Genomic DNA, 55,241 nt, shown 5'->3' on the forward strand with positions numbered 1-55,241 from the left:
TCCCCCAGGCGTCCGCGTCGAGCGCGGCGAGGCGGTCGGCGCGGGTGCGGGGCGGGGGCGCGGCCAGGTCGCCGGGGACGGTGAGGGCGGCGGCGCGCCGGGGCTATCCCGGGGGGTGGCGCGTCCGGGTCGCCGTGCGGCGCCCCGGGGCCCGGCGGGGTCAGGGCGGGAGCGCCGAGGAGAGCCTCGGACCGGGCGTCCCAGGCACCGGGGCTCGTGGGGGCGGCGGGGCCGCGCATCGGGGTGCCTCCTTCAGGCATCGGGGGCTCCTGAGCCCGCGGTCACGGTGTTCGCCGCCCAGCTGCCGGGGACGTGGGCCTCGGCCGGGTGGCCGAAGGGCACGTCGGTTCCGGCGCGGTGGCGCACGGGCGCGTGGGAGAGGAGTTCGAGGTAGATGCCGCGGAAGGCGGCGAGGTTCTGGTCGACGGTGAAGAGTTCGAGGGCGCGGGCGCGGGCCGCCGCGCCCAGGCGGTGGCGGCGCGGCGGGTCACGGAGCAGGGCCAGGCAGGCGTCGGCGAGGGCGCGCGGATTGCGCGGGGGGACGACGAGTCCGGTGCCGCCGATGACCTCGACGACGGCGCCGACGTCGGTGGAGACGGTGGCGCGGGCGCAGAACATGGCCTCGACGAGGCCGGTGGGGAAGCCCTCGACGACGCTGGAGAGGACGACGACCGCGCCGGAGGCGTAGACGTCCTCCAGGGTGGGCGCCTCGGGCCCGCCGAGCTCCTCGAAGGAGACGGGGTTCTCGCCGACGGCGTGAGCGCCGGGGGCCTCGTCGGGGAAGAGCTGGGCGGCGAGTTGTCGGCAGTGCAGGAGGTACGCGTCGGCGTCCGGCTCCCGGAGGGGTGCGGCGACGATCCGGAGCCGGGCGTCGGGCCGGCGGGAACGGATCTCGGCGAAGGCGTGGAGCAGGGCGACGAGGTCCTTGGCGGGTTCGACGCGGCCGACCCAGACCAGCGTGGTGGGGTCGCCGCTCTCCTCGTCCTCGCCGACCTCGGCGAAGCGCTCGGCGGGCATGCCCGGGTGGACGGTGCGGATGCGGGCCCGGTCGGCGCCGCACTTCTCCTGCCAGCGGCGGGTGTGGGCGTTGCCGGGGGTCAGGAGCGCGGCCTGGCGGTAGATCTCGGTGGTGAGGCGGCCGTGGAGTGCGGCGAGGAGGGTGCGCAGGGGGGCCGAGCGGTCGGCGCCGTCGGGTGCGAGGTAGTGGGCGCGGAGCTGGACGCCGTACTCGGTGACGAGCAGCGGGGTGCCGAAGAAGCGTTTGGCCACGAGGCCGGGGAGGGCCACGCCGCCTCCCGCCGCGGCGTGGCAGAGGTCGGCGGCGCCGAGGGCGTCCTCGCCGTACCAGTCGAGGGAGAGGGGCCGGAGGGTGCGCTCCAGTTGCTCGGCGAAGGCGAGGTGGTCGGGGAGGCCCGCCGCGGCGGCGCCCCGGCGTGCGCCCCGGGCGCGCCCGGCGGATTCGAGGAGGCGGACGGCGTCGTCGGAGCGGAGGGCGCCGGGGAGGCCGCCGCGGTCGTGGGCGAGGTCGGCGAGGGCGTGCAGCCCGGTGGCGAAGAGGTCCTGGCCCTCGTCGGCCTCGGTGCAGAGGCTTGCGGCGAGGACCGCGAAGGCCTCGGCGAAGCGGCGGCGGTCCCGACGGCCGTAGGAGCGGCGGAAGTGGCGGTCGGCGCCGAAGGCGGCCCGTTCGAGGAGGTTCGCGGTGGCGGGCGAGCCGGGCGGCGCGGCGCGTACGACCCGGGTGTTCGGCGGGAGGGGCGCCTGCGGGGCGGTGCCGAGGGAGTAGAGGTCGAACTGGTGGTGTCCGAGGCCGCGGACGAGGCGCTCGCACCAGCGTCCGGCGTCACCGGCGGCGTACGGCGCGCCACCCTCCGTGAGCAGTCCGATCCGCACGAGCACACCCCCGATCTCCCTCGTCGGCGCCCCCCGCTGGCCGGGTGGGGCGCGGCTGACCCGCAGCGGGAAGAACGTAAGCGGAGAAACCGGTGGCACGACGGACGGTTGTCCGTCGCACCACCGGAAGGGGTGAATGCGCGTGACTTTCGCGGACCGGTCGCGTTCTGTCGCGGTACGCACCCGCAACGTCACGGAGGGTCAGGCGACGGCCAGTTCCCGGCGGGCCCGCCCGCCGCGCCGGGCGGCAGCGGAATCGCGTCGCGAGAGCCCGAGGGGCGCATCAACTCCCGGGATAGACCCAGGGGTTGGGGCGGCACTTGATTCCGTCGATCTCCAGGGACTTCGTCTGCTGCTGCATCACGGGGGCGAGGGCGCCCGGCGTGCGGCAGGACACGTGACCGTGGCCGAGCCGGTGGCCCACCTCGTGGTTGATGAGCATCTGGCGGTAGGCGTACATGGCCTTCGGGCCGAACGTCTCCGCACCCTGGGCCCAGCGGAAGGCGTTGATCATCACGCGCTGCGTGGAGGCCGAGTCGCAGGAGACGTTGTCGACGGTCGTGTCGAGCCCGGACTTCGCGCACCAGGCGGCCGTGGTGCCGGGGCTGGCGAGGCTGATCACGAACTCGGGCTCCCCGGTGGAGATCCGCTCGAAGGTCATCGCACCCCGGCCGGCCCAACTCCGGGCGTCGTTCAGGGTCTTGTGGACGGCGTCGGCGAAGAGGCCGGGGTCGAGCCCGATCCCCTTCTCGACGTCGACGCGGTAGCGGACCAGGCGCCCCTTGCCGGGGGCCTTCTGCACGCCCGGCACGGCCTCGAACTCCCCGGAGCCCTTCAGCTCGGGGTCGATCGGGTACTGCCGGGTCATCAGCTGCTCGTACGTGGGCGCCGGCGGTCTCGTGAGGGGCGCCGAGGTCGGCGGCGCGGCCCGCTCGTCGGAGCGGGAGGCGGAGGTGTGGTCGGGGGCCCGGTCCGCGGGCGCCTCGACGGCCCGCGCGGTGACGGGCGTCCGGGCCCGGTCGGCGACCTGGCCGGCGACGACGACCGCGAGGACGGTGACCACCGCGGCTGCCGCGATTCCGGTCAGGGCGCGGTTGCGGCCCTTCCCGGCGCGCGGCGCCTCCGCCTCGACGGGCGGCTCCTCGCGCCGGGGACCGGGGATGAAGGGCGCCTCGGGTTCGGGCTCGGGGGCGGTACGCGGGCCGGTGCGGGGGCCGGTGCGCAGCCGGGGCGGCGGCGCACCGCCCTCGTCGTGCTGCGGATGCCCGCCCCGTACGGGGGCGCCGTGAGCGGGGGTCCCATGAGTGGGAGCCCCATGAGCCGGGGTCCCGAACGACGGGGTCCCGTGAGCGGGAGTCCCGTGCGCGGGCGTGCCCTGAGCCGGGGACCCGTACGCCGGGGTCCCGTAGCGGGGCGTGCCGTCCGCCGGGGTTCCGTACGCGGGTGTGCCGTGCGGCGGGGTGCCGAGGGGCGGGCCGCCGCCCGGGGTCTTCCTCCGTCGGCCCGTCCCGGTGCCCGTCTCCACGACGGGCGTCCGCCCGGTGTCCGAGGGCGAGGGCACGGGGCCCTTGCGGCTGTGTCGTCCCACGCCCCGGATCAGCTCCCGCCGTCTTCGGCGATCAGTTCCCGGGCGGCCTGTGCGACCGTCTCCGGGTACTCCATCATCGCCACGTGCCCCGCGTCCGGCAGGGTGAGGAGGCGCGAGCCGCGGAAGGCGACGGCCGCCTTCCGGGCCATCCGGTACGAGACGAGCCGGTCGCGCGCGCCGTACACGAGCAGCGTCGGGGCGAGCACCCGCTCCGCCTGCCGCCACAGTCCGTGCTGGCCGCCGAGCGTGTAGGCGTCGACGATGCCGCGCGAGGAGCGGGCCATGGCGTCCCAGAAGTGGGGAAGCTCCAGGCGGCGCTCCATCTCCTCGACGGCGTGCCGCAGGCCCTCGTCCGTGACCTGGCCGGGGTCCCCGTAACAGAGGGCGAGAACGCCGCGCACGCGCTGTTCGGCCGTCCAGTCCTTGGTGAGCTTCGAGAAGAGCGGGGCGATCCCCGGCAGGGCGAGCAGCGCGGTCGGCCAGGCGGTGCGCTGGGCGCGCAGCTCGGGCAGGGCCGGCGAGATCAGGGTGAGCGTGCGGACCAGGTCGGGCCGGACGGCGGCGACCCGGGTGGCGACGGCGCCGCCCAGCGAGTTGCCGAAGAGGTGGACGGGGCCGCGTCCTCCGGCGTCGAGGAGGCGGATCACGGCGCGGGCGTGGCCGGTGACCGAGTAGTTGGCGTCCTCGGGCGGCGGGGAGGCGCCGAAGCCGGGCAGGTCGACGGCCTCGCCGTCGACCACGTCCGCGAGCAGCGGCATCAGGGCCGACCAGTTCTGCGAGGAACCGCCGAGGCCGTGGACGTACAGGGCGGGGGGCAGCCCGGGTCGGGTGCCGGGCCGGGCGCGGACCGTGAGGGTGAGCCCGGGGAGCGTGACGGAGCGGAGCTCTTCGCCGTCGGCGACCCGTACGGCGCGGGTCCGCTGCGCCTGCGGTGCCGCGTCGGCGGTCCGGGTTTCCGGCAGCTCGGTCGAGGACATGGCCGCAATATTACGAGACGATCACGCGGCGGCGCGTGTGGGTGCGGTCACAGGTGCGTGTGCGGCGGGGCGCGTGTGCTCCTAGGCTCGAAGAGGAGGCCGTGGCAGCGGCCCCCCAAGCCCCGCGCCGGAAGGAGTCGCATGACGGTCGATCCGACCGAGCCGGACTCGTTCACCCAGGAAGAGGAAGCCGTGCTCGATCAGGAGATCCCCGAGGCGGACGCCGCGGAACAGCACACCGAGGTCCAGCCGCTGGAGGACGAGCCGCTCACCCACGTCGAGCAGGACGCGGCGAACGAGGCGGACGCCACGGAGCAGGCCCGGGTGGTCGCCCTCGACGAGGACGACTACCGCTGACCCGGGGTCGGCCTTGTTCGGTTTAATCTTGAATCGACTGTCGACCAGGGCGTCCGGTCCGTGAAATTCTGCGTTCGCACCGCGCACAGCCGGGTTACCCAAAAGTACGATGGCGGCGCGTCGCTACAGCGCGCATGGATCGAATTTTTGGAGGCCGCGTGAGCGCCATCGAGCAGACAGAGGCAGCACGCCCTCGGGGCACGCGCCTGCCGCGACGTGCCCGACGGAACCAGCTCCTCGGCGCGGCCCAGGAGGTCTTCGTCGCCCAGGGGTACCACTCCGCCGCGATGGACGACATCGCCGAGCGCGCGGGCGTCAGCAAGCCGGTCCTCTACCAGCACTTCCCCGGGAAGCTGGAGCTGTACCTGGCCCTGCTCGACCAGCACTGCGAGGCCCTCCTCCAGGCGGTGCGCACCGCTCTGGCCTCCACCACGGACAACAAGCTGCGCGTCGCGGCCACCATGGACGCCTACTTCGCGTACGTGGAGGACGAGGGCGGCGCCTTCCGGCTCGTCTTCGAGTCCGACCTGACCAACGAGCCGGCCGTCCGGGAGCGCGTGGACCGGGTCAGCCTCCAGTGCGCCGAGGCCATCTCGGACGTCATCGCCGAGGACACCGGCCTGTCCAAGGACGAGTCGATGCTGCTCGCCGTGGGCCTCGGCGGCGTCTCGCAGGTCGTCGCCCGCTACTGGCTGTCGAGCGAGTCGCCGATCCCCCGCGACAAGGCCGTCGGCCTGCTGACCTCGCTCGCCTGGCGCGGCATCGCCGGCTTCCCGCTGCACCCGGCGGACGGCCAGCTGAGCGCCGAGGGCCACTGAGCGACGCGGGCCGGCCGGCGGTCCTGGGCGGGCTGTTCGCTCCTGGCGTGCGGCGGCTGAGCCGTTCCCGTCCCCTCACCGGGCTAATGTGTGCAGCGTAGGGCGCGACTGATCGCGCAACGCTGACCGTTCGGAGGGACATAGCCGTGGAGGTCAAGATCGGCGTGCAGCACGCACCCCGGGAGATCGTTCTGGAGAGCGGGCAGTCCGCCGAGGAGGTCGAGCGCGCGGTGGCCGACGCGCTGGCCGGCAAGGCGCAGCTGCTCAGCCTTTCGGACGAGAAGGGCCGCAAGGTCCTGATCCCGGCCGAGAAGATCGCGTACGTGGAACTCGGCGAGCCCGCCGTGCGCCGGGTGGGCTTCGGCGCGCTCTGAGGACCCGATCCGTACGGAAAGGCCCGGTGGACTCCGTGTCCACCGGGCCTTCCGTCTCATCCCGCGCGTCCCGCGACGGCGTGTCCGGGCTGTCCGCCGCCGTCCCCTCTGTCCCCCGTGTCCTCCGTATGCCGCGTTCGACCACGTCAGGGGGTACGGGAGGATTGCCCTCCGGAAGCGACGGGTAGGACTGCCGGTGACCGCACCACCCGCCCCGCACCACACGCGAGGTGATCCACCGTGTTCCTGGAAGCCCTCGGTTCCGCGTTGCTCGGCCTCGCCCTGGCCTGGGCGGCCTCGCACCGCCTGCCCGACCGCCTCCCCGTCCGGGGGACCGTCCTCGTCGCGGGCGCGCTCGGCGGGGTCTTCGGCGCCCTGGTGACCCACGGGGCCCTGGGGCCCGGTCACTTCGTCGCCACCGTCGTCGGTGGCGTCGCCGTCGCCGCGGTGCTGCTCTCGCTGCTGGTCCGCCCCGCCTCGCGCCGCCGACTGCGCCGATCAGCCGCGGCGTGACCCGCGCCCCCACCCCTCCCGTACGACCGGCAACCCGGCCCGCCCCGAGAGACCCGGAAGAAACGACTCAGGCGGCGAGGCCCAGGGCGGCCATCCGCTTGGTGTGCGCCTCGGTGATGCGGGAGAACATCCGGCCGACCTCCGCGAGGTCGAAGCCGTCCGCCACCCCGCCGACCAGCATCGTCGACAGCGCGTCGCGCTCGGCGACCACGCGCTGGGCCTGCGAGAGCGCCTCGCCCATCAGCCGGCGCGCCCAGAGCGCGAGCCGGCCGCCGACGCGCGGGTCGGCGTCGATCGCCGCGCGGACCTTCTCCACGGCGAAGTTGCCGTGGCCGGTGTCGTCGAGCACGGACAGCACCAGCGCGCGGGTGTCGGAGTCCAGCCGGACCGCGACCTCCCGGTAGAAGTCGCTGGCGATCGAGTCGCCGACGTAGGCCTTGACCAGGCCCTCCAGCCAGTCCGACGGAGCGGTCTGGCGGTGGAAGTCGTCGAGCGCCCTGGCGAAGGGCTCCATCGCGGTGGTGGGCTCGGCGTCGACGGCGGCGAGCCGGTCGCGGAGCTGCTCGAAGTGGTGGAACTCGGCGGAGGCCATCTTCGCCAGCTCCGCCTTGTCCGCGAGGGTCGGCGCCAGCTTGGCGTCCTCGGCGAGCCGCTCGAAGGCCGCCAGCTCTCCGTAGGCGAGGGCGCCGAGGAGGTCGATCACGGCGGCGCGGTACTGCGGCTCGGCGGATGCCGTGGCCCAGTCCTTGGCGGCGATCCCGGTGGGTGTGGCGTTGTCAGGCGTCTCCATGCAGCGCACAATAGCCCGCCCGGGGGCTGCCCGAAGGTCCTGGTCAGTCACTGTGACCGTGCCCTCATCCCGTTTTCTCCCAACACACATGCGCGAATCCGGGGTACAGTGATAAAGCGCCTGCTGAGTATGCGGACATGCTTTCGCACGTTCGGACGTACACGGTGGGCCGACTCATGAATGAGGATGCCCGGTCGGTGGCCCGATCGGCTCCGGCCCGACAGCCCTTCCGGCGGACCCGCGGAAGGGTCACCCTCAGCGGTACGACGCTCGAGCGACGGCAGTGGTCCCGTGCCACCCGGCGGAGATCTTCCGGATCCCCTCCGAAGTGTCCCGGCACGGTACGACCCCCTTCGTTCGCCTCACGCCGCGTCTCACAGAAGAGGCAGCACCCTGACTACGACTTTCCGAGAGCTCGGAATCCTTCCCGAGACGGCCGAGGCCCTTGAGGCCGTCGGCATCGTCAACCCCTTCCCCATCCAGGAGATGACCCTTCCGGTCGCCCTCACCGGCACCGACGTCATCGGCCAGGCCAAGACCGGCACGGGCAAGACCCTCGGTTTCGGCCTCCCCATCCTGGAGCGCGTCACCGTCCCCCTGGACGTCGAGGCCGGGCGCGCCAAGCCCGAGCAGCTGACCGACGCCCCGCAGGCCCTGATCGTCGTTCCCACCCGCGAGCTGTGCCAGCAGGTCACCAACGACCTGCTGACCGCCGGCAAGGTCCGCAACGTCCGCGTGCTCGCCATCTACGGCGGCCGGGCGTACGAGCCGCAGGTCGAGGCGCTCCAGAAGGGCGTCGACGTCGTCGTCGGCACCCCGGGCCGCCTGCTCGACCTGGCGGGTCAGCGCAAGCTGGACCTGTCGCACATCAAGACCCTGGTCCTCGACGAGGCCGACGAGATGCTCGACCTGGGCTTCCTGCCCGACGTCGAGAAGATCATCAACATGCTTCCGGCGAAGCGCCAGACCATGCTGTTCTCGGCGACCATGCCGGGCGCGGTCATCGGCCTGGCCCGTCGCTACATGACGCAGCCGACGCACATCCGCGCGACCTCGCCCGACGGCGAGGGCGCGACCGTCGCCAACATCAAGCAGCACGTTTACCGCGCGCACTCGATGGACAAGCCGGAGATGGTCTCCCGGATCCTCCAGGCCAACGGCCGCGGACTCGCGATGATCTTCTGCCGTACGAAGCGCACGGCGGCCGACATCGCCGAGCAGCTGGAGCGGCGCGGCTTCGCCTCGGGCGCCGTCCACGGCGACCTCGGCCAGGGCGCCCGCGAGCAGGCGCTGCGCGCCTTCCGCAACGGCAAGGTCGACGTGCTCGTCGCCACCGACGTCGCCGCGCGCGGCATCGACGTCGAGGGCGTCACCCACGTCATCAACTACCAGACGCCCGAGGACGAGAAGACGTACCTGCACCGCATCGGCCGCACCGGCCGCGCGGGCGCCAGCGGTACGGCGATCACGCTGGTCGACTGGGACGACATCCCGCGCTGGCAGCTGATCAACAAGGCGCTGGAGCTGGACTTCAACGACCCGGTCGAGACGTACTCGACCTCCCCGCACCTCTACGCCGAGCTGGACATCCCCGAGGGCACCAAGGGCATCCTGCCCCGCGCCGAGCGGACCCGTGCCGGTCTGGCCGCGGAGGAGCTGGAGGACCTGGGCGAGCCCGGCGGTCGCCGTGGCCGCGGTGGCCGGGACGGTCGTGACGGTCGTGACGGCCGCGAGGCGAAGACCGAGGAGCGCCCGGCCCGTACGCGGACCCCGCGTCAGCGTCGCCGTACGCGCGGCGGCGGCACCGTCGAGGGCGTCGAGACGCCCGCGGCAGCGGTGACCGCCGCTCCCGCCGCCGAGGAGGCCGCGACCGCCGGTCCGCGCACCCCGCGCCGCCGTCGCCGTACCCGTACGGGCGGCGCCGGCATCCCGGCCGTGAACGCGCCCGCGACCGCGCAGGCCGTCGAGGCACCGGTCGTCGAGGCCCCGGCGCCCGTCGCCGCCGTGACCGAGGCCCCGAAGGCCGCGGAGCCGAAGGCTGTGAAGACCGCGGAGCCCAAGGCCGCGCCCCGCGCCCGGACGGCCCGCAAGGCCCCGGCCGAGCCGGTCGCCGCCGCGCCCGTCGCCGAGACCCCGGCCCCGCGCCGTCGCCGCGCCCGTGTGGTGCGCCCGGCCGAGGACACCGTCTCCTTCCAGACGGTCGAGACGGCCGCCGCCGCGCTGCGCGCCGAGGCCGTTGCGGCGCCCGCCCCCGTCGCCGAAGCCGCTCCGGTGGCCGAGGAGCCGAAGAAGGCGCCGCGTCGCCGGTCGGCCAAGAAGGCCGTCGCCGAGCCGGTCGCCGAGCAGCCGGTGGCCGAGGCGGCCGTCGTCACCGAGGCCCCCGTCGCCGAGGTGCCCGCACCCCGTCGCCGTACGACCAGGAAGGCCGTCGCCGAGCCGGTCGCCGAGGTCACCGAGGCCCCCGCGGCCGAGGAAGCCCCCAAGGCCCCGCGCCGCCGCACGACGAAGAAGGCCGTCGCCGAGCCGGTCGCCGAGGCCACCGAGGTCCCCGTCGCCGAGGAAGCCCCGAAGGCCCCCCGTCGGCGTACGACGAAGAAGGCCGTCGCCGAGCCGGTCGCCGAGGTCACCGAGGCCCCCGTCGCCGAGGAAGCCCCGAAGGCCCCGCGCCGCCGGGCGACCAAGAAGGCCGTCGCCGCCGAGGCGCCCGACGCTTCCGAGCCGAAGACGGCGACCCGTCGTCGTACGACGAAGAAGGCGGCCGCCGCCGAGGTGACCGAGGCCCCCGCGGCCGAGGAGGCCCCGAAGGCCCCGCGCCGCCGGACCACGAAGAAGGCGGCCGCGGCCCAGCCCGAGAGCTGACCTTCCAGGCGCTCGACGTGCGGCCCGGCCCCGGGATTCCCGGGGCCGGGCCGCACGGTCGTTTCCCGGCCGCCGTCCCCGGGCCCCGCTCCCCCGCCACCGCTACAGTCCAGATATGAGCAAGCCCCGTTCCCTCGCGCTGCCGCCCCGCACCCGTGCCCGCCGGCTCGTCACCGCGCGCGGCGACTTCGCCGTGCTCGACACGGCTCCGGCGGCCGAGCGGCGCGGGACGGTCCTGCTGCTGCCGGGGTACACCGGCAGCAAGGAGGACTTCCTCGGGCTCCTCGGGCCGCTGAGCGAGGCCGGCTACCGCGCGGTCGCCGTGGACGGCCGCGGCCAGCACGAGACGCCCGGGCCCCGGGGCCGGGCCGCCTACCGGCGCAAGGCCCTCGCACTCGACGCGGTGGCCCAGGCCGCCGCGCTCGGCGACGGGCCGGTCCATCTGCTCGGCCACTCCTTCGGCGGCCTGGTCGCCCGCGCCGCGGCGGTCCTCGCGCCCGGCGCGTTCCGGTCGCTGACGCTGCTCTCCTCGGGCCCCGGCCGGGTCGCGCCCCCGCAGCGGACGCGGGTACGGGCGCTGCGCGCCGCCCTCGCGCTGCTGCCGAAGGAGCGGGTGTGGCGGGCGGTGCGCCGGCTGGACAGCCGGGGCGAGGAGCCGGGCGCGCCCGAGGGCCCGGAGATCGCGGGCTTCCTGCGGCAGCGCTGGATGCGGACGCGGATCGCCCAGCTCACGGGGGCGGGGCGGCTGCTCCTGAGCGCGCCGGACGGCACCGCCGAACTGCGGACGCTGGCCCCCCGGCTGCCGCTGCACCTCGCGTACGGCTCCGACGAGACGGTCTGGCCGACGGCGGAGCTGGCGGCCGCGGCGGAGGCCACGGGCGCGCACCACACGGTGCTGGTGGGCGCCGGCCACTCCCCCAACGTGTCGCACCCGGAGGAGCTGGCCGCGCGGCTCGCCGCCTTCTGGGCGCGGGTCGACGCGCCCGCTCCCGTCGGCACCGCGCTCTGAGCCGCTGCCCCCGGTAGAACGACGGTCCGGGAGAACGGTCCGTCCGGGAGAACGTCAGTACTGCGCCCTGAGGTGCTGCCAGAAGCCGTCCCGCAGAGAGCGCCGCAGGGCGGCGTGGCCGCGCAGGGAGCGGCTGAGGAGCCGCTCCGCCTCCACGAGGAGGTCCTGGTCGACGGGGCCCGGCAGGTAGGGGGCGCCGGGCAGGAGCTCGGCGAGCTGGTCGCGGCCGCGTTCGCCGAGCCAGGTGGCGGCGATCTGCGCACCCACGAACCGGACCTCCTCGCGTGAGGGCGGCGGCTCGCTCTCGTTCTCGTACGTGGTGACGGGGCGGCGCGTGACGTACGGCCGGCAGAAGTCGAGGTCGAAGGTGCGCTGGCTGTCGACCTCCCAGAGCAGCGCCTCGGCCTGGTTGCGGCCCTCGGCGGCCTCGATGCCCCAGAGGTGGACGCGGGCGCCGTAGCCCTGGGCGGCCTCGACGGCCGAGACGAGGTCCTCGTCGCCGCCGACGAGGGCGGCGTCGCTGATGGCGCGGTGGCGGGCGAGGGACTCCAGGTCGGTCCTGATGAGGGAGTCGACGCCCTTCTGCTGGTTGTTGGCGTTGAGGTTCCCGAGGCGGACCTTCACGTCGGGCAGTTCGGCGATGGCCTGCTGCTCCGGGGTGTGGATGCGGCGGCGGGCACCGTCGTACCAGTAGACGCGGAGCAGCCGGCTGTCGGCGAAGATCGTCCGGGCCTTGTCGATGAAGGCGTCGATGAGCCCCTCGGCGTCGAGGTCGAAGGAGCGGCGGTCCTCGGTTCCCGTCACCAGCAACCCGGCCGCAGCATGGACGTAACCTGCGTCGACGAAGATGGCGTGGGTGGAAGGGGTCTTGGCGACCTCGGCCAGCATCCGCTGGAGGAGCTCGTTGGTGCGCTCCAGGCGGGCGTCGAGCTCGCGGAGGCGGGCGGTGGTCGGGTCGGGCACCTGGGTGGTCTCTGCGTCGTTCATACGCGGCTCATTGTCCGCCGCGCCGGGTGCTGTCGCCACACCCGTCGGGGTGCGGTCCTCACACCCGCCGTGCCCGGTCGGTAACCGGCCCCTTACCCGCCAGTATTTAGACAGCCGAAAATTTTCTTTAGCGTACGGAATGTTTGCAGACGCCATACCGTTGTACCCGTACGTACCGCAGTTCTCCACCAGGAGGAACACCTCAGACGAAGGGAGAAGCCCATGCGCTTCGAAATCCTGCGACTCGACGACATCGACGGCACGCCCGTCGACCGGACCGTCGTGGACGCCGCCTCCGTCAACCGGATCGTGCAGCAGGCCGCCTCGATCGGCCAGCGCATCTGGATCCGCCCCGCAGAGACCTCGGCCTCGTAACGGTCACGGTCCACCAGACACACCGCGCCCCCGCGTGGACTCCGCTCTCGCGGAATCCGCACGGGGGCGCAGTGGCGTGGTGGCCCGGGCCGGATCAAACTGCCCGGGTCCGATCGGGCTGCCCGGGCCCGCTCAGGCTCCCTGGATGACCTGGGTGACGCCGTTGATGATCTGCTGGACGGCGATGGCCGACAGCATCATGCCCGCGAGCCGCGTCACGAGCACGACGCCGCCGTCCTTGATGACGCGGATGATCACGAGCGAGTAGCGCATGGTCAGCCAGAGCACGACGTGCATGGCGACGATCGCGGCCCAGACGGAGACCTGCGCGGCGGCGCCGTCGGCGTTCTGCACGGCCAGGATCACGGACACGATGGCGCCGGGCCCGGCGAGCAGCGGCATGCCGAGCGGCACGAGCGCGACGTTGACGTCCTTCGTCTGCTTGGGCTCGTCGGTCTTGCCGGTGAGCAGGTCGAGCGCGATCAGCAGGAGGAGCAGGCCGCCCGCGATCATCAGGGCGGGCACGGAGACGTGCAGGTAGTCGAGGATCTGCTGCCCGAGGATGCCGAAGACGGTGATGACGCCGAAGGCGACGGCGACGGCCTGCCAGGCCATCCGGCGCTGCACCTTGGTCGCGCGGCCGGAGGTGAGGGCGAGGAAGATCGGGGTGATCCCGGGGGGATCCATGATGACGAAGAGGGTCAGGAACAGCGAGCCGAAGACGGCGACGTCGAACACGGTGGGGTGCCTTGCGGGGTGTAGGTCGAGCAGGGGGTGGGGGCCTGCGAGCCGCCGCCGGAACGCGGGATTCCGGCAGCGGGGCAGCGGAAGCGCACCACCGCGGTACGGCACGGGGCCGTACGGAGCGGTGCGCGGACGTACGCGGGGTGGGCGCCCCTCGGGCCCGGCCGACGGCGGCGGTGCGCCGGCCGCGGCGGCGGGGACGGGGTCGGCCGCCGGAGCGAACCGTCCGGCCGCGCCCCTCGGGAACACCAGGGAGGTCCGTCAGGACGGGCGGGTCCGGGCCGTCACGTCCCGGGCCGTCAGGACCGCGGAGCGGAAAGGGGGCCGGGAGCCGGGGTCAGGAGGTTCCCCCGGCGCCCGGCACCGGGAAGGCGCCGGCGGCGCGGCGGGTGATCTCGCCGTAGATCTCGGGGTCCGTCGTGTACTCGCCGAGGCGACAGGTCTTGCGGCTGCCGTGGTAGTCGCTGGAGCCGGTGACGAGCAGCCCCAGCTCCTTCGCGAGCCCGCGCAGCCGCGCCCGCGTCGCCTCGTCGTGGTCCATGTGGTCGACCTCGATGCCGTCGAGGCCCGCCTCCGCCAGGAGGGCTATCGCGGACTCCGGCACGACCTCGCCGCGCTTGACGGCGAGCGGGTGCGCGAAGACGGTGACGCCACCGGCGGCCTTGACCAGCCGGATCGCCTCGACCGGGTCGAGCTCGTGCTTCCCGACGTACGCCCGGCCGCCGTCGGCGAGCCACTCGGGCGTGAAGGCCCCGGACACGTCCGGCACGACCCCCAGTTCGACGAGCGCCTCGGCCACGTGCGGGCGGCCCACGGAGCCGTCCCCGGCGATCCGGGCGACCTGCTCCCAGGTCACCGGGACGCCGAGCAGCCGGAGCTTGTCGACCATGGCGCGGGCGCGTGGCACGCGGTCGTCGCGGACGAGTTCGCGCTCGGCGAGGAGCGCGGGCTCCTCCGGGTCGAAGAGGTAGGCGAGCATGTGCAGGCCGACGCCGTCGAGGCGGCAGGACAGCTCGGCGCCGGTGACGAGGGTCAGCCCCTCCGGCAGGGCGGCGATGGCCTCCGCGTACCCGCGGGTCGTGTCGTGGTCCGTCAGCGCGACGACGTCGAGGCCGGCCGCGGTCGCGTTCCGCACGAGCTGCGCCGGGGTGTCCGTGCCGTCGGAGGCCGTGGAGTGGGTGTGCAGATCGATGCGCACGACGCGTTGCTCCAGGGGCTCGGCACGGAAGGGGGACGCTTCAGCATAGCGGGCGAATCGACCCCTTGTGTACGGAGCCGGGGCGCCCGGCGCCCGTTACGTAGGCCCGTTACGTACGCACCGACGCCACGAGCACCGCGGCGCCCTCGCGCCCGTCAGGCGAGCAGGCGCGGGGTGAGCGCGCCGCAGGGCAGCAGCTCGACCTCGGCGCCCGCCTCCCGCAGGTCCGTCAGGACCAGCTCGTCGTACATGAGCAGCCCCGACTGCTCGGGCCAGACGATCGCCCACAGCCAGAGGCCGCGCGCCTCGCCGGCGAAGACGGCGCGGTCGTGCGGGGCGCCGGCGACGTGCCAGAGCGGGGTGGGGCGGCCGGCGGCGAGGACCTTGGCCTGGGGCGGCTTGTCGATGGCCATGCCGGAGCCCGGGTCGAGGCCGTCGATGCCCGCGTACCGCGCGCCGAGTCCGACGCCCAGCTCCTCCGCGACGAGGAGCAGCTCGCCGATCCCGCCGAGTGGGCCGGGGCCGGAGCAGGCGACGGCGGTCGCGCGCCCGCCGCTGCGGTCGTCACCGGCGTACGCGACCCCGGTGAAGAGCCAGCCGACGGGCAGGGGCCACGGCATCCAGACCGGCACGTGGGAGCGGTGCACGACGACGCCGAGGCCTTCCACGCTGGGTGGGATGACGGGCTGGAGCGGGTGCACCGAGCCGTGCACGTCGCACTGCCAGGAGTCGGCGAAGAGACCGGGCGCCCTGACCCGGCCACCGCACTTCGGACAACTGGGTTCGCCCCTCATAGGGCTCAACGGTCCTACCCCCACAGCCCCGCGTCAAGGACGCCTGCGGAGCGATCACCCGTCCGGCCCGGCGCCTTCACCCGGTGCGACCGGGGCGGCTCAGTCGAGGTTCACGGACCTGCGCAGGGGATCGCGCAGGTCGGTCCCCCGGGCCAGCCAGCGCTCCTCCAGCGCCTGGGCGCCGTGCACGCGCTTCCAGGCGGCCTCGTTGGAGGTCATCGGCAGCAGGGGGAGGAAGCGGACCGGGTCCATCGGGGCGTCCAGTTCGAGGTCCTCGACCAGGCCGCCGGGAGCGGTCACGAGGACGGAGCTGAAGACGGCGCCCGGCCAGAGCGGCTCGCCGAGGTCGAGGGAGGCGCCGGGGGCGACGACCAGGCCCTCGACCTGCGGGGTGGCGGCGAGGACCGCGAGCGGGCGCAGCACCTTGTCGGTGTCGGCGCGTCCGGCGCGCACCGTGAGGACGAGTTCGGCGCGCGGGCCCTTGACGGGGTCGGCGAGGGCGGCTGTCGGGTCGGCCATGGGCTGGGCCGACATGCCGAGGGTGGCGTACCGCACGAGGTCGCCGTCGACGAAGCGCAGCACCTCGATCCGGTCCGTCCCCAGGAACGTCACCGCGGCCCGCGCGTCCGGTTCGCCGAGCGCCGTGCGCAGCCGGGCCTCGACCAGTGCAAGAACTTCTCCCATGCGGGGAGCATAGATCGCGTACGGAGCGGGCAAAATCAGGGATTGACCCTCTGTCGGCTGATAGTGTTGGCCACTGGTCGGGATTCCCGACTGCTCGTCACACGTCATCCCTCACCAGGGACCGGCCGGAGGAGGTGGGACTGCGATGGACCGAAGTCGGTCGGGCAGTACCAGCCGCTCTTCCGCCGCTCCGCACCCCCGCCCGGTGCGCTCTCCCCTCCGGTGACGTCCGGGTCCGGCACGGACCCGCCCCTCCCGGCATCTCGCACGACGGAAGAGCACTTTCGCCTTTGCCTGTCTGTAGCGAACGCCGTCACCGCGCTTCTCCGGTACCGCCCGCTTTGTGGACGACGTAGCTCCACGTCCTCATTCCGGGCTGTGCCACGCATCGCGCCGACGGCCTCTCCGTGAAGGAGCATGCCCATGTCGATGATCCGTGACCTGCGCGCGGCCGTCCGGCCGAGCCTGCGCCACTCCCTGCGCAAGACCCCGACCACGTACACCGCGTACGACCCCACCCGTGACCCCTCCGCCTCCAGCGCCGTCGTGGACTGTGCCGTCTACCGCGACGGGAGCCGGGTCGACGACAGCGCGTGCCTCACCCCGCGGGGCGCGATGCGCCAGGTACGGGAGAGCGGCGGCTTCGCGTGGATCGGTCTGCACGAGCCGACCGAGGCCGAATTCGCGGGTATCGCGGCCGAGTTCGGGCTGCACCCGCTCGCGGTGGAGGACGCCGTCCACGCCCACCAGCGGCCCAAGCTGGAGCGGTACGACGACACCCTCTTCACCGTCTTCAAGACGATCCACTACGTCGAGCACACCGAACTCACCGCCACCAGCGAGGTGGTGGAGACCGGTGAGGTCATGTGCTTCACCGGGCCCGACTTCGTCATCACCGTCCGGCACGGCGGGCAGGGCTCGCTGCGCAACCTCCGCCACCGCCTCCAGGGCGAGCCCGAGTTGCTCGCCAAGGGGCCCTCGGCCGTGCTGCACGCCATCGCCGACCACGTCGTCGACGGGTACATCGCGGTCGCGGACGCCGTCGAGCTGGACATCGACCAGCTGGAGATCGACGTCTTCTCGCCGGCCACCAAGGGCTCCACGCGGGGTACGGACACGGGCCGGATCTACCAGCTCAAGCGCGAGGTGCTGGAGTTCAAGCGGGCCGTGACGCCGCTGCTCCGGCCGATGCAGCTGCTCAGCGAGCGGCCCATGCGGCTCGTCGACCCGGACATCCAGAAGTACTTCCGGGACGTCGCCGACCACCTCGCCCGCGTTCAGGAGCAGGTCGTCGGCTTCGACGAGCTGCTCAACTCGATCCTCCAGGCCAACCTGGCGCAGGCGACGGTCGCGCAGAACGAGGACATGCGCAAGATCACCTCGTGGGCGGCGATCGTGGCCGTCCCGACGGCGGTCTGCGGCGTGTACGGCATGAACTTCGACCACATGCCGGAGCTGCACTGGAAGTACGGCTACCCGATGGTGCTGACCGGCATCATCGTCGTCTGCTTCACCATCCACCGCACGCTGAAGCGGAACGGCTGGCTGTAGGGGCGGGGCCGCGGAGGCCGGCCGCTAGGCTTCGGGCCATGACCGAAGAGCTGTTCCTCGTCGAGGAGGCCACCAAGAAGTCCGGCCTCGTCTGGGTCCGGGGCACCGGCCCCGCCCGGGCGCTGTGGCACGTCTGGCACGACGGCGCCGCGCACGTCGTCGGCGACGGCCCGGGCGAGCAGCCGCTGCCCGGTCTCGTCGACGGCGGTACGGCCGAGGTGACCGTCCGCAGCAAGGACAAGGGCGGACGGCTCGTCGCGTGGACGGCCGGGGTGCGCGAGGTCCCGCCCGGCACGGAGGAGTGGGACGCGGCCGTGGCCGAGCTGAAGGGCAAGCGGCTGAACGCGCCCGACGGCGAGGCGATGCCCGAGCGCTGGGCGCGCGAGTGCCGGGTGCTGCGCCTCGACCCCCGGTCCGCGACGACGGCGCTGCCGGACGGCTCGCTGGCCGCCGTACCGCTGCCGTCGGAGGCGACGACCCGCCGGCCGGTCCCGGCCGCCCTCCCGAAGCTGCTCTTCGGCAGGAAGCGGGCCGGGAAGGGCTGAGGCGCCCGGAACGGGGCGGGGCGGCGGACTCAGGTGCGGGGCAGCTGGCGGCCGTAGTCGAGGGTCTCGTCCTTCGACGGCTCGGCGAGCGGGAAGTCCTTGTTCCACTCGGAGAGCACCACGACGCCCGCGTCGCCGCCGCGCTTCAGCTGGAGCGGGTACGGAGAGCCCTCCAGGGCCACGTCGAGCGTGCCGCCCGCGCCGTCCGCGCCGCCCTTGACCTTGACCGTACGGATGCCGCCGATCTGGTCGCGGTCGCCCTTGACGGCCTCGCCGTGGAGGCTGATCAGCCCGTCGAGCAGCAGGTCCATGTCGGTGAAGCCGCGCAGCTGCTTGTACGAGGGGTCGTCCCGCGGCACCTTCACGTACATGTCGTCGAGCTTGTCGGCGGCCTCCGTGTCGGCCTCGGTGGGCTCGCCGCCGTTCTTGTCGTCGTGGCTCCAGAAGCCCGCGTCGGCCTTCATGTAGAGCGCGTCGCCGACCCGCAGCAGCTCGAAGGTGCTGTTCTTCGTCGTCACCGAGCCCGTCGCGCCGTCCTGCTTGAGCCGCATGTTGAGCTTGTAGGTGCCGCCCTTGCTGACGAGCGTGCCCGCGAGGCGCACGGCCCGCGCCGTGTCGGCGGCCGACTGCGCCTTCTGCTCGATCTCGGGCGCGGAGAGCTTACCGACGCCGTTCGTCCCCTCGTCCGGGTCGGCCCCGCAGGCGGTGAGCCCCACGGTGAGCCCGGCGCAGAGCGCCAGCGGTGCGACGGCTCTGCGCAGGCGCGCCGCCGGGACGCGCGGGGACCGGGTACGCGATGACGGGGTACGTACGGTCATCTGCGCTGCCTCTCGTGTCGATGGGGGGATGCGCGCGGCCCGGGCCGTACGGGACGGCCGGGCGGGCCCTGGTCCGTGGGACGGGGCCCGGCGTCGGCTTTCGAGGTCCCGGCGGACGGCCGGGTCCGGCCCGCGCGGGGCCGCTGCCGGTGGGGGACGGCAGACCGCAGCGTACCCGGCACGGACGGCGGGCCGACCGGCAGCCGTACGGAGGCGCTGCCGGAGCGGGCCGGAACGGCACGGGCTAGCCTGAACCAGGCAAAGCCGGGCAAGGGCTGAGCAAGGACACCCGACGACCCGGAGCGGCGGGTCGAACCGACGACTCGAATCGTGCGGCACCGAGGAGGCGCGTGACATGGCGGCAGGCGCCCCCCGGATCTTCGTCTCGCACCTGGCCGGGGTCCCCGTGTTCGACCCCGTCGGCGACCAGGTCGGCCGGGTCAGCGACCTGGTGGCCATGCTGCGCGTCGGCCGCAGGCCGCCCCGGCTGCTCGGCATGGTCGTCGAGGTGCTCAGCCGGCGGCGGGTCTTCGTCCCGATGACCCGGATCACCGGTGTGGAGTCCGGGCAGGTCATCACCACGGGCGTGGTGAACATGCGCCGCTTCGAGCAGCGCCCCACCGAGCGGCTGGTCCTCGGCGAGCTGCTGGACCGGCGGGTCCGGCTGGTCGAGAACGACGAGGAGGTCACCGTCCTCGACGTGGCGATCCAGCAGCTGCCCGCCCGCCGCGACTGGGAGATCGACAAGGTCTTCGTGCGGCGCGGCAAGGGCGGGGCGCTGCGCCGCAAGGGCGAGACCCTGACGGTGGAGTGGTCGGCCGTCACCGGCTTCTCCCTGGAGGAGCACGGGCAGGGCGCGGAGAACCTCGTCGCCACCTTCGAGAAGCTGCGCCCCGCCGACCTCGCCAACGTCCTGCACCACCTCTCCCCCAAGCGGCGCGCGGAGGTGGCGGCGGCGCTCGACGACGACCGGCTCGCGGACGTCCTGGAGGAGCTGCCGGAGGACGACCAGGTGGAGATCCTCGGGAAGCTGAAGGAGGAGCGGGCCGCGGACGTCCTGGAGGCGATGGACCCGGACGACGCCGCCGACCTGCTGTCCGAGCTGCCGGAGGAGGACAAGGAGCGGCTCCTGACGCTGATGCGGCCGGACGACGCGGCGGACGTGCGGCGGCTCATGGCGTACGAGGAGCGGACCGCGGGCGGTCTGATGACGACCGAGCCGATCGTGCTGCGGCCGGACGCCACGGTGGCGGACGCGCTGGCCCGGGTGCGCCAGCAGGACCTGTCGCCCGCGCTGGCCGCGCAGGTGTACGTGTGCCGGCCGCCGGACGAGACGCCGACCGGCAAGTACCTGGGGATGGTCCACTTCCAGCGGCTGCTGCGGGACCCGCCGTTCACGCTGGTCAGCTCGCTGGTGGACAGCGACCTGCCGCCGCTCGGCCCGGACACCCCGCTGCCCGCCGTCACCAGCTATCTCGCCGCGTACAACATGGTGGCGGCGCCGGTGGTGGACGAGAGCGGCTCGCTGCTGGGCGCGGTGACGGTGGACGACGTCCTCGACCATCTGCTGCCGGAGGACTGGCGCGAGACCGAGTTCCACCAGGAGGGGGCCGGGCATGGCGGCTGAGCGGACGCAGGACCGCGAGCGGGAGCGGGACAGGGAGCGGGAGCGGCAGCTGCCCCGCATCCGGCTCGACGTGCCGCGCGAGCGGCGGGCCAGGCTGCTGCCGCAGTACGACCCGGAGGCCTTCGGCAGGCTCTCGGAGCGGATCGCCCGTTTCCTGGGGACCGGGCGGTTCCTGGTCTGGATGACCCTGACGATCATCTGCTGGGTGCTGTGGAACGTCTTCGCTCCGCCGTCGCTGAAGTTCGACGAGTACCCGTTCATCTTCCTGACCCTGGCGCTGTCCCTCCAGGCGTCGTACGCGGCTCCGCTGATCCTCCTCGCCCAGAACCGGCAGGACGACCGCGACCGGGTCAACCTGGAGCAGGACCGGAAGCAGAACGAGCGGTCGATCGCGGACACCGAGTACCTGACGCGGGAGATCGCGGCGCTGCGCATGGGGCTGGGCGAGGTGGCCACCCGGGACTGGATCCGCTCCGAGCTGCAGGACCTGCTGAAGGAGATGGAGGAGCGCGCCGAGCCGAGGCGCGATCTATTCCCGCCCGCCGACGGTCGGCGGAGTGACGTACCCGACCGTTGACAGGACTTTCGTAGGCCGGTGGTCGTCGCCGTACCATCTGTCGTATGGCTACGGAAGACGCGGTGTTCGAAGCACTGGCGACGGTGAACGACCCCGAGATCAACAGACCGATCACTGAGCTCGGCATGGTCAAGTCGGTGGAGATCGGCCCGGACGGGAAGGTGGCCGTCACGGTCTACCTGACGGTGTCCGGCTGCCCGATGCGCGACACCATCACGCAGCGCGTGACCGAGGCCGTCTCCGGGGTCGAGGGCGTCACCGGCGTGGAGGTCACGCTGGACGTGATGAGCGACGAGCAGCGCAAGGAGCTGGCGGCCGCGCTGCGCGGCACGACGGCGGAGCGCGAGGTGCCGTTCGCGAAGCCGGGCTCGCTGACCCGCGTGTACGCGGTGGCCTCCGGCAAGGGCGGCGTGGGCAAGTCCTCCGTGACCGTGAACCTGGCGGCGGCGATGGCCGCCGACGGTCTGAAGGTCGGCGTCGTCGACGCCGACATCTACGGCCACAGCGTGCCGCGCATGCTGGGCGCGGACGGTCGTCCGACCCAGGTCGAGAACATGATCATGCCGCCGTCGGCGAACGGCGTGAAGGTCATCTCGATCGGCATGTTCACGCCGGGCAACGAGCCGGTCGTGTGGCGCGGCCCGATGCTGCACCGCGCGCTCCAGCAGTTCCTCGCGGACGTGTACTGGGGCGACCTGGACGTCCTCCTCCTCGACCTGCCGCCGGGCACGGGCGACATCGCGATCTCCGTCGCGCAGCTCGTCCCGAACGCCGAGATCCTGGTCGTCACGACCCCGCAGCAGGCGGCGGCCGAGGTCGCGGAGCGGGCCGGTTCGATCGCGGTGCAGACGCACCAGAAGATCGTCGGCGTCGTGGAGAACATGGCGGGCCTGCCCTGCCCGCACTGCGACGAGATGGTGGACGTGTTCGGCACGGGCGGCGGCCAGAAGGTCGCGGACGGCCTGACGCGGACCACGGGCGCGACGGTGCCGGTCCTCGGCTCGATCCCGATCGACGTGCGGCTGCGCGAGGGCGGCGACGAGGGCAAGCCGGTCGTCCTGGCCGACCCGGACTCCCCCGCGGGCGCGGCGCTCCGCGCCATCGCGGGCAAGCTGGGCGGCCGTCAGCGCGGCCTGTCCGGCATGAGCCTGGGCATCACCCCGCGCAACAAGTTCTGACCCCCGGACACCGGCGGTACGACGGAGGGCGCCCCCCCTTTGGTGGGGGGCGCCCTCCGTCGTACCGGCTCGGCGCCCGTCAGGTGTGCGCGCCGGTGTCCCTCAGGCGTACGCGCCGAGGTCCGCGATCTGGGAGAAGCCGAGCCCGTACGCGCTCATCCCCCGCCCGTACGCGCCGATGTGGACGTCCGTCGCGGACCCGGCGAGGACCCAGCCGAACTCGGTCTCGCGGTAGTGGAACGGCACCGGGACGCCGTCCACGGGCAGCGACAGGGTGGTCCAGGCGGGCCCGTCGAGGTCGTCGGCGAGCTCGAAGGCGGTCTCCGTCTGCTGGTCGAGCCAGTGGTCGCGCAGCGCGTGGTCGAGCGAGGCCGGCCAGGTGTGGGCGAGGAGCCCCGAACCGGCGAGCCAGGCGGCCGAGGAGACCGTGGTGGCGTCGAGGACGCCCGTGCCGTCGCCGGTCCGCCGGACGGGGCTCGCGGCGACCGTCACGACCACGGCGAAGCGCTCCTTCTCGGCGCCGCTCGCGTCGGACTTTATCGACGGCTCGTCACCGTGGCCGGTCGAACCGTGCTGCACGCTGCCGTCCGCCGCCGTACCGACCTGCATGAGCCAGCGCGGCCCCGTGAAGGCCTCGTCCAGGCCGTACCAGGCGAAGGGCGCGCGCAGATAGCCCTCGGCGGTGCGCCGGGCCGTGGGCACGCCCTCCGCCCGACTCGTCGTCTCCATCTCGGCCGCCTCCTCGTTCCGTCAACAGAGGGAGGATAGCCACCGGGACGTCCCGGGGCGGGGACTGGCCGCGGTCAGGTCGCGTCGGAGTCGTACGGAGGACGCTCGCCGGTGTCCGGCTTGTCCTGCTTCTTCGTGAGGTCGGGCGAGCCGTTGACCGAGCCGCTCGCCGATCCGTTGACCGAGCCGTTGACCGCCGTGGTCTGCGGCTCGCGGCCGTGGACGGCGTCCGCGACCTCGGTCATCTCCTTCTTGAGGTCGAAGGAGGTGCGGAGCTCCTTGAGCTCCTTGAGTTCCTCGTTGGTGTCGAGCTGCTTGCGGATGAAGGTCTTCGGGTTGAGGTCCTCGAACTCGAAGTCCTTGAAGTCCGGCCCCAGCTCGCTGCGGATGTCCTCCTTGGCGCTGTCCGAGAACTCCCGGATCTTCCGGATGAACCGGGACACGTCCTGGACGACCTTGGGCAGCTTGTCCGGCCCGAAGACGAGCACGGCGAGGACGACGAGCGTCACCAGCTCGAGTGCGCCTATGTCGCTGAACACCTGTAGCTCCTTCATGCCGGTCAAGGGCCGTGTCCACGGTACCCGCCGAAACTGCCGGACGGGTACCTCGCGGTGTCCGTCACATGCCGCTCAGGTGCCCTGTGAGGAACCGAGCGTCAACGTCTTGGTCAGCTGCTTGCCGTCGCGGCTCAGGGTGAGTTCGAGGCGGTCGCCGGGGCGGTGGGCGCGGATCTTCACGATCAACTCCTCGCCGTTGTGGACCCGCTGGCCGTCGACCCGGGTGATGACGTCACCGGGGCGCAGGCCCGCCAGGGCGGCCGGACCGCCCGGGGTGACGGCCGCGGTGCCGTCCTTGCCCTTGTCGCCGACCCGGGCCCCGTCGCCGTTGAACTGCATGTCGAGGCTCACACCGATGACCGGGTGGGTGGCCTTGCCGGTGTTGATCAGCTCCTCGGCGACCCGCTTGCCCTGGTTGATCGGTATGGCGAAGCCGAGGCCGATGGAGCCGGGCTGGCTCGCGCCGTCGCCCTCCCCGTCGCCGGAGCCGCCGGCGGCGCGGATCGCGCTGTTGATGCCGATGACCCGGGCCTTGGAGTCGAGCAGCGGGCCGCCGGAGTTGCCCGGGTTGATCGGGGCGTCGGTCTGGAGGGCGTCGACGTAGCTGATGTCGCTGCCGTCGCCCTTCTCGCCGCCCGCGGTGATCGGGCGCTCCTTGGCGCTGATGATGCCCGAGGTCACGGTGTTGGAGAGGTCGAAGGGCGCGCCGATGGCGACGACGGGGTCGCCGACGCGGACGTTGTCGGAGTTGCCGAGCGGCAGCGCCTTGAGGCCGGAGACGCCGCTGACCTTGACGACGGCCAGGTCGTAGCCGGTGTCCTTGCCGACCAGTTCGGCCTCGGCGGTCTCGCCGCTGGAGAACGTGACGGTGATGTCGCCGGAGGATCCGGCGCCGTCGACGACGTGGTTGTTGGTGAGGATGTGGCCCCTGGTGTCGAGCACGAAGCCGGTGCCGGTGCCGGCGGAGCCGCCGCCGCTCACGTGGAGGGTGACGACGCCGGGCAGGGCGCTGGCCGCGATCCCGGCGACGCTGTCGGGGGCGCGGCCGGTCTCCCCCGCCTCGGCCTGCGGCAGCTGGACGGGATTGATCCCGCCGTTCCGCTCGACGTAGGCGCCGACGCCGCCGCCGATGACGCCGGTCACGAGCGCCAGGAGCAGCGCGCCGACCAGGGCGAGGCCCTTGCGGGACTTCTTCCGCCGGACGGGGGCCGACGCCAGGGGCGCGGCCGCGCCGCCGCCCCACGGGTCGTACTGCACCCAGGGCGCGGGCGCCACGACCTGCGGCTGCGGGTGCGGCTGGGGATGGGGGTGCGGCTGCTGCGGGTGCGGGGGCGGCTGGGGCACGGCCGGCCGCTGCACGGGCGGCGCGGGCGCCCAGGGGCCGGGCTCCCCGTAGGGCGGCGTCCGGTACTCGTCGGGCGCGTGCAACGGCTGTGGCGCGGCGGGCGGCGCCTCCGCGACGTGCGGCGCGTCCGCGGTGGCCTCCGCGACGGGGGCGGCCTGCGGCTCGGGCACGTGCGGGACGTCCGCGGCGGCCGCCGGAGCCGGGACCGGCTCCGGCTCGGGCGCGAGTTCGTCGGCCGTCGCGCCGCGGGCGGCGTGTGGCTCGGGCACGTGCGGTGCGTCCGGCTGCGGCGCCACGGGCGCCTGGGGCTCACCCTCCCCGGCGGGGGCCGGGGCCGGCTTCGTCAGGTCGACCGGGGGCTGCGGGGCCTGGAGGGGGAAGTCCTCCGGCGTGGACGGGGGCGGCGGGGGTATGCGGGACGCCTCCGGGGTCGTCGCAGGCCGGCTCCACCAGTTCGGCTTCCCGTCGTTCATGATCTCCCCGCACCCCGCTGACCCGTCCGCGCCCCTGAGTCGGGGCCCCTGCCCCCTGGATTCAACCAGGTCGCGGGTCAGCGGTGGGAGCCGAGCGGCAGGGTCGTCGGACTGGGGGCCGGGCCGGGGCCGGGCGCGAAGGCCAGGTGGAGGGCCGGGCCCGAGGGCCGTATGAACGGCGAGAGCGCGAACACCGACTGCGTACCGAGGTACGGGAGCCGTCCGGAGCGCACCGCGTCCGGCGGGACCGCGCCGGAGGGGGCGGTGCCGATCGACTGGGCGCCCCCGGAGCGGTTGGCGCGCGACACGGCCGGTCCCGCGCCCCCGGAGGCGGTGGTGGCGCGGAGCGGGGCGACGGCGCTGCCGGTGCCCTGGCCCGTGCGTCCGCTCGCGTTCACCGAGGTCTCCAGCGGCAGGGAGCCGCCGAGGGCGATGGCCGCGAAGGAGACGGCGCCGGCCGCGGCGAAGGCGAAGCGACGGCCGCGTCCGGGCGTCCCGGACGGCCGGTCGCCGACGTCGTGGATGCGGAAGCCGGTGCCGGAGTGCGGGGTGACAGCGGTCGCCGTGGCGAAGCCGTCGGACTTCACTCCGCTCGCGTCGAGGAACTCTTCGAGCGGCCCCCTGGGCGCCCCCGGATCACCGGGCGGCCCGCCGGGCAGGCCCTGGAGCCGTGCCAGGAAGCCCTCGGAGGGCGCGGGGGGCGCACTGGAGGCGAAGACGCTCTTCAGCGTGCGCTGCGCGTCGGCCTCGGCCTTGCAGCGGGCGCAGGTCGCGAGGTGGGCGAGGACCCGCTCGCGGGCGTCGTGGCCGAGCTCGCCGTCGACGAGTGCGGCGAGCCGGTCCCCGAGGTGGTGCTCCGCGGGGGTCGGCGAGGAGGGGCGGGTGCCGCTCACGCTGTCCCCGCCTCCCATCCGACGGCGGCGAGGGCACGCTCCGCCCTGGCCTCTGGCGAGCGGTGCTTGAGCGCCTTCCGCAGGTGGGAGCGGCCGCGGTGGATGCGGCTGCGCACGGTGCCGAGCTTCACGCCGAGGGTCGCGGCGATCTCCTCGTACGAGAGGCCCTCGATGTCGCAGAGGACGACGGCCGCGCGGAACTCGGGCGCGAGGGTGTCGAGGGCCTGCTGCACGTCGGCGTCGAAGTGCGTGTCGTTGAAGGCCTGCTGCGGGGAGGGCTCACGGCTGGGGAGCCGCTCGGCGGCGTCGTCGGCGAGCGCGTCGAAGCGGATGCGCTGCTTCCGGCGGACCATGTCGAGGAAGAGGTTGGTGGTGATGCGGTGCAGCCAGCCCTCGAAGGTGCCCGGCGTGTACGTCGACAGGGAGCGGAAGACGCGGACGAAGACCTCCTGCGTCAGGTCCTCGGCGTCGTGCTGGTTACCCGTCAGGCGGTAGGCGAGGCGGTAGACCCGGCCACTGTGCGTGCTGACGATCTCCTCCCAGGTGGGCGGAGTCCACGCCTGCGATTCCGCATCCGATGCGAAGGTCGCGGTGGTGGGTGCGGAGTCGGTGGTGCGGATTCGGTCAGCGGTGTCGGTCACGGATTTCGGCTCACCCGCCGACCTGAGAAGACGCCGAAGCACTCCTCCCCGATCCACAGGCGCAGCCGCACCTCCCCTGTCGGCTCTGGTGGTGTCCAGTGGAGCCCCTACCATAGCCACCCCGCCCGTTAGTTCCGGATAAGAATCTTTACGCGAATTTGGAACCGGCTCGCCCGGCCCCTTCGACGCGTGCCCTACCCCTGGTGAACGCCCGGTCCCATCTGCGGGTTCCCGCCCGCAGCGGATACAGTCACCGTTGCGTCAACTACGGGGACAGGAGAGGGCCATTACCGCCAACCGGCAGACGAGCTGGGCGTTCGCCGACGCCTATGTCGCCGAGGACGAAGCTCTGCGCTGGGCCCGGGAGCGGGCCCGCGAGACGGGGCTGCCCTCGGTGTCGCCGGGTACCGGTGCCGCCCTGCGTCTGCTGGCCGCGTCCGCGGACGCGAAGGCGGTCGCCGAGATCGGTACGGGCACGGGCGTGTCGGGGATCTACCTGCTGCTCGGGATGCGGCCGGACGGGGTCCTGACGACGGTGGACCTCCAGCCGGAGCGGCAGCAGGTCGCGAAGACGGCGTTCCGGGCGGCGGGCTTCGCCGGGAACCGGGCACGGTTCATCCCGGGACGGGCCCTGGACGTGCTGCCCCGGCTGGCCGACGGCGGGTACGACCTCGTGTTCTGCGACGGCGACCGGCTGGAGTACCTGGACTACCTCGCTGAATCGTTGCGCCTGCTGCGACCGGGCGGTGTGGTCTGCTTCGAGGGCGTCTTCGCGGACGGCCGCACGGTCGACTCGTCGGCCCAGCCCGCCGAGGTGCAGCGGGTGCGGGAGCTGCTGCGCGCGGTGCGGGAGAGCCAGGAGCTGCTGCCCACGCTGCTGCCGGTGGGCGACGGCCTGCTCTGCGCCGTGCGCCGCGGCTGACCGGCGTCCCGCGCCCCGGCCGGGGGCCCGCCCCACGGCGACCCCCACCCCGGAGCCCTGCCCCGCCCCCGTACCCCGGACACACCACTGCCCCGGTACGGTCGGAACCGTCCGGGGCAGCGGTGAGGAATCGTGGGAGTCCGTCAGCCGACGACCTGCTTCAGGGCGTCGCCCAGCGCCTCGGCCTCGTCCGGGGTCAGCTCGACGACGAGCCGACCGCCGCCTTCGAGCGGAACGCGCATGACGATGCCCCGCCCCTCCTTGGTCACCTCGAGCGGGCCGTCACCCGTCCGCGGCTTCATGGCCGCCATGCTCGTTCCCCTTCCTGAAACCAGCTCATTGTCAGCCGGGCAGCTCCAAGGTGTGGAGCACGCGTCACCGGCTTCGAACACATTGCTTCCAGGTCATTATCCCGCATCGCAGGACCCGATGACCAACATCGATCGGCATCGCTTCCGCAACGCGCTTCCGCAAAACCCCTCATTTCGGCGATCGGCCTGCGATACTTCGCCGCCGCCCGTCCGGACGCCCGGCCGGTTTCTTTGACGCAGCTCACATGTGCGCCGGGGGTGATCTCCGCCATGCTGGGCTGATCAACGACGCGACGAAGCGTCGCAACGAGGCGAAGGGGTCCCGATGGCGGACACGGTCCTGTACGAGGTGAGCGACGGGCTCGCCACCATCACGCTCAACCGGCCCGAGGCCATGAACGCGCTGAACGTGGCGGCGAAGGTCGGCCTCCGGGACGCGGCGGAGGCGGCCGCCGCCGACCCCGCCGTCCGCGCGGTGCTGCTCACGGCGGCCGGCGACCGGGCGTTCTGCGTGGGCCAGGACCTCAAGGAGCACGTGGGCCTGCTGCTCCAGGACCAGGAGTCCGGGAGCCGGGAGACCATGACCACGGTCCGCGAGCACTACAACCCGATCGTGCGGGCGCTCGCCGGCATGAGGAAGCCGGTGGTGGCGGGGGTGAACGGCGTCGCGGCCGGCGCGGGCTTCGGCTTCGCCCTCGCGGCGGACTACCGGGTCGTGGCGGACACCGCGTCCTTCAACACCTCGTTCGCGGGCGTGGCGCTCACCGCCGACTCGGGCGTGTCCTGGACGCTCCCCCGGCTGATCGGCGCGAGCCGCGCCGCCGACCTGCTGCTGTTCCCGCGCTCGATCGGCGCCCGGGAGGCGTACGAGCTCGGCATCGTGAACCGGCTGGTCCCGGCGGCGGACCTGGCCGCCGAGGCGGAGAAGGTGGCCCGCACCCTGGCCGAGGGCCCGACCGTCGCGTACGCGGCGCTGAAGGAGTCCCTCGCGTACGGCGCGGACCACTCGCTCGCCGAGGCCCTGGAGAAGGAGGACGAGCTGCAGACGCTCGCGGGCGGCTCGGAGGACCACTCGATCGCGGTCCGCGCCTTCATCGCCAAGGAGAAGCCGCAGTACCTCGGCCGCTGATCATCCCACCGGGGCGGTCGGCGGGAGCGTCCGGCCGCCGCCCCGGGCCACGCACTGCTCGAGGTGGTCGTCGACCAGCCCGCAGGCCTGCATCAGCGCGTAGGCGGTGGTCGGACCGATGAAGCGCAGTCCGCGCTTCTTCAGGGCCTTGGCGAGGGCCGTCGACTCGTCCGTGACCGCCGGGACGTCCAGGACCGTGCGGGGCGCGGGCCGGTCCGCCGGGTCGGGGGCGTACGACCAGATCAGCGCGTCCAGCTCGCCGGGGGCCCAGTCCGCCAGGACCCTGGCGTTCGCCAGGGTGGCGTCGACCTTGGCGCGGTTGCGGATGATGCCCTCGTCGGCGAGGAGGCGCTCGCGGTCGGCCTCGCCGAAGCGGGCCACGGAGGCGATCTCGAAGCCGGCGAAGGCCCGCCGGAAGCCCTCGCGGCGGCGCAGGATGGTGATCCAGGAGAGGCCGGACTGGAAGGCCTCCAGGCAGAGCCGCTCGAAGAGGGCGTCGTCGCCGTGGACCGGGCTGCCCCATTCCTCGTCGTGGTAGGCGACGTAGTCCTCGGTCGACAGGCCCCAGGGGCAGCGCAGCCGCCCGTCGGGTCCCGGGACCGCTCCGCCCACGCTCACGCCCGCTCGTCCTCTCCGGTGTCCTCGGCCCTGCCGGGTCGCGCGGTGGCGCCCGCGAGGGCCTCCTCCAGTTCGGCGATGCGGGCGTCCCGCTCCGCGAGCTCCGCGCCGAGCCGTACGAGGACGTCGTCGACGTCCTCCATGCGGTAGCCGCGCACGGCCACGGGGAGGCGGACCGCCTCGACGTCGACCCGGTCGACCGGCCGGTTCGCGGGCAGGGGGTCGACGAGTTGCTGGGGAGCCGCCTCGGGCAGCACCTCGCTGTCGCCGCCGCCGACCACGGCAAGGGTCACGGCGGCCACGACCACGACCATCGTGATGAGCAGAAACCAGAACACTGCGCGCCTCTCCCGGAGTGGAATTCGTCCCGTGCCGATCGTGCCATGCGCCACTGACGGTTAGGGTCGCAGGCGAACGGACGCGAGGGAGGACAAAAGGGATGCTGCGCTTGGGACGGCGTGAATTCGGGCCGCACGAGCCGGTGATCATGGCGATCGTGAACCGGACGCCGGACTCCTTCTACGACCAGGGCGCGACCTTCCGCGACGAGCCGGCGCTCGCCCGGGTCGAGCAGGCCGTTGCCGAGGGCGCCGCGATCGTCGACATCGGCGGCGTGAAGGCGGGCCCCGGCGAGGAGGTCACCGCCGAGGAGGAGGCGCGCCGCACGGTCGGCTTCGTCGCCGAGGTCCGGCGCCGCCACCCCGACGTGGTGATCAGCGTGGACACCTGGCGGGCGGACGTCGGCGAGGCGGTCTGCGAGGCCGGGGCCGACGTCCTCAACGACGCCTGGGGCGGGGTCGACCCGCGGCTCGCGGAGGTGGCGGCCAGGTACGGCGCCGGTCTCGTCTGCACGCACGCGGGCGGCGCCGAGCCGCGCACCCGGCCGCACCGGGTCGCGTACGAGGACGTGATGGCCGACATCCTGGAGGTGACGGTCGGCCTCGCCGAGCGGGCGGTGGCGCTGGGCGTGCGCCGGGACGGGATCATGATCGACCCGGGGCACGACTTCGGGAAGAACACCCGGCACAGCCTGGAGGCGACGCGGCGGCTCGACGAGATGACGGCGACGGGGTGGCCGGTGCTCGTCTCCCTCTCCAACAAGGACTTCGTCGGCGAGACCCTGGACCGGCCGGTCAAGGAGCGGGTCCTCGGCACCCTGGCGACGACGGCGGTGTCGGCGTGGCTGGGCGCGCGGGTGTACCGGGTGCACGAGGTGGCGGAGACCCGTCAGGTGCTCGACATGGTGGCGTCCATCGCGGGCCACCGGCCCCCGGCCGTGGCCCGGCGGGGGCTGGCCTGACCGTGCCCGGCGGGGACTGGCCCGACCGTGGCCCGGCGGGGGCCGGCCCGACCGGCCGGCACCCCGCCGGGCCGCGCGTCAGCGGCCGACCTCCTTGGTGACCAGCGCGACCGTCTCGTCCACGTCGTCCGTGACGTGGAAGAGCAGCAGGTCGCGCTCGGAGGCCTTGCCGCCCGCGACGACCGAGTCGCGGAGCCAGTCGACGAGGCCCTTCCAGTACTCCGTGCCGAACAGGACGATCGGGAAGCGGGTCACCTTGCGGGTCTGGACCAGGGTGAGGGCCTCGAAGAGCTCGTCGAGGGTGCCGAGGCCGCCGGGCAGGACGACGAAGCCCTGCGCGTACTTCACGAACATCGTCTTGCGGACGAAGAAGTAGCGGAAGTTCACGCCGATGTCGACGTGCGGGTTGAGGCCCTGCTCGAAGGGCAGCTCGATGCCGAGGCCGACCGAGACACCCGCGGCCTCCCTGGCCCCCTTGTTGGCCGCCTCCATGGCGCCGGGGCCGCCGCCGGTGATGACCGCGAACCCGGCCTCGGCGAGCGCCCGGCCGATCCGTACGCCCGCCTCGTACTCCGGCGAGTCCGGCTTGGTGCGGGCAGAGCCGAAGACGCTGATGGCGCTCGGCAGTTCGGCGAGCGCGCCGAAGCCCTCGACGAACTCGGACTGGATGCGCATGACCCGCCAGGGGTCGGTGTGCACCCACTCCGAGTCGCCCTCGGTGTCGAGCAGCCGCTGGTCCGTGGTGCCGGGCTGGACCTGGTCCCTCCGCCTCAGTACCGGTCCGAGCCGCTGCTCCTCCGGCTTCGTCTCTTCGGGGACACCCATGGTCTGCTCCCTCCGTCGATCCGACGATCTTCTGGTCCGGTCAGGGTAGGACGACGGAGGTGACGAAGTGGGAAATGACGGAAGTCAGGCGGTGAGCCAGTCGCGGAGTCGCGCCTCGCAGTGGTGGATGCGGTCGACGACGACGTGCTCGTCCCGCTTGTGCGCGTAGAGGGCGTCGCCGGGACCGTAGTTGACGGCGGGCACGCCGAGGGCGCTGAAGCGGGAGACGTCGGTCCAGCCGAACTTGGGCTGGGCGCTGCCGCCGACGGCCTTCATGAAGGCCTCGGCCGCCGGGTGGGAGAGGCCGGGCAGGGCGCCGGGGCTCTCGTCGTCCACGACGAACTCGGTGACGCCGCAGTCGGCGAAGACCTCGTGGACGTGGGCGAGGGCCTCGGCCGGGGAGCGGTCGGGGGCGTACCGGTAGTTGACGGTGACGGCGCAGGCGTCGGGGATGACGTTGGTGGCGACGCCGCCCTCGATCCGTACGGCGTTGAGGCCCTCGTGGTACTCCAGGCCGTCGATGACCGGCTTGCGCGGCTCGTAGGCGGCGAGGCGGGCGAGGATCGGGGCGGCGGCGTGGATGGCGTTGGAGCCCATCCAGGAGCGCGCGGAGTGGGCCCGCTCGCCCCCGGTGTGCAGGATGACGCGCAGGGTGCCCTGGCAGCCGCCCTCGACCTGGGCGTCGGAGGGTTCGAGGAGGACGGCGAAGTCGCCCGCGAGCCAGTCCGGGTGGGCGGCGGCGATCTTGCCGAGGCCGTTGAGGTCGGCGGCGACCTCCTCGTTGTCGTAGAAGACGAAGGTGAGGTCGCGGTTGGGCTCGGGCACGGTGGCGGCGATGCGGAGCTGGACGGCGACGCCGGACTTCATGTCGGAGGTGCCGCAGCCCCACAGGACGCCGTTCTCGTCGAGGCGCGAGGGCACGTTGTCGGCGATCGGCACGGTGTCGATGTGGCCGGCGAGGACGACGCGCTCGGCGCGGCCGAGGTGCGTCCGGGCGACGACGTTGTTGCCGTGGCGGTCGACGGTGAGGTGCGGGAGGGCGCGCAGGGCCCGCTCGATCGCGTCGGCGAGCGGCTGCTCGGTCCCGCTGACGGACGGGAAGTCGACGAGGGCGGCCGTGAGCGCGGCGCCGTCCCGGGAGAGGTCCAGCGCACTGTCGAGCGGGGTGATGTCAGCCATATCCCGACCCTAACCCGGCCTCCAGTACGGTGGGCCCCGTGTCCGAGCCCACCCGCCCCGCCCGCCGTGGCCGCCTCGCCCGTTCGGCGGCCGCCCTCGTCGTGCTGTCCGCCCTCGCCGGGTACGTCGCCGTCCACCAGATGACGGGGAGCAAAGGCGCGCCGAGGTGCAGCGTGGGCAGCGGTGAGAACCGGTACGAGTTCACCCCGGAGCAGGCGTCGAACGCGGCGACGATCTCCGCGGTGGGCACCAGCCGGGGGCTGCCGGAGCGGGCGGTGACGATCGCGCTGGCGACGGCGCTGCAGGAGTCGGCGCTGCGGAACATCGAGCACGGCGACCGGGACTCGCTCGGCCTCTTCCAGCAGCGGCCGTCCCAGGGGTGGGGGACGCCCCGGCAGATCATGGACCCGGTGTACTCGGCGACGAAGTTCTACGAGGGCCTGGAGGAGGTCCCGGGGTATTCGCGGCTGCCGCTGACGGTGGCGGCGCAGAAGGTGCAGCGGAGCGGCTTCCCGCAGGCGTACGCGAAGCACGAGCCGGACGCGGCGCTGCTGTCGGCGGCGCTGACGGGCCGGGCGCCGGCGGCGCTGTCCTGCACGGCGAGCGTGACGGAGGGCAGGCCGGGCGATCCGGCGCGGGTGCGCGCGGAGCTGGTGCGGGACTTCGGCGAGGGTGCGGCGCCGCGGGCCGTCACGGGCGGCGCGGGTGCGGGCGGCGCGGGTGCGGGCAGGTCGGCGGCGGGGCCGCCGGTGCTGGTGGTGCCGGTGCGGGTCGCGGCGGGGTCGGGCAGGGCGGCCGAGGAGCGGCGGGGTTGGGAGCTGGCGCAGTGGGCGGTGGCGCGGGCGGACGACCTGCGCGTCGCGGAGGTCGCGTACGGCGGGAAGGTCTGGCGCGCGAGCGACTCGGGCGGGGGCTGGGAGGAGGCCCCGGCGGCGGACGGCGAGGGCGGCGAGGAGCGCGTGGACGGCTCCGGCGGCGGCCGGGACGGTGCCGGAACGGTCCGGCTGCGGCTCGCGCGATAGCGCTCACGCGTACGGTTCTTCACTCGGGCGTGGCACGGTGCCGCCCGCCCCTCCGGGAATTCGGCGGGTTTTTCCGCTCCTTTTCACCGGTGGGTCCGGGACCCCCAATTCCCTTGCGAGGCAAGGGAAGTGACGGTTCGGCAGCCCGTCAGGCATGGACACGTTCGTCCGTTTTCCTCCCCACCCGACAATACGACGCATTACCAACTCTTTACCTTCGGCCGCCGCAACCTCACCCGCCCCGGGGCCGGTTGATCAGGGCGTCATCGTCCTCTCCGTCGAAGGAGCACCATGTCCCTCCCCCTGACCCGTCGGATCGCCCGCGCCGCCCTCCTCGTCGCGGCCGGCGCAGCCCCCGTGGTCGGTGCGGCCGGCTCCGCGAGCGCCCTGGACCACGGCCTCGCGCCCACCGGCGCCCTCGGCGGCGTGACCGCCCTGGATGCCGCGGGCGCGGGCTCCGCCGTCGACAGCGCCTCGCAGACCACGACCGGAGTCGTCGGCGCGACCGGCAGCGAGGCCGTCGGCACCGCCGTCCCGGCCGCCGGGAAGGCCGTCGGCGCGGCGGGCAAGACCGCCACCCCGGCCGCCCAGAAGGTCGCGGGCGACACGGCCGGCAGCGCGGGCGAGGTCGTCGGCCAGACGGCCGGCGCCGCCACCGAGAGCACCGAGGCCCCGGCCGCCGGCGCCCTCGGCTCCCTCCCGGTCGGCGGCGGCGCCCCGGCCGCCGGTGGCCTGATCGGCGGCCTGCCCGTCGGCGGCTGACCCCCGCGCCCCCACGGGAAGGGCCCGAGGAGCACGAGCTCCTCGGGCCCTTCCCGTGTCCGGCGCCCGACCTGTAGGGGCCTAGCCGAGCCGCTTCACCGCCGCCTCGACGCGCTCGTCCGTCGCCGTGAACGCCACCCGGACGAAACGCTCCCCGGCCTCGCCGTAGAAGTCGCCCGGGGCCACGAGGACGCCCTTCTCCGCGAGGTACGCCACCGTGTCCCAGCACGGCTCGTCGCGGGTCGCCCACAGGTAGAGGCTCGCCTCGGAGTGCTCGATCCGGAAGCCGTGCGCCTCCAGGGCCGCCCGCAGGGCCGCGCGCCGGGCCGCGTACCGCTCGCGCTGCTCCGCCACGTGCGCGTCGTCGCCGAGCGCGGCGACCGTCGCCGCCTGGACCGGGGCGGCGGTCATCATGCCGCCGTGCTTGCGGATCTGGAGCAGCTCGCCGAGGACGGCCGCGTCGCCCGCGACGAACGCGGCCCGGTAGCCGGCCAGGTTGGAGCGCTTGGAGAGCGAGTGGACGGCGACGATCCCCTCGTACGAGCCGCCGCAGACGTCCGGGTGGAGGACGGAGACCGGGTCGGCCTCCCAGCCCAGCTCCAGGTAGCACTCGTCGGAGAAGACCAGCACGCCGTGCTCGCGCGCCCAGGCCACGATCCGGGTCAGCTCCTCCTTGGCGAGGACCCTGCCGGTGGGGTTGGACGGCGAGTTGAGCCAGAGCAGCCGGACCGCCGCCGGGTCGAGGTCGGCGACCGGGTCGTCGTACACGACGGGGGTCGCGCCGCAGAGCCGCGCCCCGACCTCGTACGTCGGGTAGGCGAGCCGCGGGTAGGCGACGACGTCACCGGCGCCGAGCCCCAGCTGCGTCGGCAGCCAGGCCACCAGCTCCTTGGAGCCGACCACCGGCAGCACGTTCTCGTGCGCGAAGCCGGTCGCGCCGAGCCGTCGCCCGCACCAGTCGGTCAGGGCGTCGCGCAGTTCCTTCGTCCCCCACACCGTGGGATAGCCCGGCGAGTCCGCCGCCGCGACCAGGGCCTCCTGGATCAGCGCGGGGACCGGGTCGACGGGCGTGCCGACCGAGAGGTCCACGATTCCGTCCGGGTGCGCCAGGGCCGTCTTCTTGTACGGCTCCAGCTTGTCCCAGGGGAAGACGGGCAGGCGCGAAGAGACTGCGCTCACGGGTGGCTCTCACTTCCTCGTACGTACACGGGAGAGGCGTCGGGAAACGCCTCGGTCCCGCACGACGGACGGCGCCGTGCGGGACCGGATGCGGTCGATCAGCCGTTCTGCGGCGGCAGGGCGGCGATGAAGGGGTGGTCGCGCTCGATCTCGCCGAGCTTGGAGGCACCACCGGGCGAACCGAGCTCGTCGAAGAACTCGACGTTCGCCTTGTAGTACTCCTTCCACTCCTCCGGGGTGTCGTCCTCGTAGAAGATCGCCTCGACCGGGCAGACCGGCTCACAGGCCCCGCAGTCGACGCATTCGTCCGGGTGGATGTACAAGGAGCGCTTGCCCTCGTAGATGCAGTCGACGGGGCACTCCTCGATGCACGCCTTGTCCTTGACGTCGACACAAGGCTGCGCGATGACGTAGGTCACGCTGTCGTTCCTCCTCGATAGGGCTGGTCTGCGCGGGAGCGCGGCGTCGTCGATGCCCGCACCTAGTATCTCCGTTCTTGGGGGCGATCCGAACAGGAGGGGCGGAGAACCTGTGGAATTCATCGGCGGAGGGCGCCTTGAGGTCCGAATCACCAGCGCTGACGTGGGAAAACGTGTCTCCGTTCGGTACGTGACGGACTCGGGCGCGGCGGGTGAGAAGTTCACCGACGCGGTCGGAGTTCTCACATCATGGGACTCCGGTGTGCTGCTGATCACACGAAAGAGCGGCGAGGCCGTCCGCATCGCGGAAGCCTCCCTGGTCGCCGGCAAGACCGTGCCCGCCGCACCGGCCCGCCGACGGGGTCCCGCGGCGACCTTCCCCGAGCTCGCGCGGGCCACCGCACGTGCCTGGCAGCCGGTCGAGAGCGAGGCGCTCGGCGAGTGGACCCTGCGGGCGGCGGTCCTGGAGGAGCCGGAGGACGGCCCCGGCGGGGCGGCCGCCGGCCGCCGGGCCGGCTTCACCCGGCGGGCCAACTCCGCGCTGCCGCTCGGAGATCCGGGGATGCCGCTCGCCGGGGCCCTGACGGCCGTACGGGAGTGGTACGCGGCCCGGGGGCTGCCCCCGTACGTCCAGGCCGCCACCGGCGCCGAGGGCACCCAGGAGCTGCTCTGCGCCGCCCTCGACCGGCACGGCTGGCGGCGCGAGGTCTCGGCCGAGGTGCGGATCGCGGCCCTGGCGCGGATCGGCGACCAGGACGCCGACACCGGAGCCGTACGCCTCTCGCGGACGTGCGACGAGCGGTGGCTGCGCCGGTACCGCGGGTCCGGTTCGGCGAGCCCCGCGGCGCTCTCCGTCCTCTCCTCCGGGCCGCGTGTGTGGTTCGCGTCCGTGGAGGGCACCGAAGAGGTACCCGCGGCGATCGGGCGCTGTGTCGTCGACGGACGCTGGGCCGGGTTCATGACGGTCGAGGTCGACCCCGGACAGCGGCGCCGGGGCCTGGCCACCGCGGTCATGACGGCGCTCGCCCGGCGGGCGCTCGACGAGGGCGCGTCGGCCGCCTGGCTCCAGGTGGAGACGGACAACGACGGCGCGCGGGCGCTGTACGACGGGATGGGCTTCGCGGTGCACCACCACTACCACCACTACCGATGGACCGAGGAGTGACCGAGGGCGGGCCGGCCGCGGGAAGCCCCGACCGGCGGCGGGAGTTCGCGGAGGAGGCCCGGGCCGAGCGCCCCGACCTGGCCAGGCTCTGCCTGCTGATCGGCGCCGTCGCCGACCCCTCCGTCACCGAGGCGGACCTCGCGGAGGCCGAGATCGAGCTCGACCGCCTCGCCGGCCTCGTGCCGTACGCCACCCGGATCACCGGCGACTGGGCCGCCGAACTCGCCGCGCTGCTCGGCGTCCGCGAGGGCTTCGAGGGGGTCCCCGCCGACTACCAGCGCCTGGAGTCCTCGCTCCTCCACGAGGTGCTCCGGCGGCGCCGCGGACTGCCGATCCTGCTCTCCGTGGTGTGGATGGAGGTGGCCCGCCGGGCGGGCGCGCCCGTGTACGGGCTCGGGCTGCCCGGCCACTTCGTCGTGGGCTTCGGCGACCCGGACGAGCTGAACCTCGCGGACCCGTTCGCGGGCGGCCGCGCCATGACGGGCGCGGACGCCGAGCTGCTGGTGGCGAGCGCGACGGGCGAGGCGCTCGACCGCTCGATGCTGCGGCCCGCCGAGCCGGGCGCGATCGTGCTGCGCATCCTCAACAACATCCGCGCCTGGGCGGCGCCCCGGCCCGAGCGCTCCGACGTGGCGCTGTGGGCGGTGGAGCTCTCGCTGCTGCTGCCGTCCCACCCGGCGAAGCTGCGCTACGAACGGGCCGAACTGCTCGTGCAGCGGGGCGAGTTCCTCACCGGGGCGGCGGAGATGGAGGCGTACGCGCAGGTGATGGACGCCGTCGATCCGGACGCGGCACTGGCGATCCGCCGCCGGGCCCAGGCGGCGCGGGCCCGCCTGAACTAGACCGTTTCCTTCGGATCAGGCCGGATCAGCGGCGCGTGGTGACCGCCCGGGACGCGGGCGAGCCCCCGTCCCGGGGTGGGGACGGGGGCTCGGAGCCCAAGCGGCGGGAGTGCTCAGCCCTCGCCGCTGAGGTCGATCGTCTTCGTGCGCTCCGCCCTGGTCTTGCCGCGCAGGGCGTCGCGCATCACGAAGGCGACGTCGTCCGCGGAGACCTCGTGCTTGGTGCCGTCGCCCTTGGTGATCATCACGCCGTCGAAGGCGCCGTCGAGGAGCCGCTCGATGGCCTTCTTGTCGTAGACCTCGATCAGCCGGCCGTTGACCGCCTTCATGGAGAGGATCTGCGGCAGCGACCGCGCCGGGCCGAAGTCGATCGACCTGCCGCCTGCCTTGATGGTGATCAGGTCGGACATGGCGGGGGTGGCGAACTCGCGCATGGCCCGGTCCAGCTCGGCCTTGGTGACGGTGGGCCGGAGCGTGGTGACGGGCAGTTCGACGACGTTCGCGCGGCCCGTCTCGACCTGGGCGCGGAAGGCGTCCCGGACGGAGATCATCGAGCGCTGCACGTCCAGGCCCTGGCCGGGCTTGCCCTCCACCGGGGTGACCTTGTTCGGGGCGAAGAGGATCGTGCCCTCGGTGGCGGAGGCGGAGGAGCCGGCCAGGTCGCGGAGGGCGACGGCGAGCTTCTCCTCGTCGACCGGGAAGACGGGCTTGGCGATCCGCTCGCCGCCGAAGAGGGAGCCGATGACGGAGACCGGGTTGTAGTCGCTGCCCGCGGCGGCGCGGACGGTCTCCTGGCTGTCCAGGGAGAGGCCCGCCTTGTCCGGCGGGAGCTGGACCTTCTTGCCGCCGACGCTGAGCTGGAGCGGTGCGGCGGCGCGCTTGCCGAGGGCCGCGTCCAGCTTGTTGACGGCCTCCTCCTTCGTGCCACCGCCGATGTCCACGCCGAGCACCGTGGTGCCCTTGGGGACGTCGGAGTGGTTGAGGAGGAGTCCGCCGCCGTAGGCGACCCCGGCGAGGCCGACGAGCCCGGCGGCGAGGAGGACCAGCTTGGAGCGGCCCTTCTTCGCCGGGGCGGCCGCGCGCGGGGCGGGCTTGGGCGCGGGGGCCGGGGCGGGCGCCGGGGCCTGCGCGTCCGGGGTACGGGGAGCGGGGTGCGGGCGCGCCGCGTTCGGCGGGACGACCGGGATGCCGCTCGTGAGGGTGTCGCCGGAGACGTGACCGCCGCCGCCCTCGCCGCGCGGGGGCGCGGGCTGCTGGGGGGTCAGGACCGCGGTGTCGTCGGACAGACGGGGGGCGCCGGCCGACTGAACGGGGCCGCGTCCGGCCGGGCCACCGGGACCGACGGGCCCGCGTCCGGCCGGGCCGCCGGGACCCGCGGGGCCGCGGAACGGCGCGCCGCCGCCGAGGGAGGCGTTGCCGGTGACCGGGCCGGTGGTGGGACCGGCCGGCGGGGCGGCGGGGCCCTGGTGGGCGGGGGTTCCGGCGGCGGGCGTCCCGTCGTACATCGGGGTGCCGCCGGGCGGGGTGGGCCGGTAGGCGGGGGTGCCACCGGCCGGGGTGCCGTCGTAAGCCGGCGTCCCGCCCGCGGGCGTCCCGTCGTACAGCGGCGTCCCGCCGGCCGGGGTGCCGGTCTCGTAGAGCGGGTTACCGGGGGCGGGCGGGGCGCTGACCGGGCGGCTCGACGGGGTCGTGCCGACGGTCGGGACGCCGGAGGTGGCCGAGCCGGCGAAGCCGGTGCCGGGGGTCTCGCGGCCGGGGCCGGGCGCGGGCTTCGGCGCCGGGGCCTGCGGGGCCGGGGCGTGCGGCGCGGGGGTCTGGGCGGCCGGAGCGGGCGCGGGGGCCTGGGGCACCGGGCCCGGTGCGGCCTTGCGCGGGGCGAACCAGTCGCTGGTCGCCTTGGGCGCCGGGGCCTCCGCGGCCCGCGGCGGCTCGGGCGCGGCGGCGGGCTCGGGCTCCGGTTCCGCGACGGGCGCGGGCTCCGGCTCGGCCTCGGCGGCCGGGCCGTCGGCGACGGTCTTGCGGACCACGACGGGCGGGATCGGCCGCGAACCCGGGATGTTGATCCGGATCCGGGTCGTCAGCGTGGTCTCGGTCTTGGGCTCCTCCGGCGGCGCGGCCGCGGCGGGGGTCTCCTCCGGCGCGTCCTGCGTGGGGTGGAGCGACGGATACTGGCGGGATCCGTACGGCGGGGTCCCCGACGGGTAAGCGGCTCCACCGCGCCCCTGGGCGCCGGAGGACGGACTGTCAGTCTCTCGACCAGTTTCACGACTCAAAGCAGGATCTCCCGGTTGGCTCCGCCGCCCGCTCTTGCTGATGCTCGTTCTGACCCGGGCGGTTCGGCGGCGCGCACCACCATACTGGCCGCCGCCGTCTCGTACCCGACCCGTCGGCGGATGACGACGGGCAATCCGGCCGAAGTCAGGGCGACCCCGGTCTCAAGTCGGCCTGCTCACGCGGCCGGTCGCGGCAGCTTGCCGAGAGTGGCGCACATCACAGCGATCGCCATGCCTCCGAAGAGGAAGAGCAGCTCGCCGACACCGCCGCCGAACAGGCCGTCGCCCTCGGGCCGTCCGAGGCTGAGGACGATGACGGCGAGGAGCCAGCCGCCGCCCGCGGCGGCGATGCCGAGCTGTCTGCCGGTGGCGCGCAGGCCCCCGTAGAAGAGGCCGGCGGTGGCGAGGAGGGCGAGGAACAACCCGGCCGGGAGCCAGGCGGCTTGGACGAGGGTTCCGGCGGTGCCGACGAGGGCGCCGAGGACGAGGAGGACGACGTACGAGACGCCGCGCGCGAGGGGCGTGTTCATCGGGCGGTCACCCCCGCGAAGAGGTCCGTCTCGCGTTCCCCGGCGGGGGCTCCGGAGTCTCCCCGGACCAACTCGTAGTACTCGGTGGTGAGGATCGGCTGCGCGAGGTCGTTGGAGAGGGCGAAGAAGGGGCCGTCGACGGCGACTTGGGTGGCGTGCGCGGCCATGGCGGCGGTCTTGCGGGCGGCGTGCTCGGGTTCCGCCTCGATCACGGTGGTGACGCGGTCCTCGTCGACCACACCGGGCACGTCGTCGACGGCGGCGACGCCGGGGAAGACGGAGCCCTCGGCACGGAGGCGGGCGAAGCCGGACTCGACGACGGGGCGCGGCACGCGGTTCCAGTAGATCTTGGCGATCGCGTGGGCCGGGCCGAGGTCGGGGCGGTAGTCCGGGTCGGCGGCGAGGTCGGCGGCGCGCATGGCGACCCGGTGGGCCTGGATGTGGTCGGGGTGGCCGTAGCCGCCGTCGGGGTCGTAGGTGACGAGGACCTGGGGGCGGGTCTCGCGGACGATCGCGACGAGGTGGGGCGCGGCGGTGTCGACGTCGGTGTTCCAGAAGGCGCCGGGGCGCTCGTTCTGGGGGACGCCCATCATGCCGGAGTCGCGGAAGCGGCCGGGACCGCCGAGGAAGCGGTGGTCGGTGACGCCGAGCTCGGCCATGGCGGCGGCGAGTTCGCCGACGCGGTGGGCGCCGAGGCGGTCCTCGCGGTCCGGGGCGAGATGGGCGAGTTCGGGCGGAATGACCTCGCCCTCCTCGCCCAGGGTGCAGGTGACCAGGGTGACGAGGGCGCCTTCGGCCGCGTACCTGGCCATGGTGGCGCCGTTGTTGATCGACTCGTCGTCCGGGTGCGCGTGCACGAGGAGCAGCCGACGGGCGGGAAGCTCGGTCATGGCCCCAGCCTACGAGGCGGGGCCGCCGACCCTCCGGCAGGGACGCCGGGTCAGAACTTGAGGCCGCCGATCATGCCGGCGACGTTGGTGGTGAGGGTGCTGATGGAGGGGGCGATGGAGGAGCTCGCCAGGTAGAACCCCAGGAGCGCGCAGACCGCCGCATGTCCAGCCTTCAGCCCGGATTTCCGGATCAGCAGGAAGACGACGATCGCCAGCAGCACCACCACGGAGATCGAGAGTGCCACGGCGGTTCACCTCCACCTTCGGTCGGATGTTCGAGCGGTTCGGTCAGCGTGTACGTGCCGGAGCGGGTGCCGTCGTGATGCATACCCACCTAGCGCTACGGATCATAACTATCCGTTCCCTCGCATTGGTCGGCGGACGGAGGCACGGAGGGGGCGCACAGCGCGGTTTTCGGCCGCACACAGGTCGCGGCGCCCGGGAGCTCCCGCGCCGCCGGTTTCCGCTTGCCCTGGCGGGGTGGGCGGCCGGGTGCGGAAGTGGTGATTCCGGGAGCCTGGCATGTGCCGCATGGATTGGCCGGAATCATTAGCTCGGGGGAGGCTGGGGTTCCGGACGAGCGTTCACCAGCCGGGCGGGCGGGGGTGCGGCGGGGGCGGGGGGAGCAGGGCGGCCGGGGGGTACGGGGCGGTGGGCGGCGCGGGGGCGCCCGGTCCGGCGAGGAGCGCGAGGACGGCGGCTCCGGCCAGGAGCCCGTACAGGGCACTGAGGACGCTCAGTTGGTTGGCTCCCGTGAGCTCCGCGAGGTGCGGAAGGACCCCGCTCCGCAGGAACCCGGCCGTGTCGGCGAGGCCCTCCGCGCCGAGGAACGCCCCGGCGAGCAGCCCGAAGGCCCGCGTGTGGCGGGCTCGGGCGACGGCGGAGCCGGCGGCGGTGCAGCAGAGGACGACCAGGACCACGGCCAGCCAGCCGGGCGGGACGCCGAGGTCGGGGCCGCCGAGGTAACGGCCGCCGAGGAAGCGGTCGACGGTGATCTCCGCGGGCAGTTGCCCGGCCCGGTGGACCTCCCAGGAGAGGACGACGAGGGCGGCGAGCGCCAGCAGCACCGCGGCGGCGACGGCGGCGGCGGTCCGGGGCCGGGTGGGCGGCCGGTCGTGGGCGGAGGCGGCCGGGCGGCGGCCGGCGGCGGCGGTGACGAGGAGTCCGGCGGCGAGGGCGACGTCGAGGAGGCCGGTGACGAGGGCGCCGGTGCCGGGCGCCCAGAGGCCGGGGAGGCGCAGGGCGAGGGTGACGGCGCCGGTGGCGGCGAGCGCGGAGGCGGCGTGCCGGGAGCGGAGGGCGGCGACGGCGGTGGCCGTCGTGACCAGGAGCAGCACGGGGTCGACGAGGGAGGTGGCGGCCCGGAGGCGGATCAGGAGGGCGTGGTCGCCGATCCAGTGGTGGAAGAGGCCGGTGGGCGAGCCGAGGGCCGCGAGGTCCCTGAGGATCCAGACGGCGCAGACGAGGCCGAGGGCTCCGCAGAGCGCGGCGCCGATGAGACGTGCCGGTCGAGTCACAGTCACGGGGCCGATACTGACCGTCATGGGCGACCGAAACAAGCGGTTCCGGTCGCGGCCCGCCCCTGCGGCCGGCCGGGGGACAACCGTCGCCCCGGCCGGCCTACGGCACCCGCACGGCCGTACGCCGTCGAGCCTGCCGCGTCCGTATATCGGAGCCGCTTCGGGTGCGTTGCCCGGACGTTACGCGCCCGGCGGGCCCGGGCCGGGTCCGGCCACCCGCCCGGACGTCACGCGCCCGGCGGGCCCGGGGCCGGCGGCCGGGGGGTGTCGGGTTCCTCCGGCGGGACGACCTGCTTCTCCTCGGCGAAGTGGCAGGCGGAGTCGTGCCGGGCCGGGGTGTCGACGAGGCGGAACGCGGCGGGGACGGCGAGCAGCGGGACCTCCAGGGCGCAGCGCTCCCGGGCCTTCCAGCAGCGGGTGCGGAAGCGGCAGCCCGAGGGGATGTTGGCCGGGGAGGGGACGTCGCCGGAGAGGATGATGCGCTCGCGGTGGGCGCGGGCCTCCGGGTCGGGGACGGGCACGGCGGAGAGCAGCGCCTGCGTGTAGGGGTGGGTGGGGTGGTCGTAGATCTCGGCGTCGGTGCCGATCTCGACGATCCGGCCGAGGTACATGACGCCGACGCGGTCGGAGATGTGCCGCACGATCGACAGGTCGTGGGCGATGAAGACGTAACTCAGGGAGAACTCGGTCTGGAGGTTCTCCAGGAGGTTGACGACCTGGGCCTGGACGGAGACGTCGAGGGCGGAGACCGGCTCGTCGGCGACGATGATCTCGGGCTGGAGGGCGAGGCCGCGGGCGATGCCGATGCGCTGGCGCTGGCCGCCGGAGAACTGGTGGGGATAGCGGTTGATGTACTCGGGGTTGAGGCCGACGACGTCGAGGAGGTCCTGCACCTTGCGGCGCCGGTCGCCCTTGGGCGCGACCTCGGGGTGGATCTCGTACGGCTCTCCGATGATGTCGCCGACGGTCATGCGGGGGTTGAGCGAGGTGTACGGGTCCTGGAACACCATCTGGATGTTGCGGCGGACGGCCTTGAGGGCCCTCGGGGAGAGCTTGGCGAGGTCCTCGCCCTTGTAGCGGATGGAGCCGGAGGTCGGGCGCTCCAGGTTGACGAGCATGCGGGCGACGGTGGACTTGCCGCAGCCGGACTCGCCGACGATGCCGAGGGTCTCGCCTGCGGCGAGGTCGAAGTCGACGCCGTCCACGGCCCGGACGGCGCCGACCTGCTTCTTGAAGAGGATGCCCTGGGTGAGCGGGTAGTGCTTGTGGAGGTCCCGGACTTCGAGAATCGCCTCAGCCATGGAGGCACTCCTTCCAGAAGTGGCAGGCGCTCGTTCGCGGGACGGGCGACTCGGTGACGTCGTACAGCGGGGGCACGTCGGTGCGGCAGCGGTCCCGGGCCAGCGGACAGCGGGGGTTGAAGGCGCAGCCGGGCGGGATGTTCAGGAGGTTGGGCGGGAGGCCCTTGATGGCGAAGAGCTCGTGGCCCTTCTGGTCGAGGCGCGGGATCGATTCGAGCAGGCCCTTGGTGTAGGGGTGGGCGGGGCTCTTGTAGATCTCGTGGACGGGGGCCTGCTCGACGATCCGGCCGGCGTACATCACGGCGATCTTGTCGGCGACGTCGGCGACGACGCCGAGGTCGTGGGTGATGAGGATGAGGCCCATGTTGAGTTCGCGCTGGAGCTCGGCGAGGAGGTCCATGACCTGGGCCTGGACGGTGACGTCGAGGGCGGTGGTGGGCTCGTCGGCGATGATCAGCTCGGGTTCGAGGGCGAGCGCCATCGCGATCATGATGCGCTGGCGCATGCCGCCGGAGAACTGGTGGGGGTACTGGCCGACGCGTTCCCTGGCGGCGGGGATGCGGACCCGGTCCATGAGTTCGACGGCCTTGGCGCGGGCGTCCTTCTTCGACATGCCGCGGTGCACCCGGAACATCTCGCCGAGCTGCTCGCCGACGGTGAGGACGGGGTTGAGGGAGGAGAGCGCGTCCTGGAAGATCATCGCCATCTTGGCGCCGCGGATCTGCCGCCGCTCCTCCTCCTTGAGCGTGAGGAGGTCCTGGCCCTGGAAGAGGATCTCGCCGCCGGTGATCCTGCCCGGGGGGATGTCGAGGATGCCCATGACGGCCTGGGCGGTGACCGACTTGCCGGAGCCGGACTCGCCGAGGACGGCGAGGGTCTCCCCCGCGTCGACGGAGTAGTCGACGCCGTTGACCGCCTTGGCCACCCCGTCGCGGGTGTGGAACTCCACGTGCAGGTCGCGCACTTCGAGCAGCATGGGTTCCTACCTCAGCTTGGGGTCGAGGGCGTCGCGGACGGCGTCGCCGAGCATGATGAAGGCGAGCACGGTGACGGCGAGGGCGCCGGAGGGCCAGAGCAGCATGTGCGGCGCGTTGCGGATGTACGGCGAGGCCGAGGAGATGTCGATGCCCCAGGAGACCGTCGGGGGCTTGAGGCCGACGCCGAGGAAGGACAGCGTCGCCTCCAGGGCGATGTACGTGCCGAGGGCGATGGTGGCGACGACGATGACCGGGGCCAGGGCGTTGGGCGTGATGTGGCGCAGCAGCATGCGGGAGTTGGAGGCGCCGAGGGCGCGGGCGGCCTGCACGTAGTCGTTCTGCTTGACGGTGATGACCGAGCCGCGGGCGATGCGGGAGATCTGGGGCCAGCCGAGCAGCACCATGAAGCCGATGACGGGCCAGACGGTGTTGTTGCTGACGACGGAGAGGAGGACGAGGCCGCCGAGGACGACGGGGATGGCGAAGAAGATGTCGGTGACCCGGGAGAGGAAGCCGTCCCAGGCGCCGCCGAAGAAGCCGGCGAGGCCGCCGAGGACGGAGCCGAGGATCGTGACGCCGAGGGTGGCGAAGAGGCCGACCTGGACGGAGGCCCTGGCGCCGTAGACGGTACGGGTGTAGACGTCGCAGCCCTGGCCGTTGAAGCCGAAGGGGTGGCCGGGCTGGGAGCCCTCCTGGGCCTTGGAGAGGTCGCAGTCGAGGGGGTTGCCGCTGGCGATGAGCTGCGGCCAGATGGCGATGACCACGAGGAAGACGATGATCAGGCCGGAGATGATGAAGACGGGGTTGCGGCGCAGGTCGTGCCAGGCGTCGGACCAGAGCGAGCGGGGCTTCTTGTCGGGGCCGGTGCCCTCGGGGCCGCCCGGTGTCTTCTCCAGGGTCTCGGCCTCGGCCATCGCGAGGTCGTAGGCGCCGCCGCCTCCGGTGGGGGCGATGGCCTGGCCGTCGTACGGCTGCTCGGGCTGGTCAGGCATAGCGGATCCTCGGGTCAAGGACGGCGTACAGGAGGTCGACGAGCAGGTTCGCCACCAGGAAGACCAGGACGAGGACGGTCACGAAGCCGACGACGGTCTGGGTGTTCTGGCGCAGGATGCCCTGGTAGAGCTGGTAGCCCACGCCGTGGATGTTGAAGATCCGCTCGGTGACGATGGCGCCGCCCATGAGGGCGCCGATGTCGGTGCCGATGAAGGTCACGACGGGGATGAGGCTGTTGCGCAGCAGGTGGCGGGTGATGACGCGGCGGCGGGGCAGGCCCTTGGCGACGGCGGTGCGGACGTAGTCGGCGCGCTTGTTCTCGGCGATCGAGGTGCGGGTGAGCCGGGTGACGTACGCGAGGGAGACGGAGGCGAGGACCAGGCCGGGGACGAGGAGTTCGGCGAAGGTGGCCTCGGAGGAGACGGAGGGGTCGATCCACTTCCACTTGACGCCGAGGAGCAGCTGGACCAGCAGGCCGGTGACGAAGGTCGGGACGGAGATGACGACCAGGGTCAGCAGCAGCACCGTCGTGTCGACGGGGCGGCCGCGGCGCAGGCCGGTGAGGACGCCGAGGCTGATGCCGATGACGATCTCGAAGAGGATGGCCACGATGGTGAGGCGGATGGTGACCGGGAAGGCGCTGGCCATCAGCTCGGTGACCTCCTGGCCGTTGAAGGCCGTGCCGAAGTCGCCGGTGAAGACGTTGCCCATGTAGGTCAGGTATTGCTGCCAGACCGGCTTGTCGAGGCCGAACTCCTTCTTGAGCTGGGCCGCGGTCGCCGGGTCGCACTGGCGGTCGCCGCACAGTCCGGCGACGGGGTCGCCCATCACGTTCACCATCAGGAAGATCAGCAGCGTGGCGCCGAAGAAGACCGGGATCATCTGCAGCAGTCGCCGGATCACATAACGACCCATGGGGGGCTCCGGGGGGTGTGGGGAAGGCGTACGGCCCGGGCGCGGGGGTCCGCGGGGCCGGGCCGTACGCCACCGACCTGCTACGGCGTCAGTTGACCTTGATCTCGTTGTAGACGGGGACGCTGAAGGGGTTCAGCGCCACGTTCGAGATGCGCTCCGAGTAGCCGGCGCTGCCGTTCTGGTACCAGAGCGGGATGGCCCCCATGTCGTCGCGGAGGACTTCCTCGGCCTGCTGGAAGAGTCCGACGGCCTTGGCGGTGTCGGTCTCGGCGTTGGCCTGGTCGACGAGCTTGTCGAACTCGGCGCTCGTGTACTTGCCGTCGTTGGACGAGGCGTTGGTGTAGTACATCGGCTGGAGGAAGTTCTGGATGAGCGGGTAGTCCATCTGCCAGCCGGCCCGGAAGGGCCCGTTGAGCTTCTGGGTGGTGACCTGGTTGCGGTAGTCGGCGAAGGTGCCGACGGGGTTGCCGACGCAGGCCCGGTCGTTGCCGAGGGCGCGGTTGATGGAGTTGCAGACCGCGTCCACCCACTCCTTGTGGGAGCCGGTGTCGGCGTTGTACGAGATCTTCATCGTGCCGCCGGGGATGCCGCCGCCCTCGGCGACGAGCTTCTTCGCCTCGGTGGGGTTGTACGCGCAGGAGTCGCCGCAGACGTCCTTGAAGCCGCCCTCCTCGCCGAGGACCGGGGAGGTCCAGTCCTTGGCGGGGGTGCGGGTCTTCTGGAAGATCGTCTCGGTGATCTGCTCGCGGTTGATCGCCATGGAGAGGCCCGTGCGGAGCTTCTCCTGGCCGGGCTTGTTCCAGGCCGGGTCGTAGAAGGGGATCGACAGGGTCTGGATGATGCCGGCGGGGGTGTTGATGTACCGGTCGCCGAGGTCGGCCTCGACGTTCTTGAGCTGGGAGGCGGGGACGTCGTCGACGAGGTCGAGGTTGCCGGCGATGAGGTCGGTGTAGGCGGTGTTGTTGTCGGTGTAGACCTTCAGGGTGACGCCGCCGTTCTGGGCCTTGTCGTCGCCGGGGTAGCTGTCCCACCGCTTGAGGGCCATCTGGGAGCCCTTGGTGTACGAGTCGACGGTGTACGGGCCGTTGCCGACGGGCTTCGAGAGCCACCCGGCGCGGTCGTTGAAGAAGGCCTTGGGCAGCGGGGCGAAGGCCGCGTAGCCGAGGGTGTCGGGGAAGGTCGAGAACTTCTGGGTGAGCTTGACCGTGAAGGTCAGGGGCCCGGTGACCTTGAGGCCGGAGAGGGTGTCGGCGGTGGGCTCGCCCTTGTCGGGGTGGACCTTGTCGTACCCCTCGATGTAGCCGAAGAAGTAGGCGTTCTTCTGGTTGTTCTTCAGGTTGGCGCCGTAGTTCCAGGCGTCGACGAAGGACTGGGCGGTGACCTTCTCGCCGTTGGAGAAGGTCCAGCCGTCCTTGACCGTGACGGTGAAGTTGGTGGAGTCGGTGGTCTCGATCTTCTCGGCGAGCATGTCCTTGGCCTCGCCGGTCTTCGGGTCGTACCGCTTGAGACCGCGGAAGATCATGTCGAGGACCTTGCCGCCCTGGACCTCGTTGGTGTTGGCCGGCTCCAACGGGTTCTGCGGGTCGCCCCACGAGGAGGACACGATGCCGTCGGCCCCTCCGCCACCGCCGCTGTCGTCACCGCCGCCACAGGCGGTCGCCGCGAGGGCGACCGCGGTGGCCAGTGCGGCCCACTTCGCGTGCGTGGCTCCGCGCATGACATGCCTCCCGAAGATCCTTGCCGAGACTTAGGCCCCCATATCACCGCGTAAGGGACATGCGCGCATCTCGGTCGCACCCGTCCGGGCGGCGGGCGCGGGGCGCGCGGACGACGAAGGGCGCCCCGGTTCCGTGGGTACGGAACCGGGGCGCCCGGTGCGTTCGACGCGTGCGGATCAGCAGATCGAACGGATCAGCCGGATCAGCCGGATCAGACGGGGAGGACCGTCCGCTCCTCGGCGAAGTGGCAGGCCGACTCGTGCGCGGCCAGGGTGTCCTGGCCCTGGAAGCGCTCCGGGATCGCGAGGAGCGGGACCTCGGTGGAGCACTTCTCCTGCGCCTTCCAGCAACGGGTGCGGAAGCGGCAGCCCGACGGCGGGTTCGCCGGTGAGGGGACGTCACCGGTGAGGATGATCCGGTCGCGGTGGGCGCGGGCCTCCGGGTCCGGCACGGGCACCGCGGAGAGCAGCGCCTGCGTGTACGGGTGCGTCGGGTGCTCGTAGATCTGCTCGTCCGTACCGATCTCGGCCATCTTGCCGAGGTACATCACGCCCACGCGGTCCGAGATGTGCCGGACGATCGACAGGTCGTGCGCGATGAAGATGTAGGAGAGGTTGAACTCGTCCTGCAGCTTCTCCATCAGGTTGATGACCTGCGCCTGGACGGAGACGTCCAGGGCGGAGACCGGCTCGTCGCAGATGATGATCTCCGGGTTGAGCGCGAGGCCGCGGGCGATGCCGATGCGCTGGCGCTGACCGCCGGAGAACTGGTGCGGGTAGCGGTTGATGTACTCGGGGTTCAGACCGACGACGTCGAGCAGCTCCTGCACCTTGCGGCGCCGGTCGCCCTTCGGGGCCACCTCGGGGTGGATGTCGAAGGGCTCGCCGATGATGTCGCCGACCGTCATGCGCGGGTTCAGCGAGGTGTACGGGTCCTGGAACACCATCTGGATGTTGCGGCGGACGGCCTTCAGGGCGCGGCCGGACAGCCTGGTGATGTCCTGGCCCTTGTAGAAGACCTCGCCGGCGGTGGCCCGCTCCAGGTTCATCAGGAGCTTGGCGACGGTGGACTTGCCACAGCCGGACTCGCCCACGATGCCGAGGGTCTCGCCCTGGAAGAGGTCGAAGGAGACCCCGTCCACGGCCTTGACCGCGCCGACCCGCTTCTTGAAGAGGATGCCCTGCGTCAGCGGGAAGTGCTTCTGCAGGTTGCGCACCTGGAGGATCGGCTCCCCCCGCTCGACGGGGGCGTCGAGCGCGGCGGCCACGGCCTCGTCGTTCTTGCTGAGGTCAGCCATGGATCGTCTCCTTCCAGAAGTGGCAGGCGCTCTTGCGGCCCGGCAGGTCCGCACCGTCCTGCTCGGTGACCGGCACCAGGGCCGGGATCTCCGTGCGGCAGAGGTCGGTGGCCTTGGGGCAGCGCGGGTTGAAGGCGCAGCCGGCGGGCACCCGGAGCAGGTTGGGCGGCAGGCCCTTGATCGCGTACAGCTCCTGGCCCTTCTGGTCCAGGCGCGGGATCGAGTCCAGGAGGCCCCGGGTGTACGGGTGGGCGGGGCGCGCGTACAGCTCGTGCACGGGCGCCTGCTCGACGATCCGGCCCGCGTACATCACGGCGATCTTGTCCGCGACGTCGGCGACGACTCCGAGGTCGTGGGTGATCAGGATCAGGCCCATGTTGTACTCGCGCTGGAGCTCCGCGAGGAGGTCCATGACCTGGGCCTGGACCGTCACGTCGAGGGCCGTGGTGGGCTCGTCGGCGATGATCAGGTCGGGCTCGAGGGCCAGCGCCATGGCGATCATGATGCGCTGGCGCATGCCGCCGGAGAACTGGTGGGGGTAGTCGGAGACCCGGGCCGCGGCGGCGGGGATCTTGACCTTGTCCATCAGCTCGATGGCCCTGGCCTTGGCGTCCTTCTTGGACAGGCCGTGGTGGACCCGGAACATCTCGCCGAGCTGGTAGCCGACGGTGAGGACCGGGTTCAGGGAGGACAGCGCGTCCTGGAAGATCATGGCGATCTTCCGGCCGCGGATCTTCCGGCGCTCCTCGTAGGACATCTTGAGCATGTCCTCGCCGCGGAACAGGATCTCGCCCTGCGGGATCTTGCCGGGCGGCATGTCGAGGATGCCCATGATGGCCTGCGCGGTGACGGACTTGCCGGAGCCGGACTCGCCGAGCACGGCGAGCGTCTCACCGGCGTTCACCGAGTAGTTGACGCCGTTGACCGCCTTGGCCACACCGTCGCGGGTGTGGAACTCGACGTGCAGGTCCTTGACTTCGAGCAGCGGGCCGTTGTGCTCGGCTCCGTCGCGCGGCGCGGGGACGGCCGCGGTCTTGTCGATGATGCTCATCTTTTACGCCCTCCTCAGCGCAGCTTGGGGTCGAGGGCGTTGCGGACGGCTTCGCCGAGCATGATGAACGCCAGGACGGTGATGCTCAGCATGATCGACGGCCAGAGCAGGACATGCGGGGCAACGCGGATCTGGTCGACGGCGGTGGAGACGTCGACACCCCACGAGACGGTCGGGGCGGCGAGGCCCAGACCCAGGTAGGACAGGGTGGCCTCGGCCGAGATGTAGCCGCCGAGCGCGATGGTCGCGACGACGATCACCGGGGCCATGGCGTTCGGCAGGATGTGCCGGAAGAGGATCCGGGACGTGCCGGCGCCGAGGGCCTTGGCGGCGTGGACGTAGTCGGCCTGCTTCACGGTGATCACGGCGCCGCGCATGACGCGCGCCATCTGCGTCCAGCCGAGGAAGGCGAGGGCGAAGACGACGACCCAGACGGTCCGGTCGGTGAAGGACTGCAGGACGACCATGGCGCCGAGCAGGAACGGGATGCCGAAGAAGATGTCGGTGACCCGGGAGAGGAGCGCGTCGATCCAGCCGCCGAAGTAGCCGGCGAGCATGCCCATCAGGCCGCCGACGACGGTGACGATGAGGGTGACGCAGATGCCGACGATGATCGAGGCGCGGGTGCCGTAGATCAGACGGGAGTAGACGGAGCGGCCCTGCTGGTCGTAGCCGAACCAGCCCTCGGAGCCGATGCTGCCCAGCTCGGGCTTGCCGAGGTAGTGCTTCACCAGGTCACCGGCGGTCGGGGACGCGCTGGTGAAGAGGGTCGGGAAGGCGGCGATCAGCAGCAGGAACGCGATCAGCACCGACGAGACGATGAAGTACGGATTCCGGCGCAGGTCGCGCCAGGCGTCGCCCCACAGGCTGCGCGCCTTCTCCGGCTTGGCGGCCGGGGCCACGTCCACCGGGGGGGTGGCGACGGCGTCCTCGGCTGCGGTGGAGGTGGCGGTCTTGGTCACGTCAGGCATACCGGATCCTCGGGTCCAGGACCGCGTACAGCAGGTCGATGAGGAGGCTGGTCACGAGGTAGACAAGGACCAGGATGGTCACGAGGCCGACGAGGGTGGTGCCCTCGCGCCGGGTGATCGACTCGGCGATCAGGCCGCCGACGCCCTTCACGTTGAAGATGCGCTCGGTGACGATCGCGCCGCCCATCAGGGCGCCGATGTCGGTGCCGAGGAAGGTGACGACCGGGATCATCGAGTTGCGCATGAGGTGGACACCGATGACGCGGCGCTTCGGCAGGCCCTTGGCGACGGCCGTGCGCATGTAGTCGGCGCGCAGGTTCTCGGCCATCGAGGTGCGCGTGAGCCGCGCCACATAGGCAAGCGAGAGACCACCGAGGACGATGGCCGGAGCGATCATCTCGGAGAGCAGCTGGTCGTTGCTGACGTTCGGCGCGATCCAGCCCAGGTTGTCCGCGAAGATCATCTTGATGAAGAAGCCCAGGACGAAGACCGGGATCGAGATGATCAGCAGGGTGAAGATCAGGATGGCGTTGTCCGCCAGGCGGCCGGCGCGGAGGCCGGCGATGATGCCGAGGCCGATGCCGAAGATCAGCTCGAAGGCGAAGGCGAGGGCCGCCAGCTGAATGGTGACGGGGAACGCGTCGCCCACCACTTCGGTCACGGGACGGTCGTTGCGCAGCTGCGTCCCGAAGTCGAAGTGGAAGATGATCCCGCTGATGTAGTCCCAGTACTGCTTGATCAGCGGCTGGTCGAGACCGAGCTTGTGTCTGATCTCCGCGATGGTCGAGGGAGATGCTCCCTTGTCACCGAACAGACCGGCCACGGGGTCGCCGGGCAGGCTGTAGACCATGAGGAAGATCAGCAGGGTTGTCCCGAAAAAGACCGGGATCATCTGGAGCAGTCGTCGTGCGACATAGCGCCCCATCATGCCTCCGTTGAGATGTGACGGCCGCAGCCGACGGGCCCTCCCGCGACAGGCCGTGCCCCGATCCGGGCACGGCGATGTCGTGGAAGGGCCCCCCAGCCACTGCGTAAGGCGCCGAGACGGGACTGACGATCCGTCAGTCCCGTGACGGCTTGCGGACTACGCTTGGGTGATTACTTCGAGACCTTGACGCCGGTCAGGATCGGGTCGCCGTCCTGGCCGTACGCCACACCCGAGACCTTCTCGGAGAAGCCCGCGTTGACCTTGTAGTACCAGAGCGGGATCGACGGCATGTAGTTGACCAGGTCCTTCTCGATGGCCTGGTACTTCTTCACCGACTCGTCGAGCGTCGGAGCGGAGTCCGCGTCGGCGATCTTGGCGTCGAGCTCCTTGTTGGAGAAGTCACCCTGGTTGCCGCCCGCACCCGTGCGGAACAGGTCCGAGATGAAGTTGGCGTTCACCGGGTAGTCGAGCACCCAGCCGGAGCGGTACAGGGACTTGACCTGCTTGGTCTTACGGGCCTGGAGGTCGGCCTGGAAGTCCGGCTTGCCGTCGCCGACGCACTTGACGCCGGTGTTCTGGGTGATGGAGTTGCAGACCGCGTCCACCCACTCCTTGTGGCCACCGTCGGCGTTGAACTGGATGGAGATGGCGTTGTTCGGGACGCCACCGCCGGCCTTGATGAGCTCCTGGGCCTTCTTCGGGTCGAACTTGGTGATCTCGACCGCGTTCGGCTGGTAGCCGAGCACACCCTTGGCGACCCAGCCGGTGGCGGGCTCGCGGGTGCCCTGGAGCACCGTCTTGGTGATGGTGGCGCGGTCGATCGCCATGGACAGACCCTGGATGACGCGCGGGTCGACCTGCTTCGGCTTCTTCCACTGGTCGGCGTAGAAGGCGACGGCGATGGTCTGGATCGCGGAGTACGCCTGGTCCACGGCGCGGTCGCCGAGGTCCTGACGGTAGACCGGGAGGTCCTTCGGGGCGATCTGGCGCAGGACGTCGACGTTGCCCGACTTCAGGTCCTCATAGGCGGCCTCGAGGGTGGTGTAGTTCTTGAAGAGCACACCACCGTTCTGCGCCTTGTTCGGACCCTTGTAGTCGTCGTAACGGACGATCTCGATCTGCTTCTTGTGGTCCCAGCTCTTGAACTTGTAGGGACCGTTGCCGACGGGAGCCTGGCCGCGCTCCTTCTCGGAGAGCTTGTAGAAGGACTCCGGCAGCGGGGCGAAGACGATGTACGCCAGCTTGTGCGCGAAGTACGGGACCGGCTTCGAGAGCTCGATCGTGAAGGTGTTCTCGTCGACGACCTTCAGGCC

General features: G+C 72.8%; 56 protein-coding genes (1 of these 56 running past the window's edge). 19 read left to right on the forward strand and 37 right to left on the reverse strand.

Going from position 1 to position 55,241, the window contains the following annotated elements; all coding sequences use genetic code 11:
* Nucleotides 1-252 precede the first annotated feature (252 nt).
* From ACWDVG_RS22695 to ACWDVG_RS22705, 3 genes are all read right to left on the reverse strand, one after another.
* A complete protein-coding gene (locus tag ACWDVG_RS22695; protein ID WP_451701299.1) occupies nt 253-1,890 on the reverse strand; it encodes a glycosyltransferase in 1,638 nt (545 codons plus the stop codon).
* A gap of 283 nt (nt 1,891-2,173) precedes the next feature.
* Nucleotides 2,174-3,478 (reverse strand): DUF3152 domain-containing protein, encoded by a 1,305-nt coding sequence (locus ACWDVG_RS22700; RefSeq protein ID WP_451701182.1) that lies wholly within the window; start codon nt 3,476-3,478, stop codon nt 2,174-2,176.
* A gap of 8 nt (nt 3,479-3,486) precedes the next feature.
* Nucleotides 3,487-4,455, reverse strand: a complete 969-nt coding sequence (locus tag ACWDVG_RS22705) for an alpha/beta fold hydrolase (RefSeq protein WP_451701183.1) — start codon at nt 4,453-4,455, stop codon at nt 3,487-3,489.
* Between the two features lie 141 nt (nt 4,456-4,596).
* Between ACWDVG_RS22705 and ACWDVG_RS22710 the strand changes: the two genes are divergently transcribed.
* From ACWDVG_RS22710 to ACWDVG_RS22725, 4 genes are all read left to right on the forward strand, one after another.
* Nucleotides 4,597-4,812: a hypothetical protein gene (locus ACWDVG_RS22710; RefSeq protein ID WP_451701184.1), complete on the forward strand. Its 216-nt coding sequence runs from the start codon at nt 4,597-4,599 to the stop codon at nt 4,810-4,812.
* Nucleotides 4,813-4,970: 158 nt separating this feature from the next.
* A complete protein-coding gene (locus ACWDVG_RS22715) occupies nt 4,971-5,630 on the forward strand; it encodes a TetR/AcrR family transcriptional regulator (RefSeq protein WP_451701185.1) in 660 nt (219 codons plus the stop codon).
* Between the two features lie 146 nt (nt 5,631-5,776).
* Complete coding sequence (locus tag ACWDVG_RS22720; RefSeq protein ID WP_015036001.1) at nt 5,777-6,004, forward strand: DUF3107 domain-containing protein; 228 nt, start codon at nt 5,777-5,779, stop codon at nt 6,002-6,004.
* A 240-nt stretch (nt 6,005-6,244) separates the two neighbouring features.
* The gene (locus ACWDVG_RS22725; RefSeq protein ID WP_451701186.1) at nt 6,245-6,517 is read left to right on the forward strand and encodes a hypothetical protein; all 273 of its coding nucleotides are present in this window, start codon (nt 6,245-6,247) and stop codon (nt 6,515-6,517) included.
* A 67-nt stretch (nt 6,518-6,584) separates the two neighbouring features.
* On the opposite strand, the gene ACWDVG_RS22730 is transcribed toward ACWDVG_RS22725, so the two are convergent.
* Nucleotides 6,585-7,307, reverse strand: coding sequence for a ferritin-like fold-containing protein (locus tag ACWDVG_RS22730; protein ID WP_451701187.1), 723 nt, complete (start codon nt 7,305-7,307; stop codon nt 6,585-6,587).
* Between the two features lie 486 nt (nt 7,308-7,793).
* On the opposite strand from ACWDVG_RS22730, the gene ACWDVG_RS22735 reads away from it, so the two are divergent.
* Entirely contained in the window at nt 7,794-10,166 is a 2,373-nt protein-coding gene (locus tag ACWDVG_RS22735; RefSeq protein ID WP_451701190.1) for a DEAD/DEAH box helicase, read from the forward strand.
* 115 nt (nt 10,167-10,281) lie between these two features.
* The gene (locus tag ACWDVG_RS22740) at nt 10,282-11,175 is read left to right on the forward strand and encodes an alpha/beta hydrolase (RefSeq protein ID WP_451701191.1); all 894 of its coding nucleotides are present in this window, start codon (nt 10,282-10,284) and stop codon (nt 11,173-11,175) included.
* Between the two features lie 54 nt (nt 11,176-11,229).
* Here ACWDVG_RS22740 and ACWDVG_RS22745 read toward each other — a convergent pair whose 3' ends face one another.
* Entirely contained in the window at nt 11,230-12,162 is a 933-nt protein-coding gene (locus tag ACWDVG_RS22745) for an NYN domain-containing protein (RefSeq protein ID WP_451701194.1), read from the reverse strand.
* 222 nt (nt 12,163-12,384) lie between these two features.
* Here ACWDVG_RS22745 and ACWDVG_RS22750 point away from each other — a divergent pair, with 222 nt between their 5' ends.
* Nucleotides 12,385-12,537, forward strand: a complete 153-nt coding sequence (locus tag ACWDVG_RS22750; RefSeq protein ID WP_086024648.1) for a hypothetical protein — start codon at nt 12,385-12,387, stop codon at nt 12,535-12,537.
* Between the two features lie 132 nt (nt 12,538-12,669).
* Here ACWDVG_RS22750 and ACWDVG_RS22755 read toward each other — a convergent pair whose 3' ends face one another.
* The 4 genes from ACWDVG_RS22755 to ACWDVG_RS22770 form a co-directional block, all read right to left on the reverse strand.
* Nucleotides 12,670-13,275 (reverse strand): MarC family protein, encoded by a 606-nt coding sequence (locus ACWDVG_RS22755; protein ID WP_451701196.1) that lies wholly within the window; start codon nt 13,273-13,275, stop codon nt 12,670-12,672.
* 343 nt (nt 13,276-13,618) lie between these two features.
* A complete protein-coding gene (locus ACWDVG_RS22760; protein WP_451701198.1) occupies nt 13,619-14,479 on the reverse strand; it encodes a PHP domain-containing protein in 861 nt (286 codons plus the stop codon).
* Between the two features lie 155 nt (nt 14,480-14,634).
* Nucleotides 14,635-15,273 (reverse strand): DUF6758 family protein, encoded by a 639-nt coding sequence (locus tag ACWDVG_RS22765; RefSeq protein WP_451701199.1) that lies wholly within the window; start codon nt 15,271-15,273, stop codon nt 14,635-14,637.
* A gap of 99 nt (nt 15,274-15,372) precedes the next feature.
* Nucleotides 15,373-15,957 (reverse strand): suppressor of fused domain protein, encoded by a 585-nt coding sequence (locus ACWDVG_RS22770; protein ID WP_451701201.1) that lies wholly within the window; start codon nt 15,955-15,957, stop codon nt 15,373-15,375.
* 423 nt (nt 15,958-16,380) lie between these two features.
* Between ACWDVG_RS22770 and ACWDVG_RS22775 the strand changes: the two genes are divergently transcribed.
* Together ACWDVG_RS22775 and ACWDVG_RS22780 are read left to right on the forward strand one after the other, a co-directional pair.
* Nucleotides 16,381-17,508 carry a magnesium and cobalt transport protein CorA gene (locus ACWDVG_RS22775; RefSeq protein WP_451701202.1) on the forward strand — a complete coding sequence of 376 codons (1,128 nt, stop codon included), beginning with the start codon at nt 16,381-16,383 and terminating at the stop codon, nt 17,506-17,508.
* 38 nt (nt 17,509-17,546) lie between these two features.
* Nucleotides 17,547-18,053, forward strand: coding sequence for a hypothetical protein (locus ACWDVG_RS22780; RefSeq protein WP_451701204.1), 507 nt, complete (start codon nt 17,547-17,549; stop codon nt 18,051-18,053).
* A gap of 29 nt (nt 18,054-18,082) precedes the next feature.
* Here the strand turns inward: ACWDVG_RS22780 and ACWDVG_RS22785 are convergent, their stop codons facing one another.
* Nucleotides 18,083-18,871 carry a hypothetical protein gene (locus ACWDVG_RS22785; protein ID WP_451701206.1) on the reverse strand — a complete coding sequence of 263 codons (789 nt, stop codon included), beginning with the start codon at nt 18,869-18,871 and terminating at the stop codon, nt 18,083-18,085.
* Nucleotides 18,872-19,226: 355 nt separating this feature from the next.
* Here ACWDVG_RS22785 and ACWDVG_RS22790 point away from each other — a divergent pair, with 355 nt between their 5' ends.
* The 3 genes from ACWDVG_RS22790 to ACWDVG_RS22800 are packed head-to-tail and all read left to right on the forward strand — an operon-like array spanning nt 19,227 to nt 22,253.
* Nucleotides 19,227-20,498, forward strand: a complete 1,272-nt coding sequence (locus ACWDVG_RS22790; protein ID WP_451701208.1) for a magnesium transporter MgtE N-terminal domain-containing protein — start codon at nt 19,227-19,229, stop codon at nt 20,496-20,498.
* Nucleotides 20,488-21,075 (forward strand): DUF1003 domain-containing protein, encoded by a 588-nt coding sequence (locus ACWDVG_RS22795; RefSeq protein ID WP_451701211.1) that lies wholly within the window; start codon nt 20,488-20,490, stop codon nt 21,073-21,075. Before ACWDVG_RS22790 ends, ACWDVG_RS22795 begins: the two co-directional genes overlap by 11 nt.
* A 44-nt stretch (nt 21,076-21,119) precedes the next feature.
* Nucleotides 21,120-22,253: an Mrp/NBP35 family ATP-binding protein gene (locus tag ACWDVG_RS22800; RefSeq protein WP_451701213.1), complete on the forward strand. Its 1,134-nt coding sequence runs from the start codon at nt 21,120-21,122 to the stop codon at nt 22,251-22,253.
* Between the two features lie 102 nt (nt 22,254-22,355).
* Here the strand turns inward: ACWDVG_RS22800 and ACWDVG_RS22805 are convergent, their stop codons facing one another.
* The 5 genes from ACWDVG_RS22805 to sigE all read right to left on the reverse strand — a co-directional run bounded on the left by ACWDVG_RS22805 (nt 22,356) and on the right by sigE (nt 27,005).
* Complete coding sequence (locus ACWDVG_RS22805; protein WP_451701215.1) at nt 22,356-22,982, reverse strand: hypothetical protein; 627 nt, start codon at nt 22,980-22,982, stop codon at nt 22,356-22,358.
* A gap of 74 nt (nt 22,983-23,056) precedes the next feature.
* Nucleotides 23,057-23,521 (reverse strand): sec-independent translocase, encoded by a 465-nt coding sequence (locus ACWDVG_RS22810; RefSeq protein WP_451701216.1) that lies wholly within the window; start codon nt 23,519-23,521, stop codon nt 23,057-23,059.
* A 90-nt stretch (nt 23,522-23,611) separates the two neighbouring features.
* Complete coding sequence (locus tag ACWDVG_RS22815) at nt 23,612-25,357, reverse strand: trypsin-like peptidase domain-containing protein (RefSeq protein WP_451701218.1); 1,746 nt, start codon at nt 25,355-25,357, stop codon at nt 23,612-23,614.
* Between the two features lie 77 nt (nt 25,358-25,434).
* Nucleotides 25,435-26,250, reverse strand: coding sequence for an anti-sigma factor family protein (locus ACWDVG_RS22820; RefSeq protein WP_451701220.1), 816 nt, complete (start codon nt 26,248-26,250; stop codon nt 25,435-25,437).
* Nucleotides 26,247-27,005 carry an RNA polymerase sigma factor SigE gene (sigE, locus tag ACWDVG_RS22825; RefSeq protein ID WP_451701222.1) on the reverse strand — a complete coding sequence of 253 codons (759 nt, stop codon included), beginning with the start codon at nt 27,003-27,005 and terminating at the stop codon, nt 26,247-26,249. The genes ACWDVG_RS22820 and sigE overlap by 4 nt, the downstream gene beginning before the upstream one ends.
* A 142-nt stretch (nt 27,006-27,147) precedes the next feature.
* Here sigE and ACWDVG_RS22830 point away from each other — a divergent pair, with 142 nt between their 5' ends.
* Nucleotides 27,148-27,813 carry an O-methyltransferase gene (locus tag ACWDVG_RS22830; RefSeq protein ID WP_345287126.1) on the forward strand — a complete coding sequence of 222 codons (666 nt, stop codon included), beginning with the start codon at nt 27,148-27,150 and terminating at the stop codon, nt 27,811-27,813.
* A 143-nt stretch (nt 27,814-27,956) separates the two neighbouring features.
* Here the strand turns inward: ACWDVG_RS22830 and ACWDVG_RS22835 are convergent, their stop codons facing one another.
* Nucleotides 27,957-28,124 carry a DUF3117 domain-containing protein gene (locus ACWDVG_RS22835; RefSeq protein WP_006346801.1) on the reverse strand — a complete coding sequence of 56 codons (168 nt, stop codon included), beginning with the start codon at nt 28,122-28,124 and terminating at the stop codon, nt 27,957-27,959.
* Nucleotides 28,125-28,449: 325 nt separating this feature from the next.
* Between ACWDVG_RS22835 and chcB the strand changes: the two genes are divergently transcribed.
* Nucleotides 28,450-29,253, forward strand: a complete 804-nt coding sequence (gene chcB / locus ACWDVG_RS22840) for a 2-cyclohexenylcarbonyl CoA isomerase (RefSeq protein ID WP_451701226.1) — start codon at nt 28,450-28,452, stop codon at nt 29,251-29,253.
* On the opposite strand, the gene ACWDVG_RS22845 is transcribed toward chcB, so the two are convergent.
* Nucleotides 29,254-29,871 (reverse strand): DNA-3-methyladenine glycosylase I, encoded by a 618-nt coding sequence (locus ACWDVG_RS22845; RefSeq protein ID WP_451701228.1) that lies wholly within the window; start codon nt 29,869-29,871, stop codon nt 29,254-29,256.
* Entirely contained in the window at nt 29,868-30,209 is a 342-nt protein-coding gene (locus tag ACWDVG_RS22850; protein WP_451701230.1) for a DivIVA domain-containing protein, read from the reverse strand. The genes ACWDVG_RS22845 and ACWDVG_RS22850 overlap by 4 nt, the downstream gene beginning before the upstream one ends.
* Before the next feature lie 101 nt (nt 30,210-30,310).
* Between ACWDVG_RS22850 and folP the strand changes: the two genes are divergently transcribed.
* The gene (gene folP, locus ACWDVG_RS22855) at nt 30,311-31,171 is read left to right on the forward strand and encodes a dihydropteroate synthase (protein WP_451701233.1); all 861 of its coding nucleotides are present in this window, start codon (nt 30,311-30,313) and stop codon (nt 31,169-31,171) included.
* A 78-nt stretch (nt 31,172-31,249) separates the two neighbouring features.
* Here folP and ACWDVG_RS22860 read toward each other — a convergent pair whose 3' ends face one another.
* Entirely contained in the window at nt 31,250-31,996 is a 747-nt protein-coding gene (locus ACWDVG_RS22860) for an LOG family protein (RefSeq protein WP_451701234.1), read from the reverse strand.
* An 84-nt stretch (nt 31,997-32,080) separates the two neighbouring features.
* Nucleotides 32,081-33,175, reverse strand: a complete 1,095-nt coding sequence (dapE, locus tag ACWDVG_RS22865; RefSeq protein WP_451701235.1) for a succinyl-diaminopimelate desuccinylase — start codon at nt 33,173-33,175, stop codon at nt 32,081-32,083.
* Nucleotides 33,176-33,204: 29 nt separating this feature from the next.
* Here dapE and ACWDVG_RS22870 point away from each other — a divergent pair, with 29 nt between their 5' ends.
* Together ACWDVG_RS22870 and ACWDVG_RS22875 are read left to right on the forward strand one after the other, a co-directional pair.
* A complete protein-coding gene (locus ACWDVG_RS22870) occupies nt 33,205-34,197 on the forward strand; it encodes a hypothetical protein (RefSeq protein WP_451701238.1) in 993 nt (330 codons plus the stop codon).
* A 291-nt stretch (nt 34,198-34,488) separates the two neighbouring features.
* Complete coding sequence (locus ACWDVG_RS22875) at nt 34,489-34,959, forward strand: ATP-binding protein (RefSeq protein ID WP_451701240.1); 471 nt, start codon at nt 34,489-34,491, stop codon at nt 34,957-34,959.
* 81 nt (nt 34,960-35,040) lie between these two features.
* On the opposite strand, the gene dapC is transcribed toward ACWDVG_RS22875, so the two are convergent.
* Nucleotides 35,041-36,138 (reverse strand): succinyldiaminopimelate transaminase, encoded by a 1,098-nt coding sequence (gene dapC, locus ACWDVG_RS22880; RefSeq protein WP_451701242.1) that lies wholly within the window; start codon nt 36,136-36,138, stop codon nt 35,041-35,043.
* A 98-nt stretch (nt 36,139-36,236) separates the two neighbouring features.
* A complete protein-coding gene (gene fdxA / locus ACWDVG_RS22885; RefSeq protein WP_351792596.1) occupies nt 36,237-36,557 on the reverse strand; it encodes a ferredoxin in 321 nt (106 codons plus the stop codon).
* A gap of 112 nt (nt 36,558-36,669) precedes the next feature.
* Here fdxA and ACWDVG_RS22890 point away from each other — a divergent pair, with 112 nt between their 5' ends.
* Entirely contained in the window at nt 36,670-37,722 is a 1,053-nt protein-coding gene (locus ACWDVG_RS22890) for a GNAT family N-acetyltransferase (protein WP_451701244.1), read from the forward strand.
* Nucleotides 37,707-38,564, forward strand: coding sequence for a transglutaminase family protein (locus tag ACWDVG_RS22895; protein ID WP_451701246.1), 858 nt, complete (start codon nt 37,707-37,709; stop codon nt 38,562-38,564). Before ACWDVG_RS22890 ends, ACWDVG_RS22895 begins: the two co-directional genes overlap by 16 nt.
* 113 nt (nt 38,565-38,677) lie before the next feature.
* On the opposite strand, the gene ACWDVG_RS22900 is transcribed toward ACWDVG_RS22895, so the two are convergent.
* From ACWDVG_RS22900 to ACWDVG_RS22970, 15 genes are all read right to left on the reverse strand, one after another.
* On the reverse strand, nt 38,678-40,837 hold the full coding sequence (locus ACWDVG_RS22900; protein ID WP_451701248.1) for a hypothetical protein: 2,160 nt from the start codon (nt 40,835-40,837) through the stop codon (nt 38,678-38,680).
* A 176-nt stretch (nt 40,838-41,013) separates the two neighbouring features.
* A complete protein-coding gene (locus ACWDVG_RS22905; RefSeq protein WP_451701249.1) occupies nt 41,014-41,367 on the reverse strand; it encodes a DUF6113 family protein in 354 nt (117 codons plus the stop codon).
* Nucleotides 41,364-42,257 (reverse strand): N-acetyl-1-D-myo-inositol-2-amino-2-deoxy-alpha-D-glucopyranoside deacetylase, encoded by an 894-nt coding sequence (gene mshB, locus ACWDVG_RS22910; RefSeq protein WP_451701251.1) that lies wholly within the window; start codon nt 42,255-42,257, stop codon nt 41,364-41,366. The genes ACWDVG_RS22905 and mshB overlap by 4 nt, the downstream gene beginning before the upstream one ends.
* Before the next feature lie 50 nt (nt 42,258-42,307).
* Entirely contained in the window at nt 42,308-42,502 is a 195-nt protein-coding gene (locus ACWDVG_RS22915; protein ID WP_015035959.1) for a hypothetical protein, read from the reverse strand.
* A gap of 339 nt (nt 42,503-42,841) precedes the next feature.
* Nucleotides 42,842-43,780, reverse strand: coding sequence for a hypothetical protein (locus ACWDVG_RS22920; protein WP_451701253.1), 939 nt, complete (start codon nt 43,778-43,780; stop codon nt 42,842-42,844).
* Between the two features lie 224 nt (nt 43,781-44,004).
* Nucleotides 44,005-45,078, reverse strand: a complete 1,074-nt coding sequence (locus ACWDVG_RS22925) for an ABC transporter ATP-binding protein (protein WP_451701254.1) — start codon at nt 45,076-45,078, stop codon at nt 44,005-44,007.
* Nucleotides 45,071-46,054 carry an ABC transporter ATP-binding protein gene (locus ACWDVG_RS22930; protein ID WP_451701257.1) on the reverse strand — a complete coding sequence of 328 codons (984 nt, stop codon included), beginning with the start codon at nt 46,052-46,054 and terminating at the stop codon, nt 45,071-45,073. Before ACWDVG_RS22930 ends, ACWDVG_RS22925 begins: the two co-directional genes overlap by 8 nt.
* 6 nt (nt 46,055-46,060) lie before the next feature.
* Complete coding sequence (locus ACWDVG_RS22935; RefSeq protein ID WP_451701259.1) at nt 46,061-47,047, reverse strand: ABC transporter permease; 987 nt, start codon at nt 47,045-47,047, stop codon at nt 46,061-46,063.
* A complete protein-coding gene (locus tag ACWDVG_RS22940; RefSeq protein WP_451701260.1) occupies nt 47,040-47,963 on the reverse strand; it encodes an ABC transporter permease in 924 nt (307 codons plus the stop codon). The genes ACWDVG_RS22935 and ACWDVG_RS22940 overlap by 8 nt, the downstream gene beginning before the upstream one ends.
* 88 nt (nt 47,964-48,051) lie before the next feature.
* On the reverse strand, nt 48,052-49,680 hold the full coding sequence (locus ACWDVG_RS22945) for a peptide ABC transporter substrate-binding protein (RefSeq protein ID WP_451701262.1): 1,629 nt from the start codon (nt 49,678-49,680) through the stop codon (nt 48,052-48,054).
* A 212-nt stretch (nt 49,681-49,892) separates the two neighbouring features.
* Nucleotides 49,893-50,978, reverse strand: a complete 1,086-nt coding sequence (locus ACWDVG_RS22950; RefSeq protein WP_451701264.1) for an ABC transporter ATP-binding protein — start codon at nt 50,976-50,978, stop codon at nt 49,893-49,895.
* Nucleotides 50,971-52,029: an ABC transporter ATP-binding protein gene (locus ACWDVG_RS22955; RefSeq protein ID WP_451701266.1), complete on the reverse strand. Its 1,059-nt coding sequence runs from the start codon at nt 52,027-52,029 to the stop codon at nt 50,971-50,973. Before ACWDVG_RS22955 ends, ACWDVG_RS22950 begins: the two co-directional genes overlap by 8 nt.
* Nucleotides 52,030-52,043: 14 nt before the next feature.
* A complete protein-coding gene (locus tag ACWDVG_RS22960; protein ID WP_451701268.1) occupies nt 52,044-53,000 on the reverse strand; it encodes an ABC transporter permease in 957 nt (318 codons plus the stop codon).
* Nucleotides 52,993-53,925 carry an ABC transporter permease gene (locus ACWDVG_RS22965; RefSeq protein ID WP_451701301.1) on the reverse strand — a complete coding sequence of 311 codons (933 nt, stop codon included), beginning with the start codon at nt 53,923-53,925 and terminating at the stop codon, nt 52,993-52,995. The genes ACWDVG_RS22960 and ACWDVG_RS22965 overlap by 8 nt, the downstream gene beginning before the upstream one ends.
* Nucleotides 53,926-54,098: 173 nt before the next feature.
* Nucleotides 54,099-55,241: the 3' portion of a peptide ABC transporter substrate-binding protein gene (locus tag ACWDVG_RS22970; RefSeq protein WP_451701269.1), read on the reverse strand. The gene runs 498 nt beyond the window's last position; the window shows 1,143 of its 1,641 coding nt (coding positions 499-1,641); its start codon lies off the right edge, out of view; it ends in the stop codon at nt 54,099-54,101.

The sequence above is a fragment of the Streptomyces sp. NPDC003327 genome (genome assembly GCF_053589515.1).

Coding starts and splice junctions, on each gene's coding strand:
- ACWDVG_RS22705 (WP_451701183.1), bottom strand. CDS start 4,455: ATGTCCTCGACCGAGCTGCCGGAAACCCGGACCGCCGACGCGGCACCG.
- ACWDVG_RS22710 (WP_451701184.1), top strand. CDS start 4,597: ATGACGGTCGATCCGACCGAGCCGGACTCGTTCACCCAGGAAGAGGAA.
- ACWDVG_RS22730 (WP_451701187.1), bottom strand. CDS start 7,307: ATGGAGACGCCTGACAACGCCACACCCACCGGGATCGCCGCCAAGGAC.
- ACWDVG_RS22735 (WP_451701190.1), top strand. CDS start 7,794: ATGACCCTTCCGGTCGCCCTCACCGGCACCGACGTCATCGGCCAGGCC.
- ACWDVG_RS22740 (WP_451701191.1), top strand. CDS start 10,282: ATGAGCAAGCCCCGTTCCCTCGCGCTGCCGCCCCGCACCCGTGCCCGC.
- ACWDVG_RS22745 (WP_451701194.1), bottom strand. CDS start 12,162: ATGAACGACGCAGAGACCACCCAGGTGCCCGACCCGACCACCGCCCGC.
- ACWDVG_RS22750 (WP_086024648.1), top strand. CDS start 12,385: ATGCGCTTCGAAATCCTGCGACTCGACGACATCGACGGCACGCCCGTC.
- ACWDVG_RS22765 (WP_451701199.1), bottom strand. CDS start 15,273: ATGAGGGGCGAACCCAGTTGTCCGAAGTGCGGTGGCCGGGTCAGGGCG.
- ACWDVG_RS22770 (WP_451701201.1), bottom strand. CDS start 15,957: ATGGGAGAAGTTCTTGCACTGGTCGAGGCCCGGCTGCGCACGGCGCTC.
- ACWDVG_RS22775 (WP_451701202.1), top strand. CDS start 16,381: ATGTCGATGATCCGTGACCTGCGCGCGGCCGTCCGGCCGAGCCTGCGC.
- ACWDVG_RS22780 (WP_451701204.1), top strand. CDS start 17,547: ATGACCGAAGAGCTGTTCCTCGTCGAGGAGGCCACCAAGAAGTCCGGC.
- ACWDVG_RS22785 (WP_451701206.1), bottom strand. CDS start 18,871: ATGACCGTACGTACCCCGTCATCGCGTACCCGGTCCCCGCGCGTCCCG.
- ACWDVG_RS22790 (WP_451701208.1), top strand. CDS start 19,227: ATGGCGGCAGGCGCCCCCCGGATCTTCGTCTCGCACCTGGCCGGGGTC.
- ACWDVG_RS22795 (WP_451701211.1), top strand. CDS start 20,488: ATGGCGGCTGAGCGGACGCAGGACCGCGAGCGGGAGCGGGACAGGGAG.
- ACWDVG_RS22800 (WP_451701213.1), top strand. CDS start 21,120: ATGGCTACGGAAGACGCGGTGTTCGAAGCACTGGCGACGGTGAACGAC.
- ACWDVG_RS22805 (WP_451701215.1), bottom strand. CDS start 22,982: ATGGAGACGACGAGTCGGGCGGAGGGCGTGCCCACGGCCCGGCGCACC.
- ACWDVG_RS22815 (WP_451701218.1), bottom strand. CDS start 25,357: ATGAACGACGGGAAGCCGAACTGGTGGAGCCGGCCTGCGACGACCCCG.
- sigE (WP_451701222.1), bottom strand. CDS start 27,005: ATGGTAGGGGCTCCACTGGACACCACCAGAGCCGACAGGGGAGGTGCG.
- ACWDVG_RS22835 (WP_006346801.1), bottom strand. CDS start 28,124: ATGGCGGCCATGAAGCCGCGGACGGGTGACGGCCCGCTCGAGGTGACC.
- chcB (WP_451701226.1), top strand. CDS start 28,450: ATGGCGGACACGGTCCTGTACGAGGTGAGCGACGGGCTCGCCACCATC.
- folP (WP_451701233.1), top strand. CDS start 30,311: ATGCTGCGCTTGGGACGGCGTGAATTCGGGCCGCACGAGCCGGTGATC.
- ACWDVG_RS22860 (WP_451701234.1), bottom strand. CDS start 31,996: ATGGGTGTCCCCGAAGAGACGAAGCCGGAGGAGCAGCGGCTCGGACCG.
- dapE (WP_451701235.1), bottom strand. CDS start 33,175: ATGGCTGACATCACCCCGCTCGACAGTGCGCTGGACCTCTCCCGGGAC.
- ACWDVG_RS22875 (WP_451701240.1), top strand. CDS start 34,489: ATGTCCCTCCCCCTGACCCGTCGGATCGCCCGCGCCGCCCTCCTCGTC.
- ACWDVG_RS22895 (WP_451701246.1), top strand. CDS start 37,707: ATGGACCGAGGAGTGACCGAGGGCGGGCCGGCCGCGGGAAGCCCCGAC.
- ACWDVG_RS22905 (WP_451701249.1), bottom strand. CDS start 41,367: ATGAACACGCCCCTCGCGCGCGGCGTCTCGTACGTCGTCCTCCTCGTC.
- mshB (WP_451701251.1), bottom strand. CDS start 42,257: ATGACCGAGCTTCCCGCCCGTCGGCTGCTCCTCGTGCACGCGCACCCG.
- ACWDVG_RS22925 (WP_451701254.1), bottom strand. CDS start 45,078: ATGGCTGAGGCGATTCTCGAAGTCCGGGACCTCCACAAGCACTACCCG.
- ACWDVG_RS22930 (WP_451701257.1), bottom strand. CDS start 46,054: ATGCTGCTCGAAGTGCGCGACCTGCACGTGGAGTTCCACACCCGCGAC.
- ACWDVG_RS22935 (WP_451701259.1), bottom strand. CDS start 47,047: ATGCCTGACCAGCCCGAGCAGCCGTACGACGGCCAGGCCATCGCCCCC.
- ACWDVG_RS22940 (WP_451701260.1), bottom strand. CDS start 47,963: ATGGGTCGTTATGTGATCCGGCGACTGCTGCAGATGATCCCGGTCTTC.
- ACWDVG_RS22945 (WP_451701262.1), bottom strand. CDS start 49,680: ATGCGCGGAGCCACGCACGCGAAGTGGGCCGCACTGGCCACCGCGGTC.
- ACWDVG_RS22950 (WP_451701264.1), bottom strand. CDS start 50,978: ATGGCTGACCTCAGCAAGAACGACGAGGCCGTGGCCGCCGCGCTCGAC.
- ACWDVG_RS22955 (WP_451701266.1), bottom strand. CDS start 52,029: ATGAGCATCATCGACAAGACCGCGGCCGTCCCCGCGCCGCGCGACGGA.
- ACWDVG_RS22960 (WP_451701268.1), bottom strand. CDS start 53,000: ATGCCTGACGTGACCAAGACCGCCACCTCCACCGCAGCCGAGGACGCC.
- ACWDVG_RS22965 (WP_451701301.1), bottom strand. CDS start 53,925: ATGGGGCGCTATGTCGCACGACGACTGCTCCAGATGATCCCGGTCTTT.